Here is a 56,905-nt window from a genome sequence, read left to right as displayed (position 1 = left end):
GCGCCCATTGAGGTCGAGACGATTTCCTTGAATGACTTGCTGCTTGAGTCAAATGCGCCTGAGACAATTCACTTTATGTCGGTCGATACCGAAGGGTCTGAGTTGCATATCCTCGAAGCCTTCGATTTCGAAAGATGGGATGTGCAAACACTGTGTGTCGAACACAGCCGTACAGAAATGCGTCAAGGACTGGCCAGTTTGCTGGAATCAAAAGGGTTTTTCCGCGTTTGGCCAAATCTTAGCAGGGTCGACGATTGGTATGTAAAGGCGGACTGTGATCAGGCGAGTTTGTTCCTGTAAAACCAGCTGGTCAATGTGCAACATAGCGTTCAGGGCGATTGGCGACGTCCAAAACCATTCTGTTCATCCGTTAAACCTTCTACTCGTCGCCGTTCTCTCAAAGCGCTCAGATTCAACCAATACAGAGGATTTCTCAGCACGCCCGTCGGCGCGAACAGCTTTCTTTGCGCTAAACGGGCCGGGCCCTTGGCCTTTGGGGGAAAAATCGGTTAGCTCTTCTCTCAGGTTGCGACCGTAAATCAATGCCTTCATTTCAGGATACAGCATTCCATGACCATCCCGACTGTTTTCGTCGTTACTCCGTCGTTTAATTCCGTTGACTACATTGATCGTGCGATCATGGCGGTCGTTTCCCAATCGGGGCGCTTCAGGATCAGATACCACATTCAGGACGGGTTGTCGGATGATGGAACCGTTGAAAGGATCCAATGGTGGAAGAATGCCATTGAAACGCAGTCTTTTCCAATAAGCTGCGAAGGTTTGGAACTGACCTATGAAAGCGCCGCAGATGCGGGGATGTATGACGCGCTTGCACGGGCATTTGATACCTTCGATCTTCCCGACGACGCGTTTGCAACCTGGATAAACTCCGACGATCTTGTCATGCCGGGGGCGTTTGCCGCGCTTGCCAATATCGTTTCTACCCATTCTGCAACCGATGTGGCCTGGGTGACCGGGCGCAGATCCAATGCGTCTGTCGCGGGTGTCCCGCGCGAGCCGCAATGGCCTGAAACTCTTCCAATCCGAGAAGCGATTGCCGCAGGAATTTGCGACAGTGTTCACCTTGGGTGTATTCAACAAGAAGGTACTGCTTTTCGCGGATGGCTATGGCACGCTGCGCGGGACGCGGGGTTGTTCGAAGACTGCAAGCTCGCGGGTGATTGGCTTTTGTGGACCAAGATGGCGCAGCATGCGGATCTGTATCAGTTGCAGTTCTCGCTTGGGCGGTTTCATGCGCGCGAAGGGCAGTTAAGCGCCAATATGGACGCATATGTTGCTGAAATCGAACGTTTCATCCCGACGGCAGCGCGCACTGAAGCGTTATGTGCTTTTCTAAGTCAGGAAGACGCCGTAAGCCTCCAGCTGTATTTCGACGAAGAGACATGTGCATTTGTCTCTCGGGAATGCAGCATCAACCGGTTTGCGTTTACCGATCACGCGATCGCACACAAACCGGAACTCGCTGATCACTTGGATGCAATCGTGCCGGAGTTTTCTGCGGTGCGCGGGCCGTTAAATTTGCCTTCCGATGTCCAAATCCTGGATCTGATGAAGCAGTTTGCGGGCTATACTAGGCTTTGGCCAATGTTGCCGCTAAGTCGTCAAATAGAGGTTCGGTTTCAAAGGCTGATCAAGCGTGAAAAGCGGCTGATGGAGCGGGACGAGCGCATGGTTCGTCTCTGCGGACGGCATGTTAGCAAGCTGGCAGACCTTTCCGATCTGGAACAACAACGGTGGAAAAGCGTTGCCAGGCGACATCCTTGGAAGGTCGGTCTCTGGCTGGCATTGCGCAGATACGAACGGTCTGTGACCAAATAACTCTGCGCGCCGGCAGGACGCACACCCGTTGCTTCTGCATTGTTTTGATGCGTAGGGTCAGACACCCAGGAGGTGTGATCAGCAATGGAAAGGTCACCAAATGATCGAAATCCGCGACCTCCAGCTCCTGAACGCCCTTGCGCGGCATCGGCATTTTGCCAAGGCCGCCGAGGAGTGCGGGATTTCGCAGCCTGCTTTCTCGATGCGTATCCGAAATCTTGAAGACCGGCTGGGCGTCTCGATCGTGCGCCGGGCCAATCGGTTTCAGGGTTTGACCGAAGAGGGCGAGATGATCGTGCAGCGGGCGCGGCGTATTTTGGATGAGGCGAAGGCGCTGGAGCAGCAGGTTCTCGCCTCAAAAGGCGAGATAACCGGGACGCTTATCTTGGGTGTGATCCCGACGGCCATCGCGTTTACCGGGCAGTTGATCAAACATCTGCGGCAGGCGCATCCTCGGATCGTCACTCGGATTGAGACGATGTCCTCAACCGCTATTCAGCACCGGCTGGATGAGGGTAGTCTGGATGCGGGGATCACCTATGGCGACAGTATAGGCACTGATCTGCGGCAGGTGCAGCCTTTGTACGAAGAAACCTATGTGGTGCTGGTGCCGTCTCATATGGCCGATGAAAGCGGGCCGATCCCCTGGGCGCGGGTGGCTGAGTTTCCGCTTAGCCTGCTGGAGCCACAGATGCAGAACCGGCGTATTCTGGATCGAATTTTTTCCGACCAGGGCCTGCACCCGGACATTGTCGCCGAAACCAGCGGCTTTACCGCATCCATGGTTATGGCACGCGAAGGGTTGGCGGCCACTGTGGTGCCCAGCGTTTTGGTACACGCATTGGGTGATCTGGAGGGCACAAAGGTCTTGCCTCTGATCGAACCGGAGGTCAGCAAACCGATCTGCATGGCGACCCTGGCCCGCCAGCCGGAGCTGCCTACAGTTGCCGCTTTGCGCGCGGTGGTGACGTCTTTATAGTGATAAGCTGTCGTTATCGTGTGATTTCAATAAGCGATTTGACGATATGATACTCTGATGAGACACGAGGCTCAATCGGAGGGCATCATGGCACCATTAGATACCAAGCCATCGGGCGCACCCAAGGGCGTCTGGAAGTCAGGTAAAGGCAAGGGGCGGCACACGCCCAAGGGCCGCCAGTTCACGGATGAGGCGCAGGCCGAGATTATGCGCCTGCTGGGCGACCGGCCGCGCCGCCGCGATCTGCTGATCGAATTTCTGCATTTGATCCAGGATGCCCACGGCCATATCAGCGCCGACCATATTGCCGCTCTGGCAGTTGAAATGCGAGTCGGGCAGGCCGAGATTTATGAGACCGCCACCTTCTATGCCCATTTTGATGTGGTGAAAGAAGATGAGGCACCTCCCCCCGCGCTGACCATTCGGGTCTGTGATTCCCTGTCTTGCGAAATGGCCGGGGCGCAGCAGCTGAAACAGGCGCTAGAGGATGGACTGGACCCGTCGCTGGTGCGTGTGCTGCGCGCGCCCTGCATGGGGCGCTGCGACACCGCTCCGGTACTTGAGATCGGGCACAATCATATCGACCACGCGACCCCTGAAAAAGTGCAGGCGGCCATCGCTGCGGGTGATACTCACGCGCATCTGCCGGATTATGAAACCTTCGCGGCCTATGCGCCCAATGGTGGATACGCCAAGCTGAAGAACCTGCGCGCCAGCGGCGATTGGGAGAAGGTGCAGGAAGACATCTTGTCCTCTGGGCTGCGTGGCTTGGGCGGCGCCGGTTTCCCGTCGGGCAAGAAATGGGGCTTTGTGCGGATGAACGAAGGCCCGCGCTATCTGGCCGTGAATGGGGATGAGGGCGAGCCGGGCACGTTCAAAGACCGTTACTATCTGGAGCGCACACCGCACCTGTTCCTTGAGGGCATGCTGATCGCTGCCTGGGCGGTCGAGGCCGAGACTTGCTTTGTCTATATGCGCGACGAATACCCTGCCGTGCTGGAAATCCTGCGCCGCGAGATTGCCGCGCTGGAACAGGCCGGGATTGTCGCGCCTGGGTATATCGACCTGCGACGCGGGGCCGGTGCCTATATCTGCGGTGAAGAATCCGCGATGATCGAATCCATCGAAGGCAAAAAGGGCCTGCCGCGTCACCGTCCACCCTTCGTAGCGCAAGTTGGGGTCTTCAACCGCCCCACATTGGTGCACAATGTCGAAACGCTCTATTGGGTGGCCAAGGTATGCCGTGAGGGGCCGGAATGCCTGAACAGCACGGAAAAGAATGGCCGTGTGGGTCTTCGCAGCTATTCTGTTTCCGGCCGCGTTGCGAAGCCCGGTGTCTACCTGTTACCCGCCGGATCGACCATTCTTGACGTGATCGAAGCCGCCGGGGGCATGATCGAAGGGCAAACTTTCAAGGCCTATCAGCCAGGTGGCCCGTCCTCGGGCCTGTTGCCTGCGTCGATGGACGATATCCCACTGGATTTCGACACGTTGCAACCGCATGGCACCTTCATCGGCTCAGCGGCGGTGGTGGTTCTGTCCGATCAGGACACCGCCCGCGATGCGGCGCTGAACATGCTGCGGTTCTTCGAGGATGAAAGCTGCGGCCAGTGTACGCCCTGCCGCGCAGGCTGCGAAAAGGCGGTCAAGCTGATGCAGGCTGACAAATGGGATCAAGACCTGCTGGAGGATCTGTGCCAGGTCATGGGCGATGCCTCGATCTGCGGTCTGGGGCAGGCGGCCCCGAACCCGATCCGCCTGGTCATGAAGCATTTCTCGGAGGAGATTTGATGCGCCTTCTTTCAGTCGTGTTGGTATTGGGATTAAGCCAGCCTGCTATCGCGTCGCCAGAAATTTGTAATGGCGCGTCACTGTCAAATGAAGGGGTGGTTTCTCCATTCTTCCACTTTGAGTGGGTTATGATGCCGGCTTTGGCCAAGCGCATCTGTAGCGGAAGCTATGACCAAGACTTCGCTGCAATTCGGCGATTCTATAGTGAGATGCACGGTTGCTCGGCTGACAGCGAAATCGGTACCATGATTGAAGCCGTGCTTACGCATGAGCCGATTGAAGACCTTTTCGCCAAGTTTGGGATTTCTGACCGAGAGAGTGTATCTCAGGACAGCTGGAATAACTTCTGCGATATCGCTGAGGAAATAAGGTTGGATGAGGTTCTAGCAGACCAAGCTGAAGCAAACGCGAATACAGAAGTATTGTTTGCTGAGTTTGTTGAAGCAATCGAAAATATGCAGACAGGTGAAAGGTAGTAGCCATGCTTGACGCAAGCCCAACCAAGACCGTCACCTTCAATCTGAACGGCGATGATGTCACCGTGCCCGAAGGCACCACGATCTGGGAAGCGGCCAATGGTCGTGGACTGGTCATCCCGCATCTGTGCCACAAACCGGCACCCGGCTACAAACCCGACGGAAATTGCCGCGCCTGTATGGTTGAGGTCGAGGGCGAGCGCACTTTGGTTGCCTCATGTATCCGGCCCGCTGTTGAGGGTATGGTGGTCAAGACCGACACCGACCGGGCCGAGAAATCGCGCGCGATGGTGATGGAGTTGCTGGTCGCCGATCAGCCGGATCAGCCTCACGACGCCTCCAGCCATTTCTGGGATATGGCCAAGCTGAACGGTGTCTCGGACAGCCGTTTCCCGGCGAAAGAGCCCGAGAAAATCCCGCTGCTGGATGACAGCCATGTGGCGATGCGGGTCAATCTGGATGCCTGTATCAACTGCAACCTCTGCGTCCGTGCCTGCCGCGACGTGCAGGTCAATGACGTGATCGGTATGGCCGGGCGCGGCCATATGGCTCAGGTGGTGTTTGACCAAAACGACCCGATGGGCGATTCCACCTGCGTGGCTTGTGGCGAATGCGTGCAAGCCTGCCCGACCGGCGCGCTGATGCCCGCCACCGTTTTGGACGATCAGCAACGGGGCGATAGCAAGGACTATGACAGCGAAACCGAAAGCGTCTGTCCGTTCTGCGGTGTGGGCTGCAAGGTGTCGCTGAAGGTCAAGGACGGTAAGGTCAAATATGTCGAAGGCATCAACGGCCCTGCCAATGAAGGCCGCCTGTGCGTCAAGGGCCGGTTCGGCTTTGACTATATCCACCACCCGCATCGCCTGACCAAACCGCTGATCCGGCGTGAGGATGCACCGCCCAAGGGTCTGAATGTCGATCCCGCCAACCTCAGCACTCATTTCCGCGAGGCGACTTGGGACGAAGCGATGGATCTGGCCGCTTCAAAGCTGATGGCGCTGCGCGATCATGATCCGCGCAGCGTCGCGGGCTTTGGCTCGGCCAAATGCACCAATGAAGAAGCCTATCTGTTCCAAAAGCTCATCCGGCAGGGGTTCAAGCACAACAACGTCGATCACTGCACCCGTCTGTGTCATGCTTCGTCGGTTGCGGCTCTGATCGAAAATGTGGGCTCGGGCGCGGTGACCGCGACCTTCAACGAGATCGAAAATGCGGATGTGGCTATCATCATCGGGGCCAACCCGATTGAAAACCACCCCGTTGCGGCGACCTATTTCAAGCAATTCACCAAGCGCGGCGGCAAGCTGATCGTGATGGATCCGCGTGGTGTCGGGATGCGCAAGTTTGCGACCGAGATGCTGCAATTCCGTCCCGGTGCCGACGTCTCAATGCTGAACGCGATCATGAATGTGATCGTCGAAGAAGAGCTTTATGACAGCCAGTATATCCACCGCTGGACCGAGAATTGGGAGGCCGAGAAAGAGCACCTGCGTGCCTTCACGCCCGAGGCGATGGCCCCGATTTGCGGGATCGAACCGGAACAACTGCGCCGCGTCGCGCGCACCTTTGCGCAGGCCAAGGCCGGTCTGATCTTTTGGGGTATGGGCGTAAGTCAGCACATTCACGGCACGGACAATTCGCGCTGCCTGATCAGTCTTGCGCTGATGACCGGCAATGTCGGAAAGCCGGGCGCCGGTCTGCACCCGCTGCGGGGACAGAACAATGTTCAAGGGGCCTCAGACGCGGGTCTGATCCCGATGTTTTTGCCTGACTATAAGACGGTCACCGATGATAACATCCGCGCGCAGTTCAACGCGGTATGGGGCTCGGAGGACTTTTCGAACGAGAAGGGCCTGACCGTTACCGAGATTATCGATCAGATTTATGCCAAAAATATCAAAGGCATGTATATTCTGGGCGAAAACCCGGCGATGTCGGACCCTGATGTGAACCACGCCCGCGCGGCGCTGGAAAAGCTGGAGTTGATGATCGTGCAGGATATCTTCCTGACCGAAACTGCGAACTATGCCGACATCATCCTGCCTGCCTCGGCGCTTTACGAAAAAAACGGCACCGTCTCGAACACCAACCGTCAGGTACAGCGGGTGCGGCCCGCCGTGGCCCCACCGGGCGAGGCGCGAGAGGATTGGGCGATCACCGTTGAACTGGCGCAGCGCATTGGGCTGAATTGGGACTATACCAATGTGTCTGAAGTCTTTGCCGAAATGAAGCTGACAATGGAGTCTCTGGACAACATCACCTGGGAACGGCTCGAGACCGAGTCGATCACTTATCCTTCGCTCAGCGAAACGGATCCTGGCCAGTCGATTGTGTTTGGTGACGGTTTCCCGCGCGCTGAAGGCAAGGCAAAGTTCACCCCGGCCAGCATCATCCCACCGGATGAGGCCCCGGACGAGGACTATCCGATGATTGCCACCACGGGTCGTCAACTCGAACACTGGCACACAGGGTCGATGACCCGCCGTGCCAAGGTTCTGGATGCGGTCGAACCCGAGGCAAACTGTTCCATGAACCCGCGCACACTCAAGCTGATGGGGATCGAACCGGGTGAAACCATACGCCTGACCACCCGTCGCGGCAGCATTGACATCATGGTGCGCGCCGACAGGGCGATTGCAGAGGACATGGTGTTCATTCCTTTTGCCTATGTCGAGGCGGCGGCAAATATCCTCACCAACTCGGCTATCGACCCTTATGGCAAAATCCCCGAGTTCAAATTCTCGGCGATCCGGGTGGAAAAGATCGAAAACGCCGTCGCCGCAGAGTGACCGGACCACCGTTGCATCAAGAGGCGGGCCCGAAGCGGCCCGTCTTTTTCCTGCCTTGACAGATGGTTACTTGCGGCCAACCCTGTTCGCGTTTGGAAAAAGGGGAGAGCATATGGCCCGCCGGTTCGTCGATTTGTCCGTGCCATTGGAAACCGGGATCGTATCCGACCCACCCATCATGCTGCCCGAAATCGAGTATCTGACCCACGACCAGACCGCCGAACAGGTCATGGGGTTCTTTCCCGGTCTGCAAAAACATGATCTTCCGGGCGGCGAGGGTTGGGCCATCGAACGGCTGCAGATTGCGACCCATAACGGCACGCATCTGGACGCGCCGTATCATCATCACTCGACCATGAACAAAGGCGAGCGCGCGATCACGATCGACGAGGTTCCTTTGGAATGGTGCATGAATCCCGGCGTAAAATTGGATTTCCGCCATTTTGACGACGGATATGTTGCGACTGCGGCGGATGTTGCGGCGGAACTCAAGCGCATTGGGCATGAATTGCGACCGCTGGATATTGTGGTGGTGAACACCTCGGCTGGAACCCGCTATGGGCAGCCTGACTACCTGATGAAAGGCTGCGGCATCGGGCGCGAGGCGACGCTTTATCTGACCGAACGCGGCGTGCGCGTGACGGGCACCGACGCTTGGAGCTGGGACGCTCCTTTCCCGCTGACCGCGCAGGAATATGCGGAGACACAAGACCCGTCGATTATCTGGGAAGGCCATCGCGCATCGATGGAGATCGGCTATTGTCACATCGAAAAGCTGACCAACCTTGAAGACCTGCCACCTACAGGGTTCGAAATTTCCTGCTTTCCGTTCAAGATCAAAGGGGCCTCTGCCGGGTTCGTCCGCGCGGTGGCGATATTTGAGGAGGATACAGATGACCGACCCTCTTAGCGGCCATGACGGGCCCTATGATGCACCGATAGAATTGAGCGGTTTTTCAGTCCTCCCGGACTGGATCGACTATAACAATCATATGAATGTCGGGTTCTACGGGGTGGCGTTTGACATCGGTCTGGAACGGCTGATGGTCGAACATCTCGGTTTGGGTGAGCCGCAGGTGAAGGCGCTGGGACAGGGGCCCTATATCCTTCAGTCCCATATCAATTTTCTGCGTGAGATCCGACGGGATGAACGATTTTACTTTCGGTTTCGTATGCTCGACGCCGATCACAAACGCGGACACTATTTTGCGCAGATGATAGCGGAGACCGGGGATCAGCTCTGTGCCACACAAGAGGCGTTGTTCATGAATGTCAGTCATGCAACAGGCAGATCAGTGGCCTATCCAGTATGGGCAGCAAATCGCCTGATCAGGATGGTGCAGGACCATAGAAATTTGGAAACAGAGCCTCAGATCGGTCAGTCAATCGGGATAAGACGTTAGGCGGTCTCAAAAAGCCAACCGATTGGATTGTGATAGGAACAAAAAAGCCGTTTTCAATAATTGGACCGGTACACAAAAATATGATCTGTCCGGCTGTGTCTTTTCGGACGTTTCTCTTCGTTTCGGCAAACGCGTTCGCTGCGATGGATTGTCGTGGCGGATTTCGAAAAGCAACCTCAGATTTTTCTGCAGATGCGAAATTCCTCAGTATTTAAGCCCGTTTTCAGGTTTCCCGAGTGGATGAAGTGAAAGCTCAAGCCCCACAAGCGTTGGGGTTGGTAGCGGCTTTGAACCTTGGGCCGTTGAAAATAAGGGTTTCGGGTGTGTTGCGACTCAACTGCTTTCGTCGGAAGAGGCGACGAGCCAAATTTGATAGCTCACTCTCTCACGAATTGATGGAAAAGAACCATGAAAAACGTTCTCTACGCAACAACGGCACTGATTGCCACTGCAGGTGTTGCAAGCGCAGAAATTAACTTCAGCGGCTTTGCGCGGTTTGGTCTGGGGTATGAGGAAGACCGTACCGGTGATGTTCAAAATTTCACCGCGGGAGGTGCATCCGCTGGTACGACCACCGTGGACACGGATGAAACCATCCTTGTATCGCGGTTCCGTCTGAACATTGACGTAAACGCCGAGACAGATGGTGGTGTTGAGTTTTCGGGTCGTGTCAGGCTTCAGGCTGACGAAGATTCGGGAACTGGTGAAGCGAATGAGGCCGGTTTGAACGGCGCGCGGTTCTCGGTGATTTACGGTGGTTTGCGCGTAGATGCTGGCAACGTGGCAGGTGCGTTTGACAACCTGCCGAACTATTTCGGTGTCGAGCCGGGTCTGGAAGAGTTCATCGGACAGTATTCCGGCGTAGACTACAGTTTCCTCGAGTACTCATCGACTGGTTCCGGTTCGAACGCGGTGTTCTTCCAGTATGCCGTCGGTGACTTCGCCTTTGGTGCCTCTTACGACCAGCAGACTGTTGCGTTGGGCGGAGTGGCTCAAGACGCAGATCGCTGGGATGTCAGCGTTTCCTATACGTTCGACAACATTACGGCAGCGTTGGCCTATGGTGAAACCGATCTGGTTTTCGGCACTGAAAGCCTGACAGTCTTTACTCTGGGTGCTGAGTTCGGCGACTTCTTCGGGACATTGTTCTTGGCGGATGACGACGTGCTGAATGCGGATCGTGACGGAACAGCCTATGGTGTATCTGCATCCTACAAGGTCGGTTCCGCAACGACTCTGACCTTTGCCTATGGCGACGGTACCGGTGCAGATGATCTGGAACAATATGGCATCGGTGTCGTCTATGACTTGGGTGGTGGTACATCCCTTCGCGGGGGTATCGGTCAGTCGGAACGCGGTCTGGCATCGGATAGCACGTTGCAAGCCGACTTCGGTGTTCTCTTCAACTTCTAATCAGACGAAATTGCGCGTCTCGAAGGGTGGGTCTTTGGACCCGCCCTTTTCTTTTATCGGTACAGATCTGTGTCGTTTGGGATCAATAGTCCCGTTCAAAAAAGATACCCAGGCCGGTGTCACCGGTCCCGTCGACTGTTCCACGGACGGTTACGTTGTCGGTCACGTCAAGGTTCAGGTTCACCTCGGTGTCGCCTTCGGTGTTAACCGTGAAGTCAGTATAAAGATTGTCGCTCAGATAAGCTCCAGCACCTAGCCTGCCACCACCGCCTGACGTAGTGCCAAGATCGATGGTATCCACGCCCGTCGCATCTCGCACGCCCTTGGTGGCATCACCGCCCGCGCCACTCAACTGCGCCAGCGACGCAGCCATCTGAGCGATGACGAAGGGTGAAAGCTCGGACACGCGGTTGCCAAAAAGAAGCATCGCGAGAGCTTCTTCGGACGGGCGCTCGGGATCAGAGAAAACATCAACTTCCGGCGAATCCAATGGCCCAGCAATTTCGATTGTCGCGGTGCCGTCGGACGTGCTGGTTGAGGATTCGAACTCGATGTAAGGCGTCAGGTCGCCCTGCAGCGTCACGACACCTTTGGTCAGCGCCAGGCGGCGGCCCAGAATGTCGATATTGCCCCGGATCAATTCGATCTGACCCGAAGGCACAACAGCCGCCGAACTGCCCCCGATATTGATGCGCCCGCCAAGCTCTGCGTTCACACCGCGCCCGCGAACAAAGACGGCCTTGGGCGCAAGCAGGTTGATATCAAGAGCAATTCGGGAATCGCTTTTGCTGCTTTCTGCCTTTTCCACCAACTGAGCGCGTTCGCGGGTGACATAGCTCGCGTAGTTTTCGCCGGTATGTTCAATAGTGGGAATAGGGGCCGCCCCGACAGCGCCCGATGCAGCCGCGAGGTTGATATTCGTTTCACCAAAATTGATCTGACCGGCCAGCGAACTGTTGCCTGCCAGAGCGCCGTTAAAGACAATCTGACCATCCAGCGTCGTTTCGTATAGCAGCCTGTCTGTCAGCACCAAGCTGTTCAAAGAAGTGGTGACCTGTGCGTTGAAGGGCGGGGTCAGACCGACCGGGCCGTTGATGGTAAACCCGCCACCTGCGCGCAGCCCGCCTTGCAATGCAATATTGGCTTGGCTTTGTGCAATATTGATAGATCCGCCGATGCCGGTGATGGTTTGTCCTGCGCCGGGGATTGCCATGGTTGACCCCGACGTTGAAATCGTCCCGCTCAGCGCCGCCAGTGAAGGAGCGCCATTCAAGGCAAGGTCGAACCGCGCTGTTCCCTCTAAAGTGTTGGGTGAAATGAAAGCGTTTGCCACAGCAATGTTCAGGCCGCCTCGCATCTTCAGATCAGCCGTTCCCGCGCTTTCGTCAAAAGTTCCGGCCACTGTCGAGTTGATCTGCGCCGGCCCTTCAGCCTTGGCGTCAATAGTCCAGACGCCGGCATCGCGCCGGGCCGCGCCATTGGCCGAAATTGTTCCCGGGAATTCGGGAACAAACCGTTCAAGCTGGTTCAGACGCGCCTCGAAATCCAGATCGGCGTCACCATTCGTTTCCACGCTCCCGGTCAGATTGGCATAAGAGCTGTTGGAGCCTTGCAGGCTGGCATTGCCTTCAAACCCGGTGGATGTCGGCGCAACATTCCCGCTCAGTTGCAGGGGGCCAGACAGGCTGGCCGACAAGCGCGCCAGATCGTCCAATCGCGCGGAAAAATCCAGCCCCCCGGCAGCCCGGTCCAATTGGCCAGACGCGTCAGCGCTCAGCGCAGTGCCGGTCAGGCGAAAATTGCGGACACTAAGGCCGTCGTCCGAGTTTTCGGCATCCACAACCAAGGTCGTGCGGCCCTGAACGAGGTTATCCAGCACGTCGATCCCGGTGGTGATGTCATCTGCGGTCAGATTGCCCTGCACATCAAACAATTTGGTGGCGGCATCGCCCTTGCCCTGCACCTGCGCCTGCAGCGAACCCGAAAGATCACGCTGCGCCAAGCCCGAAAACACAGACAGGTCAGGTGCAGTCACCCGGGCCTGACCATCAACGTTGGGTTCCGCGCTGAGGTTCTCGATGGTTGCGGCAATTTCGGCCGTCGCAGCAGCCCCGTTCACGGATGCAGAACGGATCGTGATCTGATCACCGCTGCGCGCACCGTCAAAGTCAATCTTCACCGTGCCGGTCAGAAGTGGGTCGAACTGTTCCAGTCCGGTCTGGACGTTGTCGCCTACGATGTTCGCGGTGCCGTCGAACTCAAGCGTTTGAATCGTGCCTTTACCGTTTACCTTGGCTTGCAACGCGCCAGTCAGGTCCTGCTGTGCAAGACCGGCAAAGATCGAAAGATCGCGTGCATCGACATTGGCCTGCCCGTCGATGGTCAGATTGCCATCAGGTGTCGTCACAACTCCATCGGCTTGCGCTGTCAAAGCTTGCGAGGTGATCGTAAAGTCCCGAATGGTGATACCGTCGGTATCGCGCTTTGCGTCGACCGAGATCTGTGTCTCACCTTCGATCACAGGGTCGATATCGTCGCGGCCAGTTGACAGGTTACGTCCGTCCACCTGAATCTTAGCATCAAAGCTGCCCTCCAGCGGAGAACCGGCCCCGGAGACAGAAAGGGATGCAGCACCACCCAGATCGAGTTGGGCGATGTCGGAAAAGCGCGACAGGTCATCGGCGCGAACCGAAGCTGAGCCATCTATCTGCAAACCGGTGGACAGGCCAGTGACAACCGCATCCGCTTCCAGTTGGTAGTCGCTGCCGATCAGCTCGAAACCAGACAGGGTCAGCGTTTGATCGTCGCCATAGTCAAACAGACCATCAAGGGTTACCCGGTTTCCGATGGCCGCTGTCAGTGCTGGATCAGACATGTTTATGCCGTCCAGCGCCGCTTGAAGGTCGCCGTCGATGGCAAAGCCGTTGCTTTGATCCAAGGTCCCCTGACCTGCGATTTGCGCGCGGTCCAGATTGATTTGATCCGCATCGACATCATTGGCGGTCAAGCTCAGGTCCCACAGGTTTCCGTTCTGAGCATCAAACAGCGCCGACAGCTGTGCCGCCCCGATGGAGGTCTTTCCACCACTGACCGGCAAGACGACACGGTCGCCTTCGGGCGGCGTAATCCGGCCTTGAACCGCAATCAGTTGCAAGGCACCGCCTGCTGCCAGTTTCAATTGGCTTTCCAGCTTTAGCGCCTGCGCCGTGATTTCGATGTCCGAGATATCGAGCCCACCACCCGCCTGTGTCTGCCCGTCTATGAAAACCTTGGTCTCGGTGCCGAAAAAGGTATCCATCTCTTCGGCCAGGAACGGTGTCAGATCGCCACCGATGTCTGCGGTAAAGGCAATCCCGTCCGCAATCGTCCCATCTGGCACAGCAGAGCGCAGCTGAACCCGACCGCTCAATCGTTGGAATTCATCGCTGCTAACGCCGATATCAGCTGTGAAATCAGTCACCGGACCAGCCCCTTTGGCGGTGACGCTCAGCGGCGGGCTGTCAGGGATCCCCAGCGCGGTCGATATCAGGCCCCCGGATGCCTCGGATACGGTCAGATCAAGATCGATTTCGCGAGTGGCGTTGCTGAACCCAGCTTTCAGTTCGATTGTATCCCCGGCACGGTCCACGCGATCGATATCCAGTGCAGTGTCCAAAGTGCCATCTGCCAGAGACAAATTGCCCTCGATCTTCAACTCAGCCGCAACACCGATCAAGGGCTCGCCCAAAGACAGGTCGTCGATGCGCAACTCGCCGATTTGAATTGCGACCGGCAGCTCAGGCAATTGAAACGGCGTAACCTCGGCCGAAGGTGTTTCCGTCTCGGTCTTGGTCGTGGTGCCAGGTGCGCGGGCGATATCGATTTCTTGTGCGGTCAAGGCATTTACAGAGAAGCGCCCACGGATCAGTGCCAAGCGGTTCCAATCCAACTCGGCGCCTTTGATCGTCAGCCAAACACCTTCGTCGTCCGCAACGGTGATTTCCTGGATCGTGGCGCGTGAGCTGAGCGCACCTTCGAGCCCGATCACGCGTACGTTCTGATCATCGCCGGATAAAGTGTCCTGCAGGAACCGCTCGATCATGCTGCCACCGCCGTCATCCTGCGCAGCCAGCGGAGCGGGCGCGCAGATCGCCAAAGCAGCGATCAGCAGAGGATATGCGGTCTCACGTCTCAAAAGGCCTGCCCGATCCCAAGATAAAACTGCAATCCGTCGCCCGTCGTGCCCTGAACCGGCAGCGCAAGGTCAAAGCGCAACGGGCCAAAGCCACCTAAATCATAGCGCACACCCAAACCGGCACCAGAATGTTGTTCCGCACCGCTGCCCACGAAAGACGAGGTGTCAACAACGCCAAAGTCGTAGAACCCGACCAAAGACAGCGCATCCGTGACCTTGCCCCGCACTTCCGCGGACAGGCCAACAAAGGACTTGCCTCCGACAACACCGGTTCCAATTGGGATGCCCAGGCTTTCAAATGGTTGCCCGCGCACCGTTCCGGCCCCCCCCGAGAAGAACAGAAAATCGGGTGTCACGCCGTCAAGCGATGGTCCAAGCACCGAACCGATCTGAACCCGCCCCGCCAGTACAAGGCGGCCATTTGTGCCCAGATCGTTGTAGGCACGCCCATCAAAGAACAAGCGAATACCGCTGTCCGTTTCTGACAAACCGGCAAAAGGCATGACTTGCGAATCCAGATAGTAACCCCGCGTTGCACTCACTTTGCTGTCACGCTGGTCCCATTCGGATCGCACCGGCAGAACCAGATAGCGGAACTTTCGGCCGCTTCCAAACGCATCATCTGCGTCCGAATATTGGAAACCGAAAGACGCTTCGGCATAGAGCCTGTCTGAAAACGTGCGCCGTGCACCATAGGTCACCGAAGCCAGTGTGACATTGTAGTTCTCAGTGTTTCTTCGCTCCAGCAACGCACTCCAGAACGTGTTGTCATCGGGGCCCAGACGATCCGGTTGATCCAGTCGCAGGCCTATCCTGCCGTCCAGGTTTTCCGCTCCGCCGATATTGCGCAGGGTGGCCTCAAACCGAAGGCGCTCGGCCCTGCGAAAGACATTCCGATGGGTCCATGTTGCGCTCAGGTCCAAGCCATCGCGCGACGCGATTTCCGCTCCAAAGGTCAGGCGGCGTGGAGGAAGGTCTTCGAACGTAGCGGTAAAGTCCAGCGTGCCGTCGGGGTTTGGTGTTTCCGCCTCTGTCAAGGAAACGACCGAGAATGTACCCGTGCGCCGCAGTCGGGTCCCGACCTTTTGAACTTGCTCGGGCGAATAAACCTCGCCTGTGGGGAAACCTGCAATCTTTTCGATCGACCGGTGGCGCACCCGGCTGTCGCCTTCGATGATCATCTTGCCGAAGGTCAGGCGCGGCCCAGGGGACAGTTCTATATCTGCATCCAGCCGGGCCTGAGCGTGCCGGGCAATGATACGCAGGCCCTCAACCTCTGCCTTGGCATGACCGGCATTGCGCCAGCCCTGAACACCTGCAGATGCGGCCTGCTGAATGGCACCCGTGGTCGCGCGTTTGCCAGTCGCGAACTCTTCGGGAACAACTGTATCTGGTGCAACAGGCGCGAGAATGGCCTCGCCAAAGGTGAATGTAGGCCCGGGTGTGACAAGAATCGTCGCGGTCTTGTATTGCGCAGGAGCTTCCAGCGTATTGATTTTTGCGGCTTCCTGACCATCCAGCTTGATGCTGACAACAGGGCTGAAATAGCCCTCGTCATACATGATCTGAACGATCGTGCGGTAATCCGATAATGCGGCAGACAGCACCTCTATTGAGGTATCGAGGCCACGAGAGTCGGCGGTGAAAACAGAAGAGGTCTCTTCCAACCGGTTGACCAACTCTTTTGGCGCGCCGGGGGCCGAAAGCGAGACGTCCAATGCTGCTGCAAAGCCGGGCACAAAAGTGGCAACAGTGAAAACCAAACACCGCCCCAAAGCGCCAATAGGCTTGCCCCTGAATCTCATGCGTTTCCACCGCCCCAAGCGAAAATCGATCTCATCGCCCTTATCCGAGGCGATATATTGTTATTCCTATATTAGATCATCAGACGTAGGCTGGGGGAAGCATAATTTGTGTGTCGAGCCACCAATTTTGGCAAATATTGAGCCCGACCTCATAGATCGGCGTTGCGAAACCAGCGGATCAGAGCGGCGCGGTCTTCGGGTTCCATGTAGGTGACGTTGGCCGGTGGCATGGCATGGGTCACTCCGGCCTGCAAATAGATCTGCTGGGCATTGCGCGCAATGTCGGCCTCGGTTTCAAGCAAAACACCTTTAGGGGCCCATAGAATACCCTCCCACACCGGCTCGCGTGCATGACACATGGAACACCGGCCAAGCACGATGTCATGGGCCTCTTCGAACCCTTCGGCTGCGGCAAAGCGTTGCTCGTACGGTGTCAGCGGGGTGGCCTCTGCCTCTTCCAACGGCTGATACATGGGGACTGATGACAGCCACATGATCGCGATGAACAGCAGGGCCGTGACCAGCCAGGTCCAGGTCGGGTTTCCGGCACGGGCATGGCGGGTGTTGAAATAATGACGGATGGTGACACCCATCAAGAACACCAGGGCTGCAATGATCCAGTTATACTCGGTCGCGAAGGCCAGCGGGTAATGGTTCGACAGCATCAGGAAGACGACGGGCAGCGTCAGATAGTTGTTATGGGTCGATCGCAGCTTGGCAATCTTGCCGTATTTGGGGTCGGGCGTGCGACCGTTTTTCAGATCATCCACCACGATCCGCTGATTTGGCATGATGATGAAGAACACATTTGCCGTCATGATCGTCGCGGTAAACGCGCCCAGATGCAGCATCATGGCGCGCCCGGTGAAGATCTGGTTATAGCCCCAGCCCATCACCACAAGCAGACAAAACAGCAGGATCATCAGCAGGGTTGGGCGTTGCCCCAGGCTCGACTTGCACAGGAAGTCGTACACCAACCACCCGATGGTCAGGGACGCCGCAGAAATCAGAATGCCTTGCCACAAGGCCAGATCCGCCTTTTGCGCGTCGATCAGATAAAGCTCACCACCGACCCAATAGACGATCATCAGCAGCGCGGCCCCGCTCAGCCAGGTCGCATAGCTTTCCCATTTGAACCAGGTCAGATGGTCCGGCATTCGCTCAGGTGCGACGAGGTATTTCTGGATGTGATAAAAGCCACCGCCATGCACCTGCCATTCTTCACCGTCTGCCGGGCCGGGAATGTCGCGATTCAGCCCCAGATCCAGCGCGATAAAATAAAATGACGAGCCTATCCAGGCGATGGCCGTGATCACATGCAGCCACCGAACGGCAAAGGCCATCCAATCCCAGAAAATCGCGAAATCATACATGAAAGGGCTCTCCGACAGGGTGGCGCCACACTAGGCAAGCGGGGTTTTCTTCGGTATTCCCGTATATTGTCAAACTGTATCAAAAAAAACGATAAGATGTCCTATCTCGACAACATCCGCACCTTTGTCAGGGTCTATGATTTGGGCAGTATGTCTGCAGCCGGACGGGATTTGCGTATTTCTCCGGCAGTTACATCCGCACGGATATCGCAGTTGGAGGACCATTTGGGGGTGCGTTTGTTCCAGCGCACCACGCGCAACCTGACGCCAACAGAACAGGGAAGGGCGTTCTACCCCGGTGCCGTGGGGGTGTTGGATGCGGTCGATGATGCCGAGGCTCAGGTCATGAACCTTACCGAAGTGCCCAGGGGCTCTTTGTTTGTGGCGGCGCCTTTGGGGGTCGGGCGGCGTCTGTTGTCTCCGCATGTGCCAGAGTTTCTATCGCAATACCCCGAGATCGATGTTCGATTGCGCCTGACGGATCGTTCCGTCGATCTGACAACGGAAGGTTTGGATCTGGCGTTTTTCATTGGGCAGCCGGAAGACAGCACGTTGCGCATCCGCAAAATCGCCGATTGCCAGCGCGTTTTGTGTGCCGCGCCCGAGTATGTCGCGCGCCGCGGAATGCCGCCCTGTGGCGCGGCACTGGTTTCGGACAAACATGAGTGTCTAAATCTGCGATACCCGGGCGCGTCCGAGTTTCAGTGGCTACTGGAAACACCAGACGGGCCAAAACGGTTTGCCGTTTCGGGTCGGTTTGAATGCGATGACGGCGACGTTCTGACCGATTGGGCCGTCGCCGGGCAGGGCATCGCTTTGAAACCTGTCTTTGAAGTGGCCGAGCATCTAAAGGCCGGGCGGCTTGTGCCCGTTGCGGCCGAGACACCGCCAGTGCCGGTGCAAATGGCTTGCCTTTACACGCATCGCCGCCATCAGGATCCCAAGGCGCGTCTGTTCATGGATTTCATGATCGAACGAATTGCGAAAGTCGTCAGGCAGTCAGAGCATATCAGCTAAAAGCGCTCCCGCCCCGCTTGTGCCGTTCCGGCCCTGTGCGGCGTTGGGCGTGGCGCCGCGGTAAAACCGCGGCGCGGTAGCGTCGGATTGTGAGAGCGTGCCCTTGGTCCAGCAGAACAACCGCGTCGTGCCTGTAAGGCGCGGCGCTGGGCCCAACGGGAAGGACCTCTGACAAGAGGGCCTGACGGGCGGGAGCCCGACCAAAACAGCTCAGCTGCCGCGATAGGTTGAATAGCCGTAAGGCGACAAAAGAAGCGGCACGTGATAATGCGCCTCAGGATCGGACATGCCGAACCGGATCGGGATCTGGTCCAGAAACAGGGGGTCTGGCCCATCTTGGCCGGTCGCACGCAGATAGTCGCCTGCGAAAAAGATCAGCTCATATGTACCCGTTTTGAACTTCTCCGGTGGCAGGATCGGGCTGTCTGTTCGGCCATCCTCGTTTGTTTCAAGTTCGATCAGTTTGCGATGCGAATTCCCGGACACGCGGTAGAGCGCGATGTTGATCCCTTGGGCAGGTTGGCCAAGAGCTGTGTCCAGAACATGGGTTGTCAGATAACCTGCCATCGGGATCTCCTGAGGTCTAAGCGGCTTTTGCTTTACACTGGCGCAAACGCGCACGCCTTGGAACTGTAGAAATCGCCGGAAACTGCGTTCGGATTGATTTGATAATCCTTTGGAATTTTCTAGGGTAACTCTGCTTTCACCACGAAGATGAATTGGAATATGCCATGCAAGCGCCTCGTTACCCTCGCGACATGATCGGCTATGGCGCAACACCGCCGGATGCAAAATGGCCCGGTGGCGCAAAGTTGGCTGTGCAGATCGTGCTGAACTACGAAGAAGGCGGTGAGAACTGTGTTTTGCACGGGGATGCCGCGTCAGAGGCGTTTTTGTCTGAAATCGTGGGCGCGGCGCAATGGCAAGGGCAGCGCCATTGGAACATGGAATCGATCTATGAATATGGCGCACGCGCCGGGTTTTGGCGTCTGCACAGGCTGATGAAGGATTTGCCAATCACGGTCTATGGCGTGGCAACAGCTTTGGCGCGTTCGCCGGATCAGGTGGCCGCGATGAAAGACGCCGGGTGGGAGATCGCCAGCCACGGGCTGAAATGGGTTGAGCATAAAGACATGCCCGAAGACGAAGAGCGCGCGCAGATTGCCGAAGCGATCCGCCTGCATACCGAGGTGGTCGGGTCCCGCCCGCGCGGCTGGTATACCGGGCGGTGTTCGGAAAACACCGTGCGTCTGGTCGCGGAAGAGGGCGGTTTTGACTATGTGGCAGATACTTATGCGGATGACTTGCCCTATTGGATGAAGACCGGCGGGCGGGATCAGTTGATCGTACCTTACACGCTGGACTGTAACGATATGCGCTTTGCAACCCCTCAAGGGTTCAATGCGGGCGATCAGTTCTTCAGCTATCTGAAAGACAGTTTTGATGCGCTTTACGAAGAGGGTGAGGCGGGTGCCCCGAAGATGCTCTCCATTGGGTTGCATTGCCGTCTGATCGGTCGCCCCGGGCGTATCATGGCGTTGCGGCGGTTTCTGGACTATGCGCGCGGGTTCTCGGATGTCTGGTTCGCGACGCGGTTGCAGATTGCCAAGCATTGGGCCAGCACCCATCCGTCGGAGCCGCGGGCGAGACCATCGGAGATGGACAAGGCAAGCTTTGTCGAGCGGTTTGGCGGGGTATTCGAACACTCTGCCTGGATTGCCGAGCGGGCCTTTGAACTGGAACTTGGTCCGGCTCATGACACGGCGGGTGGGGTGCACAACGCCCTGTGTCGGATGTTCCGATCCGCAACAGAGGAAGAAAGGTTGGGCGTGCTTACGGCACATCCAGACCTGGCAGGCAAACTGGCGCAGGCGAAGAGATTGACGCAGGACAGTACGGCCGAGCAGGCCTCGGCAGGGTTGGACGCGTTGACCGACGCCGAGCGGGCACAGTTCACGGATCTGAACCAGCGTTATACCGCGCGATTCGGGTTTCCCTTCATCATTGCGGTGCGGGATCATGACAAGGCATCTATCCTGCTGGCTTTTGAGCGGCGGATCGAACAGGATCGCGAGACAGAGTTTGCCGAGGCCTGCCGCCAGGTGGAGCGGATCGCTGAATTTCGTCTGCGTGACCTGTTGCCGTCATGAGCCGCCAGGTCGTGATTCAGCCGATCTCGGCCCAGAATTTCGCACCGTTTGGGGATTTGATCCACACGGGCGGTGCGCCGGACAAGATCATCAACCAGGGGCAATGTGAGCGGTTCCATGATCGCGCGCAGCTGGATTTTGTGGAAGGGCGAGCCGGAATCAGCCTGTTCAACGCAAATCCGCGCGCTTTGCCGTATCACCTGGATATGGTTGAACGGCATCCTGAGGGCAGTCAGGCCTTTATCCCGATGACTTACCAGCCATTTCTGGTGATTGTTGCAAAGGATCACAACGGCCAGCCCGGAAGGCCACAGGCTTTTCTGACCCAGCCCGGGCAGGCGGTGAACTATCATCGCCGAACCTGGCATGGGGTTCTGACGCCCTTGCACGGGCCAGGTTTGTTTGCGGTGGTTGACCGCATCGGCGCTGGGGACAATTTGGAAGAGTTCTGGTTCGATGCGCCCTACGAGGTTGTCAGCGGTTGACAGAGAGCTCCCGCCCGGTCCGCATGCATCGAAGATGCATCTTGACCGGTTGGGCCGGGCAGGGTGCGGGCAGGCCCGCCCCCTGCGTCAGCACGACGCCATCAGGCGGGCCACGTCCAGCATGCGCGCAGAAAAGCCCCATTCATTGTCGTACCAGCCAAACACGCGAACCTGCTGAGCGCCGATCTGCCGTGTTTCGGGTCCAGCGATGACCAGCGATTCACTGCGGCTGCGCAGGTCGGAAGAGACCAGGGGATCATCTGTCCAACCCAGCACAGGTGAGGCCGCGACAGCAGAGCGTAATGCCGTGTCGAATTCGGACGCCTGCATCTCGCGTCCAAGGGTCACCACCAGATCAACGGCGGACACACTGGCGGTGGGAACACGAACAGCGGCACCTGAAATACGGCCTGCAAGATGCGGAAGAACCTCATCAATCAGGTGAGTGGCGCTGGTGGTTGTGGGCACCATCGAGAGGGCTCCGGCGCGAGACCGGGCAAGATCGCCGCGTGGCGCGTCCACCATGGGTTGGCTGTTGGTGTAGCAATGGATCGTGGTCATATGCGCCGATGCGACGCCCGCCACGGTATCGATAACCTTGATCAATGGTGCGAGCCCATTCGTGGTACAGGACGCGTTGGACACGATCTGCGCGTCACCCAGCGCGTCGTCGTTGGCTCCCAGCACAAGCGTGATCTCGGCGGCAGGCGATGGGCCAGAGATCAGCACTTTGCGAGCCCCCGCACTCAGACCCTGACGGGCAACATCCGAGGTGCGCGCAATGCCGGTGCAATCGAGCAGGACATCGACGCCTTGAAGGTTCACGCTGCTTAGATCCGCGCTGTGGGTCATCGGGTAACTGCGGCCATCGATATTGAGCGCAGCGCTCTCGGCCACGACATCACCGGCATAAGGTCCGAAGGTGCTGTCGTATTTGAACAGGTAAGCGCAGGTGTCCAGTGGTGCGATGTCATTGATCAACACCACCTCGACATCTGATCCTTGCGGCAGGGCCAGAACCTGACGCAGGATCGTGCGGCCAATCCGACCGAATCCATTGATCGCGAGTTTCATGCGCAAGCTATGGCAGGAGGTCCCAAGGACCTCAATGCCCATTCAAGGGCTTAGGATCCGCAGTTCACCTGCGAAAAGAACTGGCCCGAGATGTTTTGATACATGCTGTTCACAATAACCTTGCAGCCGGTGGCCTGTTGAATGGCCGCGATGGCCTGCGTGGTGCGCAGCATCGCAGGACGGCCAAACGGGTTGAGGTTGTTGTTGTCGCGGGTTGCGCGATAAATCACCGGCTCATCGGCGACCTGAGTTACGGCCCATGTCCTTGTGAAAACCGTCACGGATTTGGTGTCTTCCGCTGCGGCCACCGGAGCCGAAAACACAGCTGAAAGTCCCAAGGTGCAGCAAAGGGTCAAAGTCAGGGCGCGCAATCGCATAAAACAGTCTCCGTATTTGAACTTCTTTCATCTCATCAGATTGCGGCGGTTCTGTGAAGCCCCGATACGAAGGAACACCTCAGCGTGACAAAGACAGCGGCATGTGCCGGTTTACATCTTTGTAGAGCAGGTAGCGAAAACGCCCCGGCCCCCCGGCATAACAGGCTTGCGGGCAGAAGGCGCGCAGCCACATATAGTCGCCAGCCTCGACCTCGACCCAATCCTGGTTGAGCCGGTAGACTGCCTTGCCTTCCAAAACATACAGCCCGTGTTCCATGACATGGGTTTCAGCGAAAGGAATGACGCCGCCGGGTTCAAAGGTGACGATGTTGACATGCATGTCGTGGCGCATGTCGTCGGGGTCGGCAAACCGTGTTGTGGCCCAGCGGCCTTCGGTGCCGGGCATGGGTTTTGGGGCAATCTCGCGTTCGTTGGTGATGATCGGATCGGGCAGGGGCAGGCCTTGGACCGGCTGATAAGCTTTGCGGATCCAGTGAAACCGTGCGACCGGGCCTGCGCGATTGTGCAGCGTCCAGTCACTGCCCGGTGGGATATAGGCATAGCCGCCTTCCTCAAGCACGTGGCTTTCGCCACCCAGTGTCAAGGTAATCGCACCTTCCACAACAAACAGAACGCCCTGAGCCTGTGGGTCGGTCTCGGGGCGGTCGCTGCCGCCACCCGGTTGCACCTCCATGATGTATTGCGAAAAGGTTTCTGCAAATCCGCTGAGGGGGCGCGACAGGACCCAGAGGCGTGTGCCTGTCCAGAAGGGCAGGCAGCTTGTCACGATGTCACGCATCGTGCCTTTGGGGATGACCGCATAAGCCTCGGTAAACATGGCGCGATCAGTCAAGAGCTGCGTCTGGTCGGGGTGCCCGCCCTGTGGCGCGTAATAGCTGGGGTTTTTCATCTGCTGCCTCGGAGCTGTGTTGCAGTGACTATGGGGTGAAGTTGCATACGCGCCTAGAGTTGGCGTTGCGATAGGATTGTTCGGGATATTTTGAAGGTGGTCTTGGCGCTGCCGATTGGGCGCTGTAAGCTGATCTCAATACGTTTTAGCAGGAGGGGCCGCTATGAATGCCCGCATTACTTTGGCCGTTATTTCGTTGGTACTGGCTACAAGTGCCGCGCAAGCCAAGCCGCTGTCTCGGATCATCGCCGAGATGGGGCTGACTCCGGCAGATTTCGAGGTTGTCAGCGCCAATTCGAACGAACTTTTGGCAAGTGGGCCTTCGACAGGCAAAGAACGCTCTTGGGTGAATGCTGAGACCGGGTCCAAGGGCGTGATCCGGATCGGGGCCGTTCAAGACAATTGCGTCATTCTGCAACATTTCGTGGAACCGGCCGGTGAAAATGCGCGCGAGATCCGAACGCGGCGCTGCAACGACGGTAATGGTAACTGGATTTTGTCGCCCTGACGGTGCGCGCCTAGTACCCGCGCGCGCGGTCAACCTCGTGCAACAGATCTGTACCCGCTGTGAGTCGGCGAAAGTTCTCAATAACATCGGTCAGCGCGTCGCCCAGGAACCAGCCCGATACATGTGGCGTGATCGTAACGCTGGGATGCTGCCAAAGGGGGCTATCGGCAGGTAATGGTTCTTTGCTGGTGACGTCCAGAACTGCGTGGCCGGGAGTACCTTGATCCAGCGCGGCGATCAGCGCCGCTTCGTCGATCAAATCGCCTCGGCCTGCGTTCAATAATTGGCTGCCAGGTTTCATCTGCGCCAACATCCGAGCATCGAACAAGCCCGTTGTGTCAGGAGTGGACGGCAGGATGGCGCAGACATGGTCGCATTGGCTCAAGAGCTGCGGCAAAGCAGCTGCACCATGCAGGCAGGTGACGCCTTGGATCTGCTTTGGCGATCGGCTCCATCCCATCACTTGAAACCCGATCATGTTCAACATCGTTGCGGTGCGGTTTCCGATATGGCCCAGACCCAGCACGCCCACGACAGTATCGGGCGTATATACGGGGGCTTTTGACACCCACTCCGACCGGCTCTGGGCGGCCTGATGAAACGCCATGTGCCTTTGGTGGCGCAGGATATAGGCGAGAAACCATTCGGCGATTCCCTGCGCTGGGGCGTCAGGCTTTAGACGGGTGACCCGAATGTGGTCAGGCAGTGCGGGGTTATGAACAATTGTTTCGACCCCGGCGCCCAGCTTTTGGATCAGCTTCAGATTTGGCAGGCCGCGCATACGGTCCGTATTCAGGTTCGCAACCGCCATCATTGTGATCTCTTCGGGATTGCCCAGGTTTTCGGGTGTGCGCAGGTCCAGATCCGGGGCGGATTTTCCGATATCTCGGGCGAGGTCCTCATTGCTAATCCATCCCGTCATTCCGGTTTCAATCAACAGAGCCATTCGCCGGTTCCTTACTTTGGAATTTCCTACAGTGACGTTCCGTCACCCAACTGGACGCCTGCGGCCAGCTAAGCCATCCTTCGGCCAAAGGTAAAGCCCATGCACCGGGGCCAAGGAGGATTTGCCATGACCATGACATTTGGACTGCGTGAAGAGAATCAAGCTCTGTTGCAACGCGTGGCCGATATGATCCGAGACGAGGTCATGCCGCTGGAACAGGAATACCACGACGAAATCGGCAAGGGCGACCGCTGGCAATATACAGAACGCCAGGCGGAAATCCTTGAGGGGCTCAAAGCCAAGGCCAAAGCGGCGGGTCTTTGGAATTTCTGGCTGACAGACAGCGACAAGGGCTATGGGCTGACAACGGTTGAATATGCCTATTTCGCCGAAGAGATGGGCAAGACACCGCTTGGTGCCGAGGTGTTCAACTGCTCGGCCCCAGACACCGGCAATATGGAAGTGTTCGAACGCTACGGCTCTGAAAAAATGAAGCAAGAGTGGCTGGAACCGCTGCTCGATGGGCAGATCCGTTCGGCCTATTTGATGACCGAGCCGGATGTGGCCTCGTCAGATGCCACCAACATCTCGATGTCCTGTGTGCGCGATGGGGAAGATTACGTCCTGAACGGTGAAAAATGGTGGTCGTCCGGGGCCGGTGATCCCCGCTGTAAAGTTTACATCGTGATGGTCAAAACCGGTGGTGAAGACCTGCCCAAACATCAGCGTCAATCGATGATCGTGGTTCCGGCAGACAGCCCCGGCATCGAAATCCTGCGCCCGATGGAAGTCTATGGCCATGACGACGCGCCCCATGGTCACATGCATATCCGGTTTTCGGATGTGCGCGTCCCGGCCGAAAACATGCTACTGGGCGAAGGCCGGGGGTTCGAGATAGCGCAGGGACGCCTTGGGCCCGGACGCATCCATCACTGCATGCGTGCCATCGGACAGGCCGAAGCCGCGCTTGAGCAGATGTGCCAACGGTCGCTGCGGCGCGAGGCGTTTGGTAAGAAACTGGCTCAGTTGGGGGCCAATTACGACATTATCGCCGAATGCCGAATGGAGATCGAAATGGCCCGACTGCTATGCCTGAAGGCGGCATGGTACATGGATCAGGGCGATGCGCGGGCGGCAGCACCCTGGATCAGCCAGATCAAAGTGATCGCGCCCCGGGTGGCCCTGAAGGTGATCGACGAAGCGGTGCAGATGTTTGGTGCACAAGGCATCAGCCAAGACACGCCACTGGCCAATGCCTGGACCCACGTGCGCACCCTGCGCCTTGCTGACGGGCCGGATGCGGTCCATCGCCGTCAGGTGGCGCGAGCCGAACTGAAGAAATACACTCAGGAAAAGGTCTAAGCACCTTTGTCTGCCCCCATCGACTTGGACCAGCACGCCTATTTCCACCTGCGCGATGACGGGGTTTTTGTGGGCAATGATGCCGCGCGGGGGCCGTGGTCGGCAGATCACTGCCATGCCGGTCCGGTGAGTGGCCTGATCGTGCGGGCCGCCGAGACCGAGATTGGCCCGGACAAGATGCTGACCCGGCTGACGGTCGACTTGCTGCGGCCTTTGCCGTTGGCCGGGTTGCGCGTCGCCGCCGAGACAACCCGGCACACCAAGACGCTGGGCACAACGCGGGTGACTGTGCATGATCTGGACGACACGCTATGCGCGACGGCCACAACCATGCATCTGACCCGACGTGATCTTGGTGATGTTCCCAATGTCGAACAGGTTGGACCACGGCTTGAGACCATCGTGGACGGGCCGTTCCCCATTGGTGAAATGCGCCACGATCTAACGGGCTTTGCGCATCATTCTGAAATTGCCTATCCCAAAGGTGGCAACCAGGGGGCCGGGCCCAAGACCATATGGATGCGCACGCCGCAACTGCTGGAAGGCGAGGTCCAATCGCCGATTCAGGCGCTGTGTCCTTTGGCTGACTGCGGCAACGGTATTTCGTGGAACGCGCCGACGACCCAGATGGGATTCATGAACACGGATCTGACGGTGAATATCCACCGCGAACCTGTCTCGGACTGGCTCGCCTCCGAGTCAGTCTCGCATTGGCAAAGCTCGGGGATCGGCATGTCGCAATCGGTGCTCTATGACACACAAGGGCCGGTTGGGACGGCTTTGCAAACCCTGGTGCTGTTTCCACCGCATCGGTAATTGGCCGGTTTTCGCAGGAATGGGTGAATGTTGATTGCCCCTTGGGGGGCACCATTCTATCTTCGTATCATGCGTATCTGGACCAAAGCCTTGATTGCGGTTTGCTTGCCCCTGTCGGCGGCGGCCCATCCGCATGTATTCATCGACACCGGGCTCGAGCTGATCATTGATGAGACCGGTCAACTGACCCATGTTCGGGTGACCTGGGCGTATGATGAGTTCTATTCGTTGCTGATCCTCGAAGATTTTCGTCTGGACAATGACGCGGATGGCATCCTGACCCAAGCCGAAACCGAGTATCTGACTGGTTTCGATGCGCAGTGGGTCGAGGGCTATAATGGCGATCTCGTTATCGCGCGCGACGGTGTCGTTGTGCCGTTGTCCGGTCCGATGGAGCCGACAGCCACAACGGAGAACGGGCGTATTGTCACAACGCATTTGCGTGCCGTGGAAGGCGGTGGTGTGCCAGCCACCGGCCTGTCAGCCAAAGCGTTTGATGAGACCTATTACACCTATTACGACATGACCCGGCCGGTTACCGTAGAAGGTGGCTCGGCCTGCATGATCGAACGGATTGATCCCGATATCGACGGTCAGCTTGCGCAGATGCAGGCGTTCCTTTTGACTCTGGATGCCGATTACGATCTGGAAGAAAACGACATTCCGCTGGTGGGCGAGAATTTTGCAACCGAGATCCGCCTGACATGTCCCGATACCTGATTATTCCGGTTTTTCTGGCCTGCGCAGTTCTGCTCTGGTTCTGGGGCAGCGGCGGGTTCGACAGCCTTGCGGCCTGGGCTGCGGGCGAACAAAGGGCCTTTCAGAACCAGATCGCCCGGTCTTTGCGGGCGGCAAAGGCGGAACAACCGGCGGCGGTTGCCACGCTGCTGGGTGTCTGTTTCGCCTACGGGTTTTTCCATGCAATCGGACCGGGGCACGGAAAGGTTCTGATCGGAGGCTACGGGCTGGGTCGACAAGTGGCCTTTTGGCGTCTGTCGGCCATCAGCGTATTGTCGAGCCTGGGCCAAGCCGTGACAGCTGTTGTACTGGTCTATGCCGGAGTGTTGGTGTTCCAGATGTCGCGGCAGACGCTGGTTGGCACCACCGAGCGCATCATGGCACCTGTCAGCTATGGCGCAATTGCTCTGATCGGGTTGTGGTTGGTGTTTCGTGCCCTTCGTGGCTTTGCGCGACAGCATCAAAGTGGCAAGGCGCAGGACCACCATCACCATGATCATAGCCATGATCATAGCCATGATCATCACCATGACGGAGAGGTCTGTTCAAGCTGCGGTCACAAACATGGCCCGACAGCCGAAGAGGTCGCAAATGTCGGATCGCTGCGAGAAGCTCTGGCGCTGATTGCGGGGATTGCGGTACGACCCTGTACTGGCGCCTTGTTCGTTCTGATCCTGACCTGGCAGATGGGGATCGCGATGGTCGGTGTCGCGGGCGCTTTTGCCATGGCGCTGGGCACGGCGACAGTCACCACATTGGTGGGCTGGACATCCTTTGGCCTGCGGGGCGGGTTGTTGGCCTCAGCCTCGGCCACGCGTTTTGCGGCGATCCTTGCGCCCACGATCGAACTGCTTGCCGGTCTGATCATCGCGGCAATCGCCAGCGGCCTTTTGCTGCGCGCGATCTGAGTTAGTCAAACACCGGTTCAGGATAGCCAACCCGCGCCAGATACAACCCCTGCGGCGGGCAAACCGGCCCACAGGCGGCGCGGGTTTTGGCCTCTAACGCATCACGCACATCCTGCGGTGACCAGGCCCCGGTACCAACCCGTTCCAGCGTACCGACAAAGCTGCGCACCTGATTGTGCAGGAAGGACCGGGCACGCACGTGGAAATGGATCTCGGGGCCGGAAAACCCTTGCAACTGCTCGACGCGCAGCTCGTCCAGGGTTTTGACCGGGGTGGCTGCCTGACATATTGATGACCGAAACGTTGTGAAATCATGACGGCCCAGCAACATGTCCGCACCGGCCTGCATAGCGGTCACATCAAGCTCGTGGTTAATCTGCCAAACCTGACCCCTGTCATGGGTCGCAGGTGCGCGGCGCATCAGAATGCGAAACAGATATTGACGCTCAAGCGCTGAAAACCGGGCGTGCCAGTCATCAGCGACCCGCGCGGCGCCAACGATGGCCACCGGCTGAGGCTTGAGGTGATAGTTCAACGCCTCAGACAGGCGGAACGGGTCCCAATCCTTGACCAGATCGCAATGGGCCACTTGCCCCAACGCATGGACGCCCGCGTCCGTCCTCCCGGCAGCTGCTATGGTGTGGTCGCCGGGTTGAATGCACGACAGGGCCCGTTCAATCGCACCCTGCACCGACGGTTGGTCCTTTTGCCGTTGCCATCCGGCAAACGGCTCCCCCTGGTATTCGACTTTCAACGCGTATCTGGGCATGTGCTGCTGGTAGCGCGCACGGCCAAAAGGGGCAAGAGCGGGAAAAGCGCTGGCATGTGCTGCGGGTGCTACCTATCTTGGGGGAAAGGATTTTTGCGGGGCGACAGATTGGTCATTTCAGCGCTGGCAGACAATTTGGCACGCGGTGTCGAAACCATCGGCGACACTGTGTCCGAAGCGCTGTTCGAGCCGGTGATCCGGCTGGGCGTGACCGGGTTGGCGCGGTCGGGCAAAACGGTTTTCATCTCGTCGCTGGTGGCAAACCTGTTGGACCGCGGTCGCATGACCGGACTTGTGGCCCAGCAAGAGGGGCGCATTCACGCCGCCTATCTGCAGCCACAGCCTGATGACACCGTGCCGCGCTTTGACTATGAGGCGCATTTGTCGGCGCTGACCGGCCCGTCACCGCATTGGCCCGAAAGCACGCGTTCGGTTTCTGAGTTGCGGCTGTCCTTCAAGGCGCGACCTGCGGGGTTATTGGCCGGGTTGCAGGGTCCCCGGACCATCCATCTGGACATCGTAGATTATCCCGGCGAATGGCTTCTGGATTTGGCACTGCTTGATAAGAGCTACGCCGAATGGTCCACGGAAACGCTTGCACGGATCAAGACGCGCCCCGAGGCTGCGGGATTTCTGACGCAATTGGAGCAGGTTGATCCAGCAGGCGCGCATGAGGAGCCGGTCGCACAGGGCCTTGCAACGGCGTTTTCGGACTATCTGAATGCCGCCCGCGAGGCGGGGTTTTACGACTGCACACCCGGGCGGTTCCTTCTGCCCGGCGATCTGGCGGGGTCTCCGGTTTTGACATTTGCACCGCTGCCCGTCGACGGCGCTGCGCGTCGCCGCACCCTGCATCGCGAGCTTGAGCGGCGGTTCGAGGCCTATAAGGCGCAAGTGGTCAAACCCTTCTTTCGCGACCACTTTTCCCGCATCGACCGTCAGGTCGTTTTGGTGGATGCGCTGGGCGCGATCCATAAAGGCCCGCAAGCGGTCGAGGATATGCGGCGCGCCATGGCGGATATCCTGTCAGCTTTCCGACCCGGCAAAAACGCGTGGTTGACCCAGCTTTTGCTGGGCAAACGGGTCGAACGCATTCTGTTTGCGGCCACCAAAGCGGATCATCTACACCATCTGCAACACCCGCGCCTGACCGCGATCATGGAGGCGCTGACCCGCGACGCGCAGGATCGTGCAAAATTTGCGGGGGCCGAGACGGCAGCGCTGTCGCTGGCCTCGCTACGTGCCACAACCGAAGAGATGCGGGCGCATAACGGAACCGAATTGCCTTGCGTGCGCGGCCGGTTGGCCGAGACCGGAAAGCTGGCGGCGTTTTATCCCGGCGCTTTGCCCGAAGATCCGGCCCATTTACTGGCCCCGGCGCGGGACGGCGCGCAAAGCTGGCTGGATGCCGATTATGGCTTCATGTCGTTCGCACCCGCCGCCCTAAGCCTGCGTCCAGGCGATGGCCCGCCGCATATCCGGTTGGATCGGGCGGCGCAGTTTCTGATCGGAGACCGCTTGTGACTGTCCTCTTGCGCCCGGCCCGCAGCACGGATGCAGGGGCCACGGGTGATATCCTGCACCGGTTTGCCACCGAAACGGATTGGATGCCCAAACTGCACAGCGGCGCCGAGGCCATTGCCTTTTGTGGCCAGATGATTGACCGAGGCTGGGTCACGGTGGCCGTGAGCGAAAAGGGCGTGGTGGGATTTCTGGCGCGCAACGGCGCAGAGGTGCACGCGCTTTATCTGCGCCGGGCGTCTTGCGGGCAGGGGCTCGGGCAGCGGCTGTTGGATGACGCCAAGTCTGAAAGCCCGCTCTTGAGCCTTTACACCTTTCAAGCCAATCAGGGCGCGCGCCGGTTCTATGAACGCAACGGTTTTGTCGAGCTGGAGCGCGGCGATGGGTCGGGCAATGAAGAGAACCTGCCCGACATTAAACTCGGCTGGACCCGTCAGGAGGCCACAGATGGCTAAAGGCCCAGTACTTTTCGATCTGGATGACGACACTCCCGAAACGGATGTCGCTCAGGCACCGCCTGTGCCCGATATCGCCCAGCCTCAGGGGCATGCGATGCAGGGGGCCGCGCGGCTGGCTGCGCGCAAACCTTCGGCCTTGTCCAAATGGTTCTGGGGGCTTTCGGTGTCGGTTGTGGGCGCTGTCGTCTCGGTCGCTGCGTGGGATTTTGCGCAATCGCTTTTGGACCGGTCACCTGTGCTGGGTACGATTGTCTCTGGCCTGATCATCGCCTTGCTGTGTGTCGTGTTGATCATTGTGATCCGCGAACTGGCCGCCATTGGCCGTCTGTCACGGGTCGATGGGATGCGCCGCGCGGCAGATACTGCATTGGCCGAAGAGGATCTGGCACAAGCGCGTGCTGTCACCACCCGCTTGCTGGCCTTCTACGCAGGCCGGGACGAGACGCGATGGGGCCATGATCGCCTGACCGAGCGCATGGACGATCAGTTCGACGCGTCCGGCCTTTTGGGCCTGGCCGAGGACGAATTGCTAGCCTCGCTTGATACCGCCGCCAGTCGCGAGGTCGAGGCGGCAGCGCGTCAGGTGGCGACGGTGACGGCTCTGGTTCCTTTGGCACTGGCGGATGTGGCCACTGCGCTTGCAAGTTCGTTACGGATGATCCGCCGCATCGCCGAGATCTACGGAGGGCGCGCGGGGTTTCTTGGCAGTTGGCGCCTTACCCGCGCTGTGTTCGTGCATCTGGTGGCAACCGGGGCCGTCGCTGTTGGCGATGACCTGCTTGAGCCCATTCTGGGTGGCTCCGTCCTCAGCAAATTATCACGACGTTTTGGCGAAGGTCTGGTGAATGGGGCGTTGACTGCAAGAGTTGGGGTTGCCGCGATGGAGGTGTGCCGGCCTTTGCCGTTCTCGGACCGTCACAAGCCTTCGACCCGTGGCGTTATCAAACGTGCGCTGAGCGGGGTGTTCAACAAGACTTGATCTGTCGCAAAGCGCGGGTGCGCCGGTTTCCGCAGAATGAAGGCGGAGCCAGCCATGACCGACCACGGCCACAGTCAGCAAGAAATTGTCGCGCGGATCAACGCGCCACCCGGACGCGGCGTATTGCGCGATGTGGTTTATGGTGGCATCGACGGGTCCGTGACCACCTTTGCCATTGTCGCAGGCGTGGCGGGCGCGGGCTTGTCGCCTTTCGTGATCGTGGCCCTTGGGCTGGCAAATGTTCTGGCGGATGGGTTCTCGATGGCGGCGGGCAACTATTCCGGAACCAAGGCCGAGTTGGACAACATCCGTCGCATCCGCGCGATCGAACAGCGCCATATCAGCTTGTACCCTGATGGCGAACGGGCAGAGGCGCGCGAGATTTTGGCGCAGAAAGGGCTTGCCGGACGCGTGCTGGAAGACGCGACCGATGCTGTGACCGCTGATCAAGTCAATTGGATCAACCTGATGATCGAAGGTGAATACGGGTTGGGCAGCGTCGACCCGCACCCGATGAAAGCAGCCGTTGCGACCTTTCTCGCCTTTTTGGTCGCCGGGATGATCCCTCTGTTGCCGTTCGTGATGTCCTGGCCGGACGCCTTTACACTGTCGGTCTGGATGACGATGGCGGTTTTTTTCGCCATCGGTGCGCTCAAAAGTCGGTGGTCACTGGCGCCTTGGTGGCGATCGGGGGGTGAGACATTGCTGATTGGTGGCGCCGCAGCTGCGATCGCCTATCTGGTCGGGTCGCTGTTTCATCCATAAAACCTGCCAAAAGGTTTGAGCCCAGGCGCAAACTCACTAATGTGGTCGAAAAACATAAGGTTACACGGCCACGTCCGAACAGTTGTTGCGTGGGAAACGTATCTTGGTGCTGGGTGCCTATGGGTTTATTGGCGCGGTCGTGACCCGATCTTTACGTGCACAGGGCGCGTTTGTCCGAGGCATGGTGCGCAACATGGAAACCGGCGCGCGCGTCCTGCCTGGAGCAGAGCTGGTCCAAGGCGATCTGCGTGGCTTTGGCGCGGCTTCGGATTGGCAGGGCGATCTGGACGGGATCGATACTGTGGTGAACTGCGCAGGTGCGCTGCAAGACGGATCTCTGGACGACCTTGAGACGGTGCATCATCTGGCCATCGGCGCACTTGGAAAGGCGTGTGCGCAAAAAGGTATCGCAATTGTCCAGATTTCGGCCACCGGGGCAGAGAAAACAGCTTCGACCGATTTCATGCGAACCAAAGCCGCAGGCGATGCCGAGCTTATGGCCAGTGGTGCGCCGCTTTGGATTCTGAAGCCAGGGTTGGTGATCGGGCAGAGCGATTACGGCGGTACGGCTTTGCTGCGGATGCTGGCGGCGATCCCTGTGGTGCAGCCGGTCGCCTACCCGAATACGCCGGTACAATGCGTCGGAATGGCAGACCTTTGCGCCGCAGTATCGCTTGCGATTCAGGGGCGACTGCCACAGGGCAGCTATGATCTGGTTGAAGGTGAATCTCGGCCCTTGGTCGAGGTTGTGACGGAAACCCGAAACTGGCTTGGATTTCCTGCGGCGCGGTTCACTTTGCCGATCCCCAGTTTCCTGACGCGCGCTATTGCTGCCTGTGCCGATGGGCTGGGCAATTTGGGATGGCGATCACCTTTGCGCAGCAATGCGATGACGGTGATGCAAGATGGCGTCACCGGCGAACCGGGACCGTACCGAGACGCGTCGGGTCTGTCGGTGGCAGGGCTTCCGCAGATCTATGGCGATCTGACCTGCGCCCGGGAACACCGCTTGGCCGCGCGCATGTCACTTCTACTGCCACTGGTCATCGGCGTGCTCAGCCTGTTTTGGGTGCTGTCGGGGCTGTTTGGTCTGCTGGGGCTTGGAACGGCCGCCAGCGTTCTGACCGATGCGGGTTGGCCGACATGGGCCGCCATCAGCAGCGTTGTGTTCTGGTCGCTTGTTGATCTCGCGCTTGGCCTTTGCCTTCTGTGGCGTCCCTGGGCGGCAAGGGTCTGTTTGATACAGGCTGGCGTTGCGCTGCGGTATCTGGTGATGGCCACTGCTGTGACGCCAGGCCTTTGGCTGGATCCATTGGGACCCTTGGTCAAAATCCTACCCGCGATGCTGTTGCCTCTTTTGGCGCGACCAATGCTCGAAACCCGCTGATGGACCCGGATCTGATCCTGCGCTGGCTCCACGTGATCGGCGCTTGCGTCTTGCTGGGCACCGGGGTCGGGATCGCCTTTTTCATGCTGATGGCGCATCGCAGCCGGGACCCGCGCATCGTCGCGCATACAGCTGGCGTCGTTGTCCTGGCCGATCTGCTCTTCACGACCACTGCGGTGATCGTGCAACCCATTACCGGAGCGTTGCTGGCCTGGCGCTTGGGCTGGTCTTTCAGCGAAGGTTGGATCGTGCTCTCGCTACTCCTCTATGTCGTGACCGGCCTGTTTTGGCTGCCGGTTGTGTGGATTCAACTGAAACTGCGCAATTTGGCAGGCATGGCGGTGGCGCACAGAACGGATCTGCCACCGGAGTATTTCAGACTGTTTCGCATTTGGTTCGCTTGTGGCTTTCCCGCCTTTTTTGCAGTGCTGGGTATAATCTGGTTGATGCTGGCGCGACCAAGTCTTGCGTTGTTTTAGGGTGACGCTTGCGTCATTTGAAAAATCGGCTGAAATCCAGACTGTTGCCCGGAGTCCCGGCAGGTTAGCCTAAGCCAAACTGTCGGAGCGTTTTTTTGGAGTCTCTTCTCGTCCTGCTTGGCCTGATTGTGCTGGCGATTCCCGTTGGCGTTGTTGTCTTGCTGATCGGACACGTTCGGCTGCGCAAGCGCGTTGAACAGTTGGAACAGAGGTTGGCAGATCAAAGCGGACCTGCGCCCAAGCCAGAACCAGAAAAACCAGCGCAAGCGGCTGACACGCCGCCGCCGGTTGAAGCCAAGGTAAAAGGCCCCTGGGCACCGACAAGGCCGCCGCCTAAACCGTCGCGCGAAACCCAGCCAAGCTCTCCGCCTGCAGCGATTGTGATGCGTGAGGACCGGTTTGCAGCGCTTTTCGCGTGGCTGCGCGAGAATTGGTTTTATGCTGTTTCTGCGCTGTCACTTGCTTTGGCTGGTATCTTCCTAGTCCAATACGGCGTCGAAAACGGGCTGTTGCCACCCGCTGCACGTGTGCTTGCCGCTTTGGCCTTTGGGGCTGCTCTGATCCTGGGTGGGGAGGTCGTGCGCCGCAGGTTCGGAGATGACGAAGACTCCGCAACCGCCTACTTGCCGTCGGTCTTTTCGGGCGCGGGGCTGGTGACCCTGTTTGGTGCGGTTCTGGCGGCGCGACAGCTCTATGATCTGATCGGCCCCGAAGCGGCTTTGGCCGGGATGGTTGCGATTGCGATTGTCGGGCTTGTGCTGGGTTGGTTTCACGGGCCATTGCTGGCCGCTGTTGGCTTGATCGGCGCGTTTGCTGCGCCCTTTGTTGTCGGCGGCGCCTCCGAAGATCCCAGTTGGCTCTACGGCTATTTCCTGCTGATCGCAGCGCTTGGCCTTGGCATCGATACCGTACGGCGCTGGGCTTGGATCTCGGTTCTGACACTGGTTGGAGCGTATGGGGCGTGCTTTCTGCTGGTTCTGTCTTCGCCGGTAACCGAACCGGGTTACCTGATCAGCGTGACGGCACTGGCTTTGATGGCCATTGCGATCCCGGTGCGCAGGCTGGTTCCAAACCACGACGGACCAATGATTGCCGAGATCATCCGTCGCAACAAGGGCGCGCCCTGGCCCGAGTTTCCCACCCGTCTGGCCTTTGGAGCTGTGCTTCTCAGTTCGGTAATCCTTTCGATACATTGGGCGGATACCAGCAGTGAGTTCTGGTTGTCGGTCGGGTTGTTTGCGGCGTTGACCCTTGCCCTGATCCTGTGGGCCAGCGATGCGCCCGCGTTGCAGGATATGACTGTGTTCCCCGGTTTGGGGCTGATCTGGTTTGTCCTGCTGCACGGGTTTGACGGCGGGGTGGTCGCGCAGTCGTTTGCCGCAACCTACGCAGAAACGCCCGAGGCTGACGCACCGCTGACGGTGTCCATCCTGGTGGTCCTTGGTGCAGCCCTTTCGCTTGGAGCGGCGTGGCGCTCGTTTCGCGGCGGGCGCTATGCGGCGGCTTGGGCTGCTGGTGCCGTCGTATTTGCGCCCCTTATGGCCATCGCGCTAGAGGTCGGGTGGCAACCAGCCAGTGTGATCGGGGCATATCCCTGGGCCTTGCACGCGGTGGCCCTTGGCGCGGTGATGGTCCTGCTGGCTGAACGGTTTGCCCGTATCGATACAGGGGATCGCTTGCGCCCGGCCTTGGCAACCATGTCGGCCTTGTCCTGCCTCAGCTTTGCATGCGTGATCGTGCTCAGCTCGGCTGCGTTGACAGTGGCGTTGGTTGTCATGGTGCTGGTCGCAGCGGTTTTGGATCGCAGGTTCGTCTTGCCTCAACTCAGCTGGTTTGTCTGGGTGGGCGTTTTCACTGTGACGGTCCGCTTGATCCTGAACCCCGGTTTGGAATGGGCCGAGACCGCGCCGCTGCCCGAGGTGATCTTTGCCTACGGCGCAGCAACGCTGGGCTTTGCTACCGGTTGGTGGGTTCTCAGGCCGATGCCGCGCCCGACGGCAGTTCTGCTTTTGGAAAGTGCGGCTTGGGCCAATGCGGGCATATTGCTGTCTTTGCTGTTGCTACGCTGGCTGGAAAGCTTGGGCGAGGGCGGGGCGGAAAACAGTCATTGGGGCCTTGGCCTGCTTGCGTCGATCTGGCTGTTGCTGGCCTTTGCACAGGTGCAGCGCTTTTCACTGGGCGGCAAGCTGACCTATGCGCGCTATTCGCTGGCCGGGTTCTTTGCCGCGCACGCACTGATCCGGCTGGGTCAGGCTTTTGGGCCCGAGAATCCGGTTCTGACCGAATTTGCCGACCCGGTGCTGGGTCCCGGAATCGTTAACACATTGGCCGTGGCCTACTTGCTGCCTGCGCTGATCATTCTGCTGTCCCTCTGGCGTTTAACAAACGTTCCGGTTCGGCTTAGACAACTGGGATATGCCGCCGCCGCACTTTTGTTGGTGGTCTGGCTGGGCATAACCATTCGACATTTTTGGCAGGGTGCGGGCGGCATGTTCGAAGGCAATGGCGTCAGCCAGCCCGAGCTTTACACCTATACCATGGCGCTGCTGCTGGTTGGGGCAGGGCTGTTCTATCAGTCTCTGGCACGCGGATCGGACCTCATGCGCAAGGCCGGACTGGCTGTGATCGGGCTGGCAGTTGCCAAGGTGTTTTTGATCGATATCGCGGGTCTGGGCGGGCTGATCCGGGTGTTCTCACTCCTGGTGCTTGGGCTTGCTTTGGCTGGGCTTGCCTGGCTCAACCGCTGGGCCAAGCTGCGCCATTCGTCGCAAGGCGCAGAACCTCTGGACGATTAGTCAAGGGCGTCCTATAAGCGCGGCCATGTTTGACCGTTTGGCCATCATTATTCGAATTATATCCCCGGCGCTCTGATATCGCGAGACGCCGGGCAAAGGTGCTTGAGTTATCGCACTGACCGCTTCGATCCAAACACGACCCGAACTTCCTGAGGACGCCCCAAATGTGCGCCGACACGACCCAAACACCTGATTACAAAGACACGCTGAACCTGCCCAAAACCGACTTTCCCATGCGCGCAGGCCTGCCCAAGCGCGAGCCTGCATGGCTGGAACGGTGGGAAAAGATCGGTGTCTATGACCGCCTGCGTGAAAAAGAAAATCGCACGCCTTTTACCCTGCATGACGGCCCGCCCTATGCCAACGGGCACCTGCATATCGGCCACGCGCTGAACAAGACGATCAAGGACATGATCGTGCGGTCGCATCAGATGATGGGCTACGATTCACGCTATGTGCCGGGTTGGGACTGCCACGGCCTGCCGATCGAATGGAAGATCGAAGAGCAGTACCGCAAGAAGGGCAAGAACAAGGACGAGGTGAATATCGTCGACTTCCGTCAGGAGTGCCGCAAATTCGCCGAAGGGTGGATCGACATCCAGCGCGAAGAGTTCAAACGTCTTGGCATCACCGGCAACTGGCCCGATCCCTATATCACCATGGACTATCACGCCGAAGCGGTGATCGCGGATGAGTTCATGAAGTTCCTGATGAACGGCACGCTCTATCAGGGCTCCAAGCCCGTGATGTGGTCGCCCGTAGAGAAGACCGCGCTTGCCGAGGCCGAGGTCGAGTATCACGACAAGGAAAGCTTCACCATCTGGGTGAAGTTTAAGGTTGTGAATGCGGGCGATCTGGATGACGCCTATGTGGTGATCTGGACAACGACTCCGTGGACCATGCCGTCGAACAAGGCCGTCGTTTTTGGCAAGGATATCTCCTATGGCCTCTACGAAGTCACTGGCACACCCGATGAATGCTGGGCCAATGTGGGCGACAAGTTCCTGCTGGCCGACAATCTGGCCGCTGACGTTCTGGGACGCGCGCGCCTGAGCGATGAGCAGTGGAGCCGCGTTCGTGACGTGACCACCGATGAGTTGGAAGGCGTCCAACTGACCCACCCGTTGGCCGGGGCTGAAGGCGGCAATGGCGAATGGGACGACATCCGCGACTTCCGCGCGGCTGACTTTGTGACCGACACCGAAGGCACCGGCTTTGTCCATTGTGCGCCCTCGCACGGGATGGAAGAATTCGAGCTCTATCGTGATCTGGGGATGTTGGAACTGGTCATCACCTATAACGTGATGGATGACGGCTCGTTCCGCGCTGACCTGCCGTTTTTTGGTGGCAAATACATCCTGTCCCGCAAGGGCGGTGAGGGCGATGCGAACAAGGCGGTGATCGACAAGTTGGCCGAGGTTGGCGGGCTGCTGGCGCGCGGCAAGATCAAGCACAGCTATCCGCATTCCTGGCGCTCGAAGGCTCCGATCATCTATCGCAACACGCCGCAATGGTTTGCGTCCGTCGACCGCAAGTTGGATGACGGCATGGGTGAGATGGGCGATACCATCCGTGAACGCGCGTTGCGGTCCATCGATGAGCTGGTGAAATGGACGCCGCAGACTGGTCGCAATCGCCTCTATTCCATGATCGAGGCGCGCCCGGACTGGGTTCTGTCGCGCCAGCGTGCCTGGGGTGTGCCGCTGACATGCTTTACCAAGAAAGGCGCTTTGCCCACCGACGCGGATTACCTGTTGCGCAACGACGAGCTTAACGCGCGGATCAAAGCGGCGTTCGAGGAAAACGGCGCGGATATCTGGTACACGGACGGGTTTAAGGAACAGGTTCTGGACGGCATCGCCAACCCCGAAGACTATGATCAGGTGTTTGACGTGCTGGACGTGTGGTTTGACTCCGGTTCGACCCACGCCTTTGTTCTGCGAGACCGCGAGGACGGCACCGAAGATGGTATCGCTGACGTCTACATGGAAGGTACCGACCAGCATCGCGGATGGTTCCATTCGTCCATGCTGCAGGCCTGCGGCACCAAGGGCCGTGCGCCGTATCGTAATGTGGTGACGCACGGTTTCACGCTGGATGCCAAGGGCAACAAGATGTCCAAGTCGTTGGGCAACACCATCGTGCCGGAAGAGGTCATCAAGCAATACGGCGCTGATATCCTGCGCCTGTGGGTGGCGCAGACCGACTATACCGCCGATCAGCGGATCGGGCCGGAAATCCTGAAAGGCACCGCCGACAGCTATCGCCGCTTGCGCAACACGATGCGGTTCATGTTGGGCTCGCTGGCCGATTTCTCGGAAGCCGATCGGGTGGAGCCTGCAGAGATGCCGCGCCTGGAACGCTGGGTGCTGAGCCGTCTGGCCGAACTGGATGAGCAGGTACGCAAGGGCTATGCCGCGTTTGACTTCCAGGGTGTGTTCAGTGCGGTCTTTACCTTTGCCACGGTCGATCTGTCCTCGTTCTATTTCGACGTACGCAAGGATGCTCTGTATTGCGACGGCGACAGCCTGCGCCGCCGCGCGGCGCGTACCGTGCTGGACATCCTGTTCCACCGTCTGACCACCTGGCTGGCGCCGGTTCTGGTCTTTACCATGGAAGAGGTCTGGCTGGAGCGGTTCCCGGGCGATGATAGTTCGGTGCATCTGATGGATTTCCCGGAAACACCAGGCGATTGGCGTCATGCGGAATTGGAACAGGCCGTGGCCAAGGTGCGCCGCGTGCGCCGGGCGGTCACTGCCGCGTTGGAGGTGCAGCGTCAGGACAAGGTGATCGGATCCAGCCTTGAGGCCGCGCCGATTGTGCATGTCGAGGATGGCGAGACGCGTGATCTGCTGGCCACGTTTGATGTGGATGATCTGTGCATCACTTCGGGCCTGACCGTGTCGGGCGACCCGGCCCCAGCCGAAGCGTTCCGCGTACCTGAGATCGACGGTGTTGGTGTGGTCTTTGAAAAGGCTGAGGGCGCGAAGTGCCAGCGCTGCTGGAAAATCCTGCCCGATGTTGGGCTGCATGCGAACCCGTGCGTCTGTGGCCGTTGCAATGACGCATTGAGCTAATCTGCGTCGGAGCGCTTGTCGGGCAGGGCTTTTGCGAGGCTCTGCCTCGCGCTCCGAGGTATTTGTGAACAGAAGAAGGGGCGGGCGTGGCGCGATATGGGTTGCGTTATGGCCGCAAAGGCTGTCAGCATCCAGCTATGCCGATGATTGCAGTGGATACCCAGTTTGGACGTCTGGGCGTTGAAGAACAGGGTGGTGCGGTGACGCGCCTTGTCTGGAATGGGCGTAACGCGGGCGAGGCAACGCCGGTGCTGCGCGAGGCGGCGGCGCAGTTACAGGCTTATGACGCGGGGCGGTTGGATCGGTTCGATTTGCCCTACCGCGTATCGGGGTCCGAGTTTCAGCGACAGGTTTGTGACCTGATGTATGCCATCCCGTTGGGCGAAACCGTAACCTATGGTGACATCGCCAAAGAGCTTGGACAGCCTGCCCAGCCCGTCGGGCAGGCTTGCGGGGCGAATCCTATCCCGGTCATCATCCCTTGCCACCGTGTCTTGGCGGCCAATGGTTTGGGAGGTTTCTCAGGTGACGGAGGGATCGAGACCAAGGTGGCCTTGTTGCGTCATGAAGGGGCGGCTGGGCTGTTGATCTGATATTCGGAAATGGGTTGCAATTCGGACGGGTGACGCTCAACCTATCGGAAATGGTGAATGTGAAGGATCCGCGATATGATCGATCAGGCAGATTTGGCCGCCCGGAAAAAGAGCATTATCGACCGATTGATGTCTCTTGAGGCCCAAGAGCTTGCCACCGCGCAGGCGCATTATGATGCGTTCCTGAAAGATGCACAGTTGGATGATCGGGAAGTGCATGACAAGGATGATATCGTGGCCGCGCGCGAAAACGCCGATTTGGCGGCGGCGTTCGACACGCCGGTTCACACGCATCACGCCAAGATCGATGTGATCGAGAACACGGATTTTGGTCTCAAGGACCGCGTTGAACCCGGTGCTGTGATCAAATTCAACAATCGTCGTTTTGTGGTCTGTGTCTCAACCACCCGGTTTGAGGTGGACGGGAAGACCTATATGGGGATTTCAACCCAAAGCCCGATCTTTCTGGCCATGTCCGGCCTGCAAGAAGGTGATGTGTTCACCCATAATGGGACCGAGTTTGAGGTGCAGGAGGTCCTATAACCTCAGGCTTTTCGCGGTGGGATGATCTGTTGTGCGATCCCTGCTGAGACCAGATAAAGGCTGGTGATCACCAATCCCCAATGGGCCCAGCTTTCAGGGTGGAAATCGACCCAGGCGGCCCAGCCGGCGAAGAAAGTCCAGGCCAGGGCCATTGGCAGGGTGACACTGCGCCAGCGCGCGGTACGGACCGGGTGGACGAATTTCAGCGGCACGAACATCGCAATCGAGAGCAGCGTGACCAGCATCAGGATCACCCAGAAATTGGGCTCTAGCGCAAAGATCACGATGACAAACATGTTCCAGCAACCGGGAAAACCTGAAAATGAGTTATCCTTGGTCTTCATCCTCGTGTCGGCGAAATACATGGCGCTGGCAAAGGTGATGACGATGATGGCAAACCACCCGGTCCAGCCATCCATCAGGCCCGATTTGAACAGAGCGAAAGCCGGAATGAAGACATATGTCAGGTAATCGATGATCAGATCCAAAAGCACCCCGTCAAACTCGGGCGCATTGTGTTTGACGTGGTAATGACGGGCCAGGGGGCCGTCGATGCCGTCGACAATGAACGACACCACAAGCCACAGATACATCAGGCTCCACTGTCCTTCGACCGCGGCCAACATGGCGAGCATTGCAAAAACGGCGCCAGTGGCAGTGAAAAGGTGAACGGCAAGAGCTTTGAATCTAAGTGTCATTAGGGTGTCATGTACGATCAGCGCTTGGGATGCAAAGCAAAAAGCCCGAACTGACCTGTCATTGCGCCTTGGGATGAGCGCGGTTGTAAACCTCCATCAGGCGGGCTGTGTCAACGGCGGTATAGGCCTGTGTGGTTGACAGGGAGGCATGGCCCAGCAATTCCTGAATGGCACGCAGGTCGCCGCCAGCCGACAGCAGGTGCGTTGCAAAACTGTGGCGCATGGCATGCGGCGTGGCGGTTGAGGGCAGCCCCAACTGCATCCGGGCCTTGGCCATCACGCTCTGGATCGCGCGCGGATTCAGAGCGCCGCCACGCACGCCACGAAACAGGGGGGCTTGCGGCGATTGCGGGTGAGGGCACAGGCGCAGATAGTGGTCGGTTGTCGCGCGGGCGGCGGGGATGACAGGGACGATGCGTTCTTTGCCGCCTTTGCCCAGGATGCGCAACGTGTTTGGCAGGGGCGCGTCAGCACCGGTGAGCGACAGAGCCTCAGATATGCGCAGCCCGCAGCCATAAAGCAATGTCACGACAGCAACATCGCGCGCGGCGATCCAGTCCGAGGTGGATTGTGCCTCAACCGTTTCGATCATGGCGCGGGCAGCGTCTTCGGCCAGTGGACGCGGTAGCTTCTTGGTGAACTTGGGGGCGCGTGTCGACAGGACGGCGGTAGGTTCAAAGCCTTCGCGTTCGGCCAGCCAGCGGTAAAAGCTTTTGACGGCAGAAAGCTTGCGCGCCAATGAGCGGGATCCGACACCCGAGCCGCGCTGGTCGGCCATCCAGGCGCGCATGTCGGACACTGAAATCCGCTCAAGCGCCGCCAGACCCTGACGTCCGCTGTGATGCAACGTCATGAAGGATAGAAATTCGGTGACGTCACCCGCATAGGCCTTGCGGGTGTTCTCTGCGCGGCCCGCAAGCGCGCCCAGACTGTTCAGCCAATGCTGCAGTGCGTCGCGGCAGGCGGGTGAAATCAGGCTCACGACAACCAGTGGCGCATGGAACGTTCGAATACACCGGCAAAGAAGCTGAGCAGGTCGGTGCCCAGTTGCGGGCTGAAATGCTTGGGATCCTTCGCGCCCATCACGATCATGCCGGGCAGCCGCCCGGGGCCAAAATCGAGCTTGAGGCAGGCTTCGGAGCGCAGGTTGGCTGCCTTTTCACCATAAATGCGTGGCGTGAGGCGCGCGACTTCGCGCAGCGTAATCTCGCGCGGGGCGCCGGTTCGGTCCTGGGCCAGGTAACCGTCAACAAAGCCGGGTTCAGCGATTGTGAGAACGCCGCCAAGCTTGTCGACAGCGGGGTCTTGTCGCATGGCGGTGGTTTCAAGCACCAGGGTGATATGCTCAACACGCAAGATCTCGGCCACGTCATTGCCGAGGACACGCAGGAAATCTTCGAACTCGACAGGTTCGAGTAGGCGTAAGATGGCGCGATGGACCTGATTTGTACCCGCCAGATTTTCGTAAGCGGCGGCGATGACAGAACGGTGCGTGTCTTCCAGCCGATCCAGCCTGTCTTCGAGCCGTTGCATGGCGATGCCACGCAGATCGATGATATTGTCGCCACGCGCCTGTTCATTGGCTGAAACCAAGGCGCGCATCAGGTCTGTATCGTCCAACACCGCGTCCGGTTCCGCCAGAATAGCCGCGCGCAGGTTATCCTCGAGTTTTTGATTGCTGCTCATGTCCTGTCCGGTCTTTTTTTGTTTGTCACCTTATAGCATGGCGGGCCGGATTTACCTTGGGAAAAATGCACGCAAAGAGAGAATTCCCGTTACGCTGTTGCCTGGAGGGCTCCCGCCTGCAAGGGCCTGATCAAAGATCAGTTTTTGCAGTTGGGCCGGGCACGGCACCTGGCGGTGCCGCGCGGTTGTGCGATGTGTCAGAGGATCTTTTGACCTGTTTTGGCCCAGTCGGACAGGAACGCTTCGAGACCTTTGTCGGTCAAGGGGTGATCAGCCAGTTTCTTGATCACGCCCGGAGGGGCGGTGATCACGTCAGCCCCGATGCGGGCACTGTCGGTCACGTGGTTCACGGTGCGGATCGAGGCGGCGAGGATTTCGGTTTCAAAACCGTAATTGTCATAGACCTGACGGATATCGGCGATCAGATCCATGCCATCAAGGTTGATGTCATCCAGGCGGCCGATAAAGGGTGAAATGAAAGTGGCCCCTGCTTTGGCGGCCAGGATCGCCTGGTTGGTCGAGAAGCACAAGGTCACGTTGACCATCTGGCCTTCGTCGCTAAGAGTTTTGCAGGTTTTCAGACCCGCCCAGGTCAGAGGCACTTTGACCGCGATATTCGGCGCGATCTTGGCCAGCTTGCGGCCCTCGGCGATCATGTCGTCGGCTTCGGTCGCTACAACTTCGGCTGAAACCGGGCCATCGACCAGTTCACAGATCTCTTTGGTCACTTCCAGAATGTCGCGGCCTGATTTCAGGATCAGCGAAGGGTTGGTGGTTACACCGTCCACCATGCCCAGGTCGTTCAGTTCGGCGATGGCATCAATCTCGGCGGTATCTACGAAGAATTTCATTTGGGCAGTCCTTTGATGGGTTGGCCTTGATTGCCGATGGCTTTACCTCAAAGAAGGCCGTGCTGAAACCCCTTGGTAAGGATATACTGTGAGCGCTAACGGATTTTTCGACGAAGGAGAGCTGGTTGCGGTGCTGACGACGCAGCCGCTGGACCGGACGTTGGATTACAAAGCGCCCGAGGGCGGGTGCTTTCTGGGCGCTTTTGTCGAGGTGCCCTTGGGCCCGCGCAAGGTACTGGGCGTGGTTTGGGGGCCGGGGCAGGGCGGGTTCGATCTGGCCAAGGCGCGGTCAGTGATCCGGGTGCTTGAGGTTGCGCCCATGCGCGAAGAGATGCGTGTATTCTTGGGCAAGGTCGCCGACTACACGCTGACGCCGATGCCTGCGATGCTGCGGCTGGCGACCCGTGCGCCGGGTTTGGGCGACCCGCCTTCGATGCGCAAGGTCTATCGGCTGGGCGATCGCACGCCCGACCGGATGACCGATGCGCGGACCCGGGTGTTGGAGGTGCTGCGCAATTATGGTGGGCTGGCCTTTACGCTGAAGGAGTTGGCCGAGCAGGCCGGCGTGACCTCATCGGTGGTCAAAGGTCTGGTCAAACAAGGCGCTGTGCGCGAGGAAGACAGTCCGCGTGATCTGCCCTATCCGCATCTTGACCCTGATCTGCCGGGCAAAGATCTGACAGGTGATCAGGCCGCGGCCGTCGCGCGGTTGCGGGACGGGCAGCGCAGCGGCGACTATGGCACCACCTTGCTGAAAGGCGTCACCGGATCAGGCAAGACCGAGGTTTACCTCGAAGCTGTGGCCGAAGCGCTGCGGATGGGGCGTCAGGCGCTGGTGCTGCTGCCCGAGATCGCCTTGACAGCCGAGTTTCTGACCCGGGTTGAGGCGCGGTTCGGCGCACGCCCTGCGGAATGGCATTCCGGCGCAACCATGACCGAGCGCCGCCGCGTCTGGCGCATGGTCGGGCAGGGCGAGGCGCAGCTGGTCGTGGGGGCGCGGTCGGCTTTGTTCTTGCCGTTTCGCCAACTGGGTCTGGTTGTGGTCGATGAAGAGCATGACACATCTTACAAGCAGGAAGATGGAGTGCATTATAGCGCGCGAGACATGGCGGTTCTGCGTGCTGCCATTTGCGGGGCGCGGGTGATTTTGGCCAGCGCCACACCGTCTTTGGAAAGCTGGGCCAATGCCGAGGCCGGGAAATATGAGCGGCTGGACCTGACATCGCGTTTTGGCGACGCCGTGCTGCCCGAGATGAAACCCATCGACATGCGGGCCGAACAGATGCAGCCGGGCACATGGATATCCCCGACACTGCGGCAGGCGGTGCGGCAGCGGATCGAGCGGGGCGAGCAGTCGCTTTTGTTCATCAACCGGCGTGGCTACGCCCCAGTGACGCTCTGCCGGGCCTGCGGTGAGCAGATCGGCTGCGACCATTGTGATGCGCGCATGGTTGAACACCGATTCCTCAAACGGCTGATGTGCCACCAATGTGGCGAGACCAAGCCGATGCCGGAGGTCTGTCCGTCTTGCGGAATTGCAGGCAAGCTGGCCCCGGTTGGGCCGGGGATCGAACGGCTGGCTGAAGAGGCCGAGGCCACGTTCCCCGAGGCCAAGATCGCGATGCTTAGTTCAGATCTGTTTGGTTCGGCCCGGGCACTCAAGGCCAAGATTGAAAAGATTGCCGAGGGTGATGCCGACATCATCATCGGAACGCAGCTGGTGGCCAAAGGGCATAACTTTCCCAAGCTGACCTTGGTGGGTGTGATCGATGCCGATGTCAGCCTGCACGGTGCGGATTTGCGGGCGGCGGAACGCACGTTCCAACTGATGCGGCAGGTTGCGGGTCGCGCGGGGCGCGCGGACAAACCGGGGCAGGCCTTGTTGCAGACCTTTCAACCCGAACACCCAGTGATACGGGCCATCCTTTCAGGGGATGAAGAGGGTTTCTGGAAAGCCGAGGCTGCTGGGCGTCAGGCCGCAGGTGTCCCGCCCTATGGCCGTATGGCCGGGATTGTGCTGTCGGGGCCCGAGGTTGCACCTGTCTTTGACATCGGAAACGCATTGGCGCGAAATACAGGTCCTTTGACCCAAATCGGTGCGCAAGTCTTTGGCCCCGCGCCTGCGCCAATTGCGCGGATCCGCGGCCGTCACCGGGTGCGGTTGCTGGTCAAAGCCCCCAAAGGCGCGCCGATTCAGGATGCGGTGGCCCGCTGGATTGCGCCTTTGCGGCTAAAGGGAGACATTCGCCTAACTGTCGATATCGACCCGCAAAGTTTCTACTGACTTCTGCATTCGCGCAGGTTTGCTGTGCGTTTGGTCGTCGCCTCTCGCCAAACCGGCAAAATGGGCGTAGAGGGGTCTCATGCTGAAACCAATGCCCCTTGCCGAGGCGCAAAGCCTGCCATTCTGGCGTCGTCCCATTACGCTATTGTTCGTGATGGCGCTGACGATGCCGATTGCGTTCAACGCGTGGAGCGCTTTGCTGAACAACTTCGTCATCGAAGTGGCCAGTTTTGACGGGGCCGATATCGGCTTGTTGCACACGGTGCGCGAAATCCCCGGGTTTCTGGCCGTTGGCGTGATCGCGGTGATCATCTTCATCCGCGAACAGGTACTGGCGATGATCTCGCTGATGATGTTGGGTGTGGCAACCGCCGTGACAGCGTGGTTTCCCAGCTTGGGAGGGCTGCTTTTCGTGACGCTCTTCAGCTCAATCGGGTTTCACTATTACGAGACGGTCAACCAGTCACTGCAATTACAGTGGTTGCCCAAGGATCGCGCGCCGCAGATTTTGGGCTGGTTGGTTGCAATGGGCTCAGCCGCGACAGCGGTGGTGTATGGGCTGATTGTCCTGACCTGGGACCGGTTCGATCTGTCCTATAACTTTGTCTTCATGGCCGCAGGGGGTGTGACGGCACTGCTGGCGCTGTTCTGTCTGCTGGCTTACCCGCAATTCGATGCCCCAACGCAGCAGACCAAAAAGCTGATCCTCCGCAAACGCTATTGGCTTTATTATGCGCTGCAATTCATGGCCGGTGCGCGGCGGCAGATCTTTGTCGTTTTCGCAGGCTTCATGATGGTCGAAAAGTTCGGGTTTGAAGTGCACGAGCTGACCAGCCTCTATCTGATCAACCTGATGATCAACATGTTGGCGGCGCCTTTACTGGGCAAAGCTGTCGCCAAATTTGGCGAGCGTCGGACGCTGATCTTTGAATATGCCGGTTTGGCTATCGTCTTTGCGGCCTATGGGGGCATCTATTGGTTCGGCTGGGGCGTTCTTCTGGCCGCGATCCTATATGTGATCGACCATGTGCTGTTTGCGCTGGCGCTTGCTTTGAAGACCTATTTCCAGAAGATCGCGGATCCGGCAGATATCGCGCCAACCGCGGCGGTGGCCTTTACCATCAACCATATCGCTGCGGTGTTCTTGCCTGCGCTTTTGGGTCTGCTCTGGGTGGTGTCGCCGGGGGCCGTGTTTGGTCTGGCGGCGGCGATGGCCTTGATCTCGCTTGCCCTGTCGCTGCTGATCCCCCGCCATCCCGAGCCGGGGAATGAGACGGTTCTGACCAAATACGCACCCGCCCCGGCGGAATAAAGGCGTGCTTGACCTTGGCGGCGCAGCGGCCTAGGCGCTGTTTCGACCGAGACAGGAGGCCCCGATGCCCACATTCACCGCATTCACCACGCTGACAGGTAAGAAGGCCGCCGAAAGCCTGGGCGAAGCGATGGAGCGTCTGGAGCCCGAACCGACCGGGATCGGCGTTTTCGAAGTCGAGGACGGATCGGGCCTTTGGGAAGTGGGCGGTTATTTCACGGAAGATCCCGATGAGACGGCGCTGGCCGTTCTGGCTGCCGCCTTCGAGGCCAAGCCTTTTGTGGTCTCGGAACTGCCCGAAACCGATTGGGTCGCGCATGTGCGGCGTGAACTGGCCCCGGTCGAGGCTGGGCGCTTTTTTGTTTATGGCGCTCATGATGCCGACAAACTGCCCGAAGGCCGCATCCCTTTGCTGATCGAGGCGGCCATGGCCTTTGGCACAGGGCATCATGGAACAACGCTTGGTTGCCTCAACGCGCTGGACCGTTTGTTGGACGAAGGGTTCACCGCAACGAAGGTCGCAGATATTGGGTGCGGTACGGCAGTACTGGCAATGGCTGCTGCGCGCGTGTGGGATGGGGATATCATCGCCAGCGACATCGATGAGGTCGCCGTTGACGTGGCAAAGGCAAACCTCAAAGCAAATGACATGGATGGCGCCGTTCAATGTGTCGAGGCGGCAGGGTTCGATCACCCTGATCTACACAAGCACGCGCCATATGATCTGATCTTTGCCAACATCCTAAAAGGCCCTCTGGTAGCGCTTGCACCCGAGATTTCCGCCAATCTGAGGCCGGGTGGACAAGCGATTCTCTCGGGAATCCTTAACGAACAAGCCCAAGATGTGTTGAACGTTTATTTACAAAATGAATTCAATCTTCACCATCAGGGCCAGATTGGTGAGTGGACGACGCTAATTTTAAGAAAACAGGGTTAAATTGCGGCCATTTACAGGAGTTTTATGGATTTTTGCCACGGTTTCGGCACATTCTGAATTTACGTTTTACTGAATTGATTGGGGGGCGGTTTTCGGAGGCTGCCATGACGACTAAACACTTGGAATTCGATCAGCGCGTAACGCGCCTGGTTAAGAAACATGACAAACTGAGCCGCGGCTATCGGACGACCATGCGGTCGGATGGCTTGGTGGTGATGAAGCCGCAACGCGTGCGTTCAGGCATTCCAGCGAAATTTTTGCTGCTGTGCATACTCGGTTTTATCGGCTTCAAAGCGCTGTTGCTGACGCATCTGGGCGCTGGGGCGTATGAAAACCGTGTTGCAAGCCTGTCCGAAGGCACATCTGTCGAAAAGGCCGGTGCATGGATCATGCAGGCTGACCCGGTTTCGGAATTCGCCGCCTCGCAATTGGCGAAAATCTGGTACTGACCGACAAAGGTTCTTTCGATCCTTTGGTTGCGCTTCGGCGTATTAAAAAACACCGCCTGCCGTTTGGCATGCGGTGTTTCTTTTTCGCGATGTGATTTTCGATTGGTAAACCGACAACGCTTCGCGTCTTAGCGGCGGCCTTCGGCAACCAGGTCGATGTCGCCGCGGCACAGGCCGATATCTTCAAGCTCGCGGTCGCTCAGGTCGTTCAGTGCATTGCGGGTCGAACGGGCGTCATTCCATTCAACAACAGCATTTACGAGCGTTGCGCCGATACGGCCGACAAGGCCGAACGAGCCAGTGGTGGCGCGGGTGAAATCCAGTACAGCCATATCCTGTTTCCTTCTGGTTGGTGGTGACATCAAGTCTTGTGATCTTGGCGGCAGTTAGTGATCTGAAACGGCACCGACAAGATCAAAAATTGCATGTGTCCCATGCAATTTATGCAATGCTCGAATTTCCTGTAATCCCCTTAAAAAACAGGTTAATTCGCGTTCATGAAGCGGTCGAATTTCGACCATTTGCTGTCGTAAAAAGGCGATGGCGTCGTACCCGGAACAGGAATGTCGCAATCGGACTTTGGCGTAATTTCCTTGGAAAATGTTCACGCTTCGTGCTAATCGGATAAAAATATCACAATAACCCGAGCAGGCTGGGGCAAAACATGCGAATTCTGGGCATTGATCCGGGGCTGAGAACCCTGGGATGGGGCGTCATCGAATCGCGCGGCAGCCGTCTGAGCCATGTTGCAAACGGGTTGTGCCAGTCTGATGGGGATGATCTGGGTGAGCGTTTGCTGTCTTTGCACAACCAGATTGTCGAGGTCATCGCCGAACACCAACCTGATCAGGCCGCCATCGAGCAAACCTTTGTCAACAAGGACGGGGCGGGCACGTTGAAGCTGGGCCAGGCGCGGGGCGTGGCATTGTTGACGCTGGCACAGGCGGGGTTGCCTGTTGGCGAATATGCGCCGAACCGGGTCAAGAAAACTGTGGTCGGGGTAGGGCACGCGGAAAAAGAGCAGATCATCCATATGGTCAAGCTGCAACTGCCGGGGTGCAATCCAAAAGGGGCTGACGCGGCTGACGCGCTGGCGATTGCGATCTGTCATTCCTATTATGGCGTGGCGCAGCAGGTGCGTTTGAAAGAGGTGCGGGCATGATCGGCAAACTGACAGGGCGGCTGGAATACCGCGCCGCAGATCACGTGCTGATCGATGTGCGCGGTGTGGGCTATATCGTCTTTTGCTCGGACCGGACCATGGCTGCTTTGCCCGGAGTGGGCGAGGCTGTGTCGGTCTACACTGATATGGTGGTGCGCGAAGACCTGATGCAGCTCTACGGTTTTCTGTCACTGGTCGAGAAGGAATGGCACCGCTTGCTTTGTTCGGTTCAGGGGGTTGGGGCCAAAGTATCTCTGGCGATCCTCAGCGCGCTGGGTCCTGATGGGGTCAGCCGTGCGATTGTCTTGGGCGATTGGGCCTCGGTCAAGGCCGCTAAAGGGGTTGGCCCCAAGACGGCGCAGCGCATTGTCCTGGACCTGAAGGATAAGGCCCCCGGCGTTATGGCCATGGGGGGAACCGTGGCCGAGGCGATGGATGAGCCCGCGCTGGACGTTGTCGAACTGTCCGAGCCTGCGCCCAAGCCCAAGCGTGCACCCGCATCCGGCTCAGCTGCTGCAAGCGCTGGCGCGCTCTCGGCACTGGCCAATCTGGGATATGGACCATCAGATGCGGCCTCGGCCGTGGCCGAAGCGGCGGCAAGCCACCCTGACGCCGGTGAGGCCGATCTGATCCGCGCCGCGCTGCGTCTGTTGGCGCCGAAAGGGTAAATGAATGGTTGATGCCGATCCCACGCTGCGCCCCGAGCCAATGCCCGAGGACAATGACCGCGCGCTGCGCCCGCAGGGGCTGGATGAATTCATCGGCCAGGCCGAGGCTCGCGCGAACCTGCGTATCTTCATTCAATCGGCCCGCCAGCGAGGCGAGGCGATGGATCACACTCTGTTTCACGGCCCGCCCGGTTTGGGCAAGACCACGCTGGCGCAGATCATGGCGCGTGAGCTTGGAGTGAATTTCCGCATGACCTCGGGGCCGGTACTGGCCAAGGCGGGGGATCTGGCGGCGATCCTGACCAATCTGGAATCGCGCGACGTGCTGTTCATCGACGAAATCCACCGCCTGAACCCGGCGGTAGAAGAAGTGCTTTATCCCGCGATGGAGGATTTCGAGCTTGATCTGGTGATCGGCGAAGGCCCTGCGGCTCGCACGGTTCGGATTGAGTTGCAGCCCTTTACTCTGGTCGGCGCGACCACGCGAATGGGTCTGCTCACCACGCCCTTACGCGACCGGTTCGGCATTCCCACCCGGTTGCAGTTCTATACGGTTGATGAGTTACACGAGATTGTCACGCGGAATGCGCGAAAGCTTGGGGCTCCTGCGGATGATGACGGCGCGCGCGAGATCGCGCGAAGGTCGCGCGGTACGCCCCGGATTGCGGGCCGATTGCTGCGGCGGGTTGTGGATTTCGCCATTGTCGAAGGCGACGGACGGATCACACGCGAACTGGCCGATGGGGCTTTGACCCGGCTGGGCGTCGACAATCTGGGGCTGGACGGTGCCGACCGTCGTTACCTGACTCTGATCGCCGAGAACTATGCCGGAGGGCCGGTGGGAATTGAAACCCTGTCCGCGGCCTTGTCCGAAAGCCGGGATTCGCTGGAAGAGGTGATCGAGCCCTATCTGTTGCAACAGGGTCTGATCCAGCGCACGCCGCGCGGGCGGATGCTGGCGCAAAAGGCGTGGACGCATCTGGGGATGGCGGCCCCCAAGGGACAAAGCGATCTGTTTGGTTGATATTGCCGAGCTTAGATTTTATGCCTCCGGCGGCCGTATTTGAAACAAGAAGAAGAGGCAGGGCGTGACTCCGGGCGATATCGAAACGCTATTTACGCGCGAAAGTGGCGAGTTTCTGTTTGCCCGTTGGGGGCGGCCCATCGTGCCGGTGGTGTTTGGTGTCGAAGACGCAACGCTGTCCACGATCAAAGGCGCGTTTGAGGCAGTGGTGGCGCTGGCCGGTCATTCGATGGCCGAGACTGACCCGGAACTGGGCGTCAACTGCATGGTGTTCTTTTTCCGCGACTGGCAAGAACTGCTGGAGGTGCCTGATCTGGATCGCTTGATTCCCGATCTGGTGCCGCTGGTCGAAAGGTTGGTTGCGGCTGAGGCCAATCAGTACCGCATTTTCCGGTTCGAAGAAGATGGCGCCATTCGCGCCGCCTTTGTCTTTCTGCGAATGGACGAGGACCTGTCCAAGGTTCCTGCGGAAACTCTGGCGCTGAGCCAGGTGGTGCAGACCATGCTTCTGTGGTCAGATACCGCCTTTCGAAACACCTCGCCCCTGGCGATTGCGGGGGAGGCGACGATCCTGCGCCCCGACATTGCCGCTTTGATCCGGGCAGCCTACGATCCGGTCTTGCCGGGCGCGGCGCAGGATGCGTCGCACGCACTGCGTTTGTTTGCCCGGCTGGAGCTTCCACAATGAAACACATCTATCCGGTGCGGGTCTATTACGAAGATACCGACATGGGCGGGGTTGTGTATCACGCCAATTATCTGAAATTCATTGAACGGGCGCGGTCGGACTGGGTGCGCAAGCTGGGCAATGATCAGAACGCAATGCGCGACGCCGGGATCGTCTGGGTGGTGCGGCGGATCGAGGCGGATTACCTGTCCGCAGCCCGGTTTGAAGATGAATTGGTTGTCGAAACCGAGATCGCCGCGCTGTCAGGCGCGCGGCTGACCATGTCGCAACTGATCAAACGGGGCGAGACCGAGATTTTCCGCGCCGAGGTGACGGCTGTTTGCATGAATGCCGAGGGGAAACCGGTGCGGCTTCCGGCAGAGATTCGCGCATTGATGTAACAAAGAGCTCAATAGCGGTGGTTCTGTTGGCTTTTCATCCCCAACTGCGTTAGCGTTCGTCAAAACAAGGCCAAATGGCCGTCAGGCAAAACTAAAGAGCAGGTTCATGGAAGCTGAAACGCTGGCGCTGGCGCAGGAGATCGATTTCTCCATGTGGGGGCTCTATGCCCGCGCGACCTTTATCGTCAAATTGGTGATGTTGATGCTGATTGCGGCGTCGGTCTGGTCCTGGGCGATCATCATTCAAAAGCTGATCAACTACCGCGCGGCACGGCGCGAAGCGCAGGGTTTTGATGAGCTGTTCTGGTCTGGCAACCCGCTGGATGAGTTGTTCGAAGAGATCGGGACGCAGCCCGATGGCAGCTCGGAAAAGATCTTTGCAGCCGGTATGATCGAATGGCGGCGCTCGCACCGGACAGATGGTGGGTTGATCGCAGGCGCGACAGCGCGGATCGACCGGTCAATGGATGTAGCCATCGCGAAGGAGGCTGAAACGCTGCAAAAGGGCTTGCCGATTCTGGCCACCGTGGGCTCGACCGCGCCCTTTATCGGCCTATTCGGCACCGTTTGGGGCATCATGAACGCCTTTATCGAGATTGCAGAACAACAAAACACCAACTTGGCCGTTGTCGCCCCGGGTATTGCCGAGGCTTTGCTGGCCACGGGCTTGGGGCTGTTGGCAGCGATCCCTGCGGTGATTTTCTACAACAAGCTCAGCGCCGACAGTGATCGGATCGTAGGTGGCTATGAAGCCTTTGCCGATGAATTCGCAACGATCCTGTCGCGTCAGTTGGACAGCTGACCATGGGCGCGGCGGTTCAGCAATCTTCGGGCAACGGGGGGCGCAGGCGCGGACGGCGTCGTGGTAGATCTCAGCCGATGGCTGAGATCAACGTGACACCTTTTGTGGATGTCATGCTGGTTTTGCTGATCATTTTCATGGTGGCTGCACCATTGCTGACGGTGGGGGTCCCGGTCGAGCTGCCCAGGACCGCTGCCAGCGCCCTGCCGGGCGATGACGAAGAACCCTTGACCGTCACGATGACGGCGGATGGCCGGGTGCAGATACAGACAACCGATGTCGCACGCGAGGATTTGATTGGCCGGTTGCGGGCTATTGCGGCAGAACGCAGCAGTGATCGGGTGTTCCTGCGGGCGGATGGGTCGATCCCTTATGCACAGGTCATGCAGATCATGGGGGCCTTGAATGCGGGCGGGTTTTCCAATGTTGGACTGGTCACCGATACGGGCGGGCCAACGCTGGACGAAGGTGGAGAGTGAGGTCGCACGGTGGACACCGGCACCAAGATTTCTGCGGTAGCGCATGTCAGCCTGATCAGTTGGGCTCTGTTCGGCGGCACATTCCGGTCCGAGCCATTGCCGATGTCCGTGCAGGATGTCTCGGTCATTACGGCTGAACAGTTCGCGGCGTTGCGGGCGCAGCAGCTTGCGCCCGAAGTGCCGGTGACCCCTGCGGCATTGCCGCAGCCTGATGCGCCGGAGGACGAAACCAATACGCCAGAGCCGACCGAACAGGATCAACCCGAATCCGAGACGGTTGAAACGCCAGCAGAGCCCGAGGCCGAAAGTGAACCGGAGACGTTGGAACTGCCACCCGAGCCTGAGCTGGTGGAAGAGCCGCCGACGCTGACCGAGCCGGAACCGGAAACTGCTGTTTTGCCACTGCCGCCCGGGCCATCTTCGCAACCCGCCCCTGCCGACAAGATCGCTCCTGATCCGATTGCGCCACCGCCACCGGATGCGCGGCCCGACGATATCGAAACCCCTCCGGTCTCGCAGGAGGAAGGGGCCGAAACGCAACAGGAGCAGCAAGAACAGACCGCGCCGGAAGAGGCCGCGCCCGAGATTGTGACCGAGGCCGAAGAGACGCAGGAGTCAGCGCCCGCCACGTCACCGCGCCCGCGTGTGCGCCCCAACCGCCCTGCACCTGAACCAGAGGTCGCCGAAGCGCCCAAGCCCGAAGCGCAAGAACCCGCCACGCAGGAACCCGAAGCGGCTGCACCGTCGGCCATAGAAGACGCGTTGGCGCAGGCTTTGGGTGAAGGC

Annotated in this window: 54 protein-coding genes (2 of these 54 cut by a window edge); 39 read left to right on the top strand and 15 right to left on the bottom strand. The window is 58.9% G+C overall.

Annotated features, from left to right (window positions below):
- Positions 1-300, top strand: partial view of an FkbM family methyltransferase gene (locus GOV38_RS15065; protein ID WP_217352095.1) — the end only. The gene continues 399 nt to the left of window position 1, outside the view; only the last 300 of its 699 coding nucleotides appear in the window; its start codon lies beyond the left edge, outside the window; the stop codon is at positions 298-300.
- A 63-nt stretch (positions 301-363) separates the two neighbouring features.
- Here the strand turns inward: GOV38_RS15065 and GOV38_RS15060 are convergent, their stop codons facing one another.
- Entirely contained in the window at positions 364-567 is a 204-nt protein-coding gene (locus GOV38_RS15060) for a hypothetical protein (RefSeq protein ID WP_171209460.1), read from the bottom strand.
- Positions 568-570: 3 nt separating this feature from the next.
- Here GOV38_RS15060 and GOV38_RS15055 point away from each other — a divergent pair, with 3 nt between their 5' ends.
- From GOV38_RS15055 to GOV38_RS15020, 8 genes are all read left to right on the top strand, one after another.
- Positions 571-1,839 (top strand): hypothetical protein, encoded by a 1,269-nt coding sequence (locus GOV38_RS15055; RefSeq protein ID WP_171209461.1) that lies wholly within the window; start codon positions 571-573, stop codon positions 1,837-1,839.
- Between the two features lie 100 nt (positions 1,840-1,939).
- Positions 1,940-2,818 (top strand): LysR family transcriptional regulator, encoded by an 879-nt coding sequence (locus GOV38_RS15050; protein ID WP_171209462.1) that lies wholly within the window; start codon positions 1,940-1,942, stop codon positions 2,816-2,818.
- A gap of 87 nt (positions 2,819-2,905) precedes the next feature.
- Positions 2,906-4,609 (top strand): NAD(P)H-dependent oxidoreductase subunit E, encoded by a 1,704-nt coding sequence (locus GOV38_RS15045; protein ID WP_171209463.1) that lies wholly within the window; start codon positions 2,906-2,908, stop codon positions 4,607-4,609.
- On the top strand, positions 4,609-5,085 hold the full coding sequence (locus tag GOV38_RS15040; protein WP_171209464.1) for a hypothetical protein: 477 nt from the start codon (positions 4,609-4,611) through the stop codon (positions 5,083-5,085). Before GOV38_RS15045 ends, GOV38_RS15040 begins: the two co-directional genes overlap by 1 nt.
- Positions 5,086-5,090: 5 nt before the next feature.
- Positions 5,091-7,874, top strand: coding sequence for a formate dehydrogenase subunit alpha (gene fdhF, locus GOV38_RS15035; RefSeq protein ID WP_171209465.1), 2,784 nt, complete (start codon positions 5,091-5,093; stop codon positions 7,872-7,874).
- A 112-nt stretch (positions 7,875-7,986) separates the two neighbouring features.
- Positions 7,987-8,784 (top strand): cyclase family protein, encoded by a 798-nt coding sequence (locus tag GOV38_RS15030; protein WP_171209466.1) that lies wholly within the window; start codon positions 7,987-7,989, stop codon positions 8,782-8,784.
- A complete protein-coding gene (locus GOV38_RS15025) occupies positions 8,768-9,277 on the top strand; it encodes a thioesterase family protein (protein WP_171209467.1) in 510 nt (169 codons plus the stop codon). Before GOV38_RS15030 ends, GOV38_RS15025 begins: the two co-directional genes overlap by 17 nt.
- 408 nt (positions 9,278-9,685) lie before the next feature.
- Positions 9,686-10,690: a porin gene (locus GOV38_RS15020; RefSeq protein ID WP_171209468.1), complete on the top strand. Its 1,005-nt coding sequence runs from the start codon at positions 9,686-9,688 to the stop codon at positions 10,688-10,690.
- Between the two features lie 82 nt (positions 10,691-10,772).
- On the opposite strand, the gene GOV38_RS15015 is transcribed toward GOV38_RS15020, so the two are convergent.
- The 3 genes from GOV38_RS15015 to GOV38_RS15005 all read right to left on the bottom strand — a co-directional run bounded on the left by GOV38_RS15015 (position 10,773) and on the right by GOV38_RS15005 (position 18,042).
- Positions 10,773-14,864, bottom strand: a complete 4,092-nt coding sequence (locus GOV38_RS15015) for a translocation/assembly module TamB domain-containing protein (RefSeq protein WP_254430588.1) — start codon at positions 14,862-14,864, stop codon at positions 10,773-10,775.
- Positions 14,861-16,669, bottom strand: coding sequence for an autotransporter assembly complex family protein (locus GOV38_RS15010; protein WP_171209469.1), 1,809 nt, complete (start codon positions 16,667-16,669; stop codon positions 14,861-14,863). Before GOV38_RS15010 ends, GOV38_RS15015 begins: the two co-directional genes overlap by 4 nt.
- A gap of 149 nt (positions 16,670-16,818) precedes the next feature.
- The gene (locus tag GOV38_RS15005) at positions 16,819-18,042 is read right to left on the bottom strand and encodes a urate hydroxylase PuuD (RefSeq protein ID WP_171209470.1); all 1,224 of its coding nucleotides are present in this window, start codon (positions 18,040-18,042) and stop codon (positions 16,819-16,821) included.
- A 96-nt stretch (positions 18,043-18,138) separates the two neighbouring features.
- Here GOV38_RS15005 and GOV38_RS15000 point away from each other — a divergent pair, with 96 nt between their 5' ends.
- Positions 18,139-19,059 (top strand): LysR family transcriptional regulator, encoded by a 921-nt coding sequence (locus GOV38_RS15000; RefSeq protein ID WP_171209471.1) that lies wholly within the window; start codon positions 18,139-18,141, stop codon positions 19,057-19,059.
- A 210-nt stretch (positions 19,060-19,269) separates the two neighbouring features.
- On the opposite strand, the gene uraH is transcribed toward GOV38_RS15000, so the two are convergent.
- Positions 19,270-19,626, bottom strand: coding sequence for a hydroxyisourate hydrolase (gene uraH, locus GOV38_RS14995; RefSeq protein WP_171131555.1), 357 nt, complete (start codon positions 19,624-19,626; stop codon positions 19,270-19,272).
- 164 nt (positions 19,627-19,790) lie between these two features.
- Here uraH and puuE point away from each other — a divergent pair, with 164 nt between their 5' ends.
- Both puuE and GOV38_RS14985 read left to right on the top strand, forming a co-directional pair.
- On the top strand, positions 19,791-21,209 hold the full coding sequence (gene puuE / locus GOV38_RS14990; protein ID WP_171209472.1) for an allantoinase PuuE: 1,419 nt from the start codon (positions 19,791-19,793) through the stop codon (positions 21,207-21,209).
- Positions 21,206-21,694: an ureidoglycolate lyase gene (locus GOV38_RS14985; RefSeq protein WP_171209473.1), complete on the top strand. Its 489-nt coding sequence runs from the start codon at positions 21,206-21,208 to the stop codon at positions 21,692-21,694. The genes puuE and GOV38_RS14985 overlap by 4 nt, the downstream gene beginning before the upstream one ends.
- Positions 21,695-21,781: 87 nt before the next feature.
- On the opposite strand, the gene GOV38_RS14980 is transcribed toward GOV38_RS14985, so the two are convergent.
- The 3 genes from GOV38_RS14980 to GOV38_RS14970 form a co-directional block, all read right to left on the bottom strand.
- Positions 21,782-22,768 carry a type I glyceraldehyde-3-phosphate dehydrogenase gene (locus GOV38_RS14980; RefSeq protein ID WP_171209474.1) on the bottom strand — a complete coding sequence of 329 codons (987 nt, stop codon included), beginning with the start codon at positions 22,766-22,768 and terminating at the stop codon, positions 21,782-21,784.
- Between the two features lie 50 nt (positions 22,769-22,818).
- The gene (locus GOV38_RS14975) at positions 22,819-23,145 is read right to left on the bottom strand and encodes a hypothetical protein (RefSeq protein WP_171100480.1); all 327 of its coding nucleotides are present in this window, start codon (positions 23,143-23,145) and stop codon (positions 22,819-22,821) included.
- Between the two features lie 79 nt (positions 23,146-23,224).
- Positions 23,225-24,055: a bifunctional allantoicase/(S)-ureidoglycine aminohydrolase gene (locus tag GOV38_RS14970; RefSeq protein ID WP_171209475.1), complete on the bottom strand. Its 831-nt coding sequence runs from the start codon at positions 24,053-24,055 to the stop codon at positions 23,225-23,227.
- A gap of 163 nt (positions 24,056-24,218) precedes the next feature.
- On the opposite strand from GOV38_RS14970, the gene GOV38_RS14965 reads away from it, so the two are divergent.
- On the top strand, positions 24,219-24,563 hold the full coding sequence (locus GOV38_RS14965; RefSeq protein ID WP_171209476.1) for a hypothetical protein: 345 nt from the start codon (positions 24,219-24,221) through the stop codon (positions 24,561-24,563).
- A gap of 10 nt (positions 24,564-24,573) precedes the next feature.
- Here GOV38_RS14965 and GOV38_RS14960 read toward each other — a convergent pair whose 3' ends face one another.
- Positions 24,574-25,509 carry a glyoxylate/hydroxypyruvate reductase A gene (locus GOV38_RS14960; protein WP_171209477.1) on the bottom strand — a complete coding sequence of 312 codons (936 nt, stop codon included), beginning with the start codon at positions 25,507-25,509 and terminating at the stop codon, positions 24,574-24,576.
- A gap of 126 nt (positions 25,510-25,635) precedes the next feature.
- Here GOV38_RS14960 and GOV38_RS14955 point away from each other — a divergent pair, with 126 nt between their 5' ends.
- The 4 genes from GOV38_RS14955 to GOV38_RS14940 are packed head-to-tail and all read left to right on the top strand — an operon-like array spanning position 25,636 to position 29,333.
- Entirely contained in the window at positions 25,636-26,871 is a 1,236-nt protein-coding gene (locus GOV38_RS14955; protein ID WP_171209478.1) for an acyl-CoA dehydrogenase family protein, read from the top strand.
- 6 nt (positions 26,872-26,877) lie between these two features.
- Complete coding sequence (locus GOV38_RS14950; RefSeq protein ID WP_171100470.1) at positions 26,878-27,687, top strand: thioesterase family protein; 810 nt, start codon at positions 26,878-26,880, stop codon at positions 27,685-27,687.
- Between the two features lie 27 nt (positions 27,688-27,714).
- Positions 27,715-28,407, top strand: coding sequence for a DUF1007 family protein (locus GOV38_RS14945; RefSeq protein WP_254430589.1), 693 nt, complete (start codon positions 27,715-27,717; stop codon positions 28,405-28,407).
- Complete coding sequence (locus GOV38_RS14940) at positions 28,392-29,333, top strand: nickel/cobalt transporter (protein WP_171209479.1); 942 nt, start codon at positions 28,392-28,394, stop codon at positions 29,331-29,333. Before GOV38_RS14945 ends, GOV38_RS14940 begins: the two co-directional genes overlap by 16 nt.
- A 1-nt stretch (position 29,334) precedes the next feature.
- Here GOV38_RS14940 and truA read toward each other — a convergent pair whose 3' ends face one another.
- Positions 29,335-30,102 carry a tRNA pseudouridine(38-40) synthase TruA gene (gene truA, locus GOV38_RS14935; RefSeq protein ID WP_171209480.1) on the bottom strand — a complete coding sequence of 256 codons (768 nt, stop codon included), beginning with the start codon at positions 30,100-30,102 and terminating at the stop codon, positions 29,335-29,337.
- Positions 30,103-30,210: 108 nt separating this feature from the next.
- Here truA and GOV38_RS14930 point away from each other — a divergent pair, with 108 nt between their 5' ends.
- From GOV38_RS14930 to GOV38_RS14885, 10 genes are all read left to right on the top strand, one after another.
- Positions 30,211-31,626, top strand: coding sequence for a YcjX family protein (locus GOV38_RS14930; protein WP_171209621.1), 1,416 nt, complete (start codon positions 30,211-30,213; stop codon positions 31,624-31,626).
- Positions 31,623-32,078, top strand: coding sequence for a GNAT family N-acetyltransferase (locus tag GOV38_RS14925; RefSeq protein WP_171209481.1), 456 nt, complete (start codon positions 31,623-31,625; stop codon positions 32,076-32,078). The genes GOV38_RS14930 and GOV38_RS14925 overlap by 4 nt, the downstream gene beginning before the upstream one ends.
- Positions 32,071-33,060, top strand: coding sequence for a YcjF family protein (locus GOV38_RS14920; protein WP_171209482.1), 990 nt, complete (start codon positions 32,071-32,073; stop codon positions 33,058-33,060). Before GOV38_RS14925 ends, GOV38_RS14920 begins: the two co-directional genes overlap by 8 nt.
- Positions 33,061-33,114: 54 nt before the next feature.
- On the top strand, positions 33,115-33,825 hold the full coding sequence (locus GOV38_RS14915; RefSeq protein WP_171209483.1) for a VIT1/CCC1 transporter family protein: 711 nt from the start codon (positions 33,115-33,117) through the stop codon (positions 33,823-33,825).
- An 85-nt stretch (positions 33,826-33,910) separates the two neighbouring features.
- A complete protein-coding gene (locus GOV38_RS14910; protein WP_254430590.1) occupies positions 33,911-35,212 on the top strand; it encodes an SDR family oxidoreductase in 1,302 nt (433 codons plus the stop codon).
- Positions 35,212-35,691: a DUF2269 domain-containing protein gene (locus GOV38_RS14905; protein WP_171209484.1), complete on the top strand. Its 480-nt coding sequence runs from the start codon at positions 35,212-35,214 to the stop codon at positions 35,689-35,691. The genes GOV38_RS14910 and GOV38_RS14905 overlap by 1 nt, the downstream gene beginning before the upstream one ends.
- A 95-nt stretch (positions 35,692-35,786) precedes the next feature.
- Positions 35,787-38,486, top strand: a complete 2,700-nt coding sequence (locus GOV38_RS14900) for a DUF2339 domain-containing protein (protein WP_171209485.1) — start codon at positions 35,787-35,789, stop codon at positions 38,484-38,486.
- 164 nt (positions 38,487-38,650) lie between these two features.
- Positions 38,651-41,563, top strand: coding sequence for an isoleucine--tRNA ligase (gene ileS / locus GOV38_RS14895; RefSeq protein WP_171209486.1), 2,913 nt, complete (start codon positions 38,651-38,653; stop codon positions 41,561-41,563).
- Positions 41,564-41,700: 137 nt separating this feature from the next.
- Positions 41,701-42,156, top strand: coding sequence for a methylated-DNA--[protein]-cysteine S-methyltransferase (locus GOV38_RS14890; RefSeq protein WP_171131799.1), 456 nt, complete (start codon positions 41,701-41,703; stop codon positions 42,154-42,156).
- A gap of 75 nt (positions 42,157-42,231) precedes the next feature.
- A complete protein-coding gene (locus GOV38_RS14885; protein ID WP_171131518.1) occupies positions 42,232-42,699 on the top strand; it encodes a hypothetical protein in 468 nt (155 codons plus the stop codon).
- Between the two features lie 2 nt (positions 42,700-42,701).
- On the opposite strand, the gene GOV38_RS14880 is transcribed toward GOV38_RS14885, so the two are convergent.
- The 4 genes from GOV38_RS14880 to fsa form a co-directional block, all read right to left on the bottom strand.
- Positions 42,702-43,397, bottom strand: coding sequence for a phosphatidylcholine/phosphatidylserine synthase (locus GOV38_RS14880; RefSeq protein ID WP_171100444.1), 696 nt, complete (start codon positions 43,395-43,397; stop codon positions 42,702-42,704).
- 58 nt (positions 43,398-43,455) lie between these two features.
- A complete protein-coding gene (locus GOV38_RS14875; protein ID WP_171209487.1) occupies positions 43,456-44,379 on the bottom strand; it encodes a tyrosine recombinase XerC in 924 nt (307 codons plus the stop codon).
- Positions 44,376-45,083: a DUF484 family protein gene (locus GOV38_RS14870; protein ID WP_171209488.1), complete on the bottom strand. Its 708-nt coding sequence runs from the start codon at positions 45,081-45,083 to the stop codon at positions 44,376-44,378. The genes GOV38_RS14875 and GOV38_RS14870 overlap by 4 nt, the downstream gene beginning before the upstream one ends.
- Before the next feature lie 197 nt (positions 45,084-45,280).
- Positions 45,281-45,934 (bottom strand): fructose-6-phosphate aldolase, encoded by a 654-nt coding sequence (gene fsa / locus GOV38_RS14865; RefSeq protein WP_171100438.1) that lies wholly within the window; start codon positions 45,932-45,934, stop codon positions 45,281-45,283.
- An 88-nt stretch (positions 45,935-46,022) separates the two neighbouring features.
- On the opposite strand from fsa, the gene GOV38_RS14860 reads away from it, so the two are divergent.
- From GOV38_RS14860 to GOV38_RS14845, 4 genes are all read left to right on the top strand, one after another.
- Positions 46,023-48,218, top strand: coding sequence for a primosomal protein N' (locus GOV38_RS14860; RefSeq protein WP_171209489.1), 2,196 nt, complete (start codon positions 46,023-46,025; stop codon positions 48,216-48,218).
- Positions 48,219-48,297: 79 nt separating this feature from the next.
- Positions 48,298-49,530 carry an MFS transporter gene (locus tag GOV38_RS14855; RefSeq protein ID WP_171209490.1) on the top strand — a complete coding sequence of 411 codons (1,233 nt, stop codon included), beginning with the start codon at positions 48,298-48,300 and terminating at the stop codon, positions 49,528-49,530.
- 64 nt (positions 49,531-49,594) lie between these two features.
- Positions 49,595-50,467 carry a 50S ribosomal protein L11 methyltransferase gene (locus GOV38_RS14850; protein ID WP_171209491.1) on the top strand — a complete coding sequence of 291 codons (873 nt, stop codon included), beginning with the start codon at positions 49,595-49,597 and terminating at the stop codon, positions 50,465-50,467.
- Between the two features lie 104 nt (positions 50,468-50,571).
- On the top strand, positions 50,572-50,916 hold the full coding sequence (locus tag GOV38_RS14845; RefSeq protein ID WP_171100713.1) for a hypothetical protein: 345 nt from the start codon (positions 50,572-50,574) through the stop codon (positions 50,914-50,916).
- Positions 50,917-51,044: 128 nt separating this feature from the next.
- On the opposite strand, the gene GOV38_RS14840 is transcribed toward GOV38_RS14845, so the two are convergent.
- Positions 51,045-51,248, bottom strand: a complete 204-nt coding sequence (locus GOV38_RS14840; protein WP_171100430.1) for a DUF1127 domain-containing protein — start codon at positions 51,246-51,248, stop codon at positions 51,045-51,047.
- A gap of 332 nt (positions 51,249-51,580) precedes the next feature.
- Here GOV38_RS14840 and ruvC point away from each other — a divergent pair, with 332 nt between their 5' ends.
- The 8 genes from ruvC to GOV38_RS14800 all read left to right on the top strand — a co-directional run.
- Positions 51,581-52,078: a crossover junction endodeoxyribonuclease RuvC gene (gene ruvC / locus GOV38_RS14835; RefSeq protein WP_171209492.1), complete on the top strand. Its 498-nt coding sequence runs from the start codon at positions 51,581-51,583 to the stop codon at positions 52,076-52,078.
- A complete protein-coding gene (gene ruvA / locus GOV38_RS14830) occupies positions 52,075-52,746 on the top strand; it encodes a Holliday junction branch migration protein RuvA (protein WP_171213019.1) in 672 nt (223 codons plus the stop codon). Before ruvC ends, ruvA begins: the two co-directional genes overlap by 4 nt.
- A 4-nt stretch (positions 52,747-52,750) precedes the next feature.
- Entirely contained in the window at positions 52,751-53,770 is a 1,020-nt protein-coding gene (gene ruvB, locus GOV38_RS14825) for a Holliday junction branch migration DNA helicase RuvB (protein ID WP_171100425.1), read from the top strand.
- A gap of 64 nt (positions 53,771-53,834) precedes the next feature.
- The gene (locus GOV38_RS14820) at positions 53,835-54,458 is read left to right on the top strand and encodes a hypothetical protein (protein ID WP_171209494.1); all 624 of its coding nucleotides are present in this window, start codon (positions 53,835-53,837) and stop codon (positions 54,456-54,458) included.
- The gene (ybgC, locus tag GOV38_RS14815; protein WP_171100421.1) at positions 54,455-54,838 is read left to right on the top strand and encodes a tol-pal system-associated acyl-CoA thioesterase; all 384 of its coding nucleotides are present in this window, start codon (positions 54,455-54,457) and stop codon (positions 54,836-54,838) included. The genes GOV38_RS14820 and ybgC overlap by 4 nt, the downstream gene beginning before the upstream one ends.
- 106 nt (positions 54,839-54,944) lie before the next feature.
- On the top strand, positions 54,945-55,640 hold the full coding sequence (gene tolQ, locus GOV38_RS14810; protein WP_171100419.1) for a protein TolQ: 696 nt from the start codon (positions 54,945-54,947) through the stop codon (positions 55,638-55,640).
- 2 nt (positions 55,641-55,642) lie between these two features.
- Positions 55,643-56,119: a protein TolR gene (tolR, locus tag GOV38_RS14805; RefSeq protein WP_171131498.1), complete on the top strand. Its 477-nt coding sequence runs from the start codon at positions 55,643-55,645 to the stop codon at positions 56,117-56,119.
- Between the two features lie 9 nt (positions 56,120-56,128).
- Positions 56,129-56,905, top strand: the 5' portion of a protein-coding gene (locus tag GOV38_RS14800; RefSeq protein ID WP_171209495.1) for an energy transducer TonB. Its footprint extends 339 nt past the window's final position; 777 of the gene's 1,116 nt are visible here — the first part of the coding sequence; the start codon lies at positions 56,129-56,131; its stop codon lies off the right edge, out of view.

The sequence above is a fragment of the Ruegeria sp. HKCCA5839 genome, from assembly GCF_013035585.1.
Classification (GTDB): domain Bacteria; phylum Pseudomonadota; class Alphaproteobacteria; order Rhodobacterales; family Rhodobacteraceae; genus Ruegeria.
This window is presented reverse-complemented; position numbering and strand designations above follow the sequence as displayed.

What these genes read in the sequence shown, in the direction of transcription:
- GOV38_RS14850 (WP_171209491.1), top strand. Translation starts at nt 49,595, where the DNA reads ATGCCCACATTCACCGCATTCACCACGCTGACAGGTAAGAAGGCCGCC.
- fsa (WP_171100438.1), bottom strand. Translation starts at nt 45,934, where the DNA reads ATGAAATTCTTCGTAGATACCGCCGAGATTGATGCCATCGCCGAACTG.
- GOV38_RS14840 (WP_171100430.1), bottom strand. Translation starts at nt 51,248, where the DNA reads ATGGCTGTACTGGATTTCACCCGCGCCACCACTGGCTCGTTCGGCCTT.
- ybgC (WP_171100421.1), top strand. Translation starts at nt 54,455, where the DNA reads ATGAAACACATCTATCCGGTGCGGGTCTATTACGAAGATACCGACATG.
- GOV38_RS14880 (WP_171100444.1), bottom strand. Translation starts at nt 43,397, where the DNA reads ATGACACTTAGATTCAAAGCTCTTGCCGTTCACCTTTTCACTGCCACT.
- tolQ (WP_171100419.1), top strand. Translation starts at nt 54,945, where the DNA reads ATGGAAGCTGAAACGCTGGCGCTGGCGCAGGAGATCGATTTCTCCATG.
- puuE (WP_171209472.1), top strand. Translation starts at nt 19,791, where the DNA reads ATGCAAGCGCCTCGTTACCCTCGCGACATGATCGGCTATGGCGCAACA.
- ileS (WP_171209486.1), top strand. Translation starts at nt 38,651, where the DNA reads ATGTGCGCCGACACGACCCAAACACCTGATTACAAAGACACGCTGAAC.
- GOV38_RS14870 (WP_171209488.1), bottom strand. Translation starts at nt 45,083, where the DNA reads ATGAGCAGCAATCAAAAACTCGAGGATAACCTGCGCGCGGCTATTCTG.
- fdhF (WP_171209465.1), top strand. Translation starts at nt 5,091, where the DNA reads ATGCTTGACGCAAGCCCAACCAAGACCGTCACCTTCAATCTGAACGGC.
- GOV38_RS14960 (WP_171209477.1), bottom strand. Translation starts at nt 25,509, where the DNA reads ATGGCTCTGTTGATTGAAACCGGAATGACGGGATGGATTAGCAATGAG.
- GOV38_RS14845 (WP_171100713.1), top strand. Translation starts at nt 50,572, where the DNA reads ATGACGACTAAACACTTGGAATTCGATCAGCGCGTAACGCGCCTGGTT.
- GOV38_RS14980 (WP_171209474.1), bottom strand. Translation starts at nt 22,768, where the DNA reads ATGAAACTCGCGATCAATGGATTCGGTCGGATTGGCCGCACGATCCTG.
- GOV38_RS15050 (WP_171209462.1), top strand. Translation starts at nt 1,940, where the DNA reads ATGATCGAAATCCGCGACCTCCAGCTCCTGAACGCCCTTGCGCGGCAT.
- tolR (WP_171131498.1), top strand. Translation starts at nt 55,643, where the DNA reads ATGGGCGCGGCGGTTCAGCAATCTTCGGGCAACGGGGGGCGCAGGCGC.
- GOV38_RS14940 (WP_171209479.1), top strand. Translation starts at nt 28,392, where the DNA reads ATGTCCCGATACCTGATTATTCCGGTTTTTCTGGCCTGCGCAGTTCTG.
- GOV38_RS15025 (WP_171209467.1), top strand. Translation starts at nt 8,768, where the DNA reads ATGACCGACCCTCTTAGCGGCCATGACGGGCCCTATGATGCACCGATA.
- GOV38_RS14890 (WP_171131799.1), top strand. Translation starts at nt 41,701, where the DNA reads ATGCCGATGATTGCAGTGGATACCCAGTTTGGACGTCTGGGCGTTGAA.
- GOV38_RS15055 (WP_171209461.1), top strand. Translation starts at nt 571, where the DNA reads ATGACCATCCCGACTGTTTTCGTCGTTACTCCGTCGTTTAATTCCGTT.
- truA (WP_171209480.1), bottom strand. Translation starts at nt 30,102, where the DNA reads ATGCCCAGATACGCGTTGAAAGTCGAATACCAGGGGGAGCCGTTTGCC.
- GOV38_RS14920 (WP_171209482.1), top strand. Translation starts at nt 32,071, where the DNA reads ATGGCTAAAGGCCCAGTACTTTTCGATCTGGATGACGACACTCCCGAA.
- uraH (WP_171131555.1), bottom strand. Translation starts at nt 19,626, where the DNA reads ATGGCAGGTTATCTGACAACCCATGTTCTGGACACAGCTCTTGGCCAA.
- GOV38_RS14970 (WP_171209475.1), bottom strand. Translation starts at nt 24,055, where the DNA reads ATGAAAAACCCCAGCTATTACGCGCCACAGGGCGGGCACCCCGACCAG.
- GOV38_RS15000 (WP_171209471.1), top strand. Translation starts at nt 18,139, where the DNA reads ATGTCCTATCTCGACAACATCCGCACCTTTGTCAGGGTCTATGATTTG.
- GOV38_RS15010 (WP_171209469.1), bottom strand. Translation starts at nt 16,669, where the DNA reads ATGAGATTCAGGGGCAAGCCTATTGGCGCTTTGGGGCGGTGTTTGGTT.
- ruvA (WP_171213019.1), top strand. Translation starts at nt 52,075, where the DNA reads ATGATCGGCAAACTGACAGGGCGGCTGGAATACCGCGCCGCAGATCAC.
- GOV38_RS14975 (WP_171100480.1), bottom strand. Translation starts at nt 23,145, where the DNA reads ATGCGATTGCGCGCCCTGACTTTGACCCTTTGCTGCACCTTGGGACTT.
- GOV38_RS14955 (WP_171209478.1), top strand. Translation starts at nt 25,636, where the DNA reads ATGACCATGACATTTGGACTGCGTGAAGAGAATCAAGCTCTGTTGCAA.
- GOV38_RS14965 (WP_171209476.1), top strand. Translation starts at nt 24,219, where the DNA reads ATGAATGCCCGCATTACTTTGGCCGTTATTTCGTTGGTACTGGCTACA.
- ruvC (WP_171209492.1), top strand. Translation starts at nt 51,581, where the DNA reads ATGCGAATTCTGGGCATTGATCCGGGGCTGAGAACCCTGGGATGGGGC.
- GOV38_RS15005 (WP_171209470.1), bottom strand. Translation starts at nt 18,042, where the DNA reads ATGTATGATTTCGCGATTTTCTGGGATTGGATGGCCTTTGCCGTTCGG.
- GOV38_RS14885 (WP_171131518.1), top strand. Translation starts at nt 42,232, where the DNA reads ATGATCGATCAGGCAGATTTGGCCGCCCGGAAAAAGAGCATTATCGAC.
- GOV38_RS15060 (WP_171209460.1), bottom strand. Translation starts at nt 567, where the DNA reads ATGCTGTATCCTGAAATGAAGGCATTGATTTACGGTCGCAACCTGAGA.
- GOV38_RS15045 (WP_171209463.1), top strand. Translation starts at nt 2,906, where the DNA reads ATGGCACCATTAGATACCAAGCCATCGGGCGCACCCAAGGGCGTCTGG.
- GOV38_RS14945 (WP_254430589.1), top strand. Translation starts at nt 27,715, where the DNA reads ATGTTGATTGCCCCTTGGGGGGCACCATTCTATCTTCGTATCATGCGT.
- GOV38_RS14985 (WP_171209473.1), top strand. Translation starts at nt 21,206, where the DNA reads ATGAGCCGCCAGGTCGTGATTCAGCCGATCTCGGCCCAGAATTTCGCA.
- GOV38_RS15040 (WP_171209464.1), top strand. Translation starts at nt 4,609, where the DNA reads ATGCGCCTTCTTTCAGTCGTGTTGGTATTGGGATTAAGCCAGCCTGCT.
- GOV38_RS14905 (WP_171209484.1), top strand. Translation starts at nt 35,212, where the DNA reads ATGGACCCGGATCTGATCCTGCGCTGGCTCCACGTGATCGGCGCTTGC.
- GOV38_RS15020 (WP_171209468.1), top strand. Translation starts at nt 9,686, where the DNA reads ATGAAAAACGTTCTCTACGCAACAACGGCACTGATTGCCACTGCAGGT.
- GOV38_RS15030 (WP_171209466.1), top strand. Translation starts at nt 7,987, where the DNA reads ATGGCCCGCCGGTTCGTCGATTTGTCCGTGCCATTGGAAACCGGGATC.
- GOV38_RS14855 (WP_171209490.1), top strand. Translation starts at nt 48,298, where the DNA reads ATGCTGAAACCAATGCCCCTTGCCGAGGCGCAAAGCCTGCCATTCTGG.
- GOV38_RS14915 (WP_171209483.1), top strand. Translation starts at nt 33,115, where the DNA reads ATGACCGACCACGGCCACAGTCAGCAAGAAATTGTCGCGCGGATCAAC.
- ruvB (WP_171100425.1), top strand. Translation starts at nt 52,751, where the DNA reads ATGGTTGATGCCGATCCCACGCTGCGCCCCGAGCCAATGCCCGAGGAC.